The 56416-nt window shown below is 67.9% G+C and carries 51 protein-coding genes, 6 tRNA genes and 2 pseudogenes (2 of these 59 cut by a window edge); 31 read left to right on the top strand and 28 right to left on the bottom strand.

What is annotated here, in order from left to right; genetic code table 11:
- The 7 genes from QPK31_RS17285 to QPK31_RS17255 all read left to right on the top strand — a co-directional run.
- Nucleotides 1–3, top strand: partial view of a TonB-dependent receptor gene (locus tag QPK31_RS17285; RefSeq protein ID WP_290424141.1) — the 3' portion only. The gene continues 3003 nt to the left of window position 1, outside the view; only the last 3 of its 3006 coding nucleotides appear in the window; the start codon falls outside the window, past its left edge; its stop codon occupies nt 1–3.
- A 300-nt stretch (nt 4–303) separates the two neighbouring features.
- Nucleotides 304–468, top strand: a complete 165-nt coding sequence (locus QPK31_RS17280; protein ID WP_290424140.1) for a hypothetical protein — start codon at nt 304–306, stop codon at nt 466–468.
- A gap of 47 nt (nt 469–515) precedes the next feature.
- On the top strand, nt 516–689 hold the full coding sequence (locus QPK31_RS17275; RefSeq protein WP_290424139.1) for a hypothetical protein: 174 nt from the start codon (nt 516–518) through the stop codon (nt 687–689).
- Between the two features lie 228 nt (nt 690–917).
- Nucleotides 918–1289, top strand: a complete 372-nt coding sequence (locus tag QPK31_RS17270) for a LiaI-LiaF-like domain-containing protein (protein ID WP_290424138.1) — start codon at nt 918–920, stop codon at nt 1287–1289.
- Nucleotides 1282–2097 (top strand): LiaI-LiaF-like domain-containing protein, encoded by an 816-nt coding sequence (locus QPK31_RS17265; protein WP_290424137.1) that lies wholly within the window; start codon nt 1282–1284, stop codon nt 2095–2097. Before QPK31_RS17270 ends, QPK31_RS17265 begins: the two co-directional genes overlap by 8 nt.
- A gap of 13 nt (nt 2098–2110) precedes the next feature.
- Nucleotides 2111–3211, top strand: a complete 1101-nt coding sequence (locus QPK31_RS17260; RefSeq protein ID WP_290424136.1) for a sensor histidine kinase — start codon at nt 2111–2113, stop codon at nt 3209–3211.
- A 10-nt stretch (nt 3212–3221) separates the two neighbouring features.
- Nucleotides 3222–3962 carry a LytTR family DNA-binding domain-containing protein gene (locus tag QPK31_RS17255; RefSeq protein ID WP_290424135.1) on the top strand — a complete coding sequence of 247 codons (741 nt, stop codon included), beginning with the start codon at nt 3222–3224 and terminating at the stop codon, nt 3960–3962.
- Between the two features lie 2 nt (nt 3963–3964).
- On the opposite strand, the gene QPK31_RS17250 is transcribed toward QPK31_RS17255, so the two are convergent.
- From QPK31_RS17250 to QPK31_RS17240, 3 genes are all read right to left on the bottom strand, one after another.
- Nucleotides 3965–6220, bottom strand: a complete 2256-nt coding sequence (locus tag QPK31_RS17250; RefSeq protein ID WP_290424299.1) for an ATP-dependent DNA helicase — start codon at nt 6218–6220, stop codon at nt 3965–3967.
- An 8-nt stretch (nt 6221–6228) separates the two neighbouring features.
- On the bottom strand, nt 6229–7875 hold the full coding sequence (locus QPK31_RS17245) for a VRR-NUC domain-containing protein (RefSeq protein WP_290424134.1): 1647 nt from the start codon (nt 7873–7875) through the stop codon (nt 6229–6231).
- 100 nt (nt 7876–7975) lie between these two features.
- Nucleotides 7976–8803, bottom strand: coding sequence for a hypothetical protein (locus QPK31_RS17240; protein WP_290424133.1), 828 nt, complete (start codon nt 8801–8803; stop codon nt 7976–7978).
- A gap of 60 nt (nt 8804–8863) precedes the next feature.
- Between QPK31_RS17240 and QPK31_RS17235 the strand changes: the two are divergent.
- A pseudogene (locus tag QPK31_RS17235) lies at nt 8864–9409 on the top strand (AAA family ATPase); the annotation flags it as partial.
- A gap of 9 nt (nt 9410–9418) precedes the next feature.
- A complete protein-coding gene (gene tssA / locus QPK31_RS17230; protein WP_290424132.1) occupies nt 9419–10429 on the top strand; it encodes a type VI secretion system protein TssA in 1011 nt (336 codons plus the stop codon).
- Nucleotides 10430–10512: 83 nt separating this feature from the next.
- Here tssA and phaP read toward each other — a convergent pair whose 3' ends face one another.
- Both phaP and QPK31_RS17220 read right to left on the bottom strand, forming a co-directional pair.
- Entirely contained in the window at nt 10513–11085 is a 573-nt protein-coding gene (gene phaP, locus QPK31_RS17225) for a TIGR01841 family phasin (protein WP_290424131.1), read from the bottom strand.
- A gap of 82 nt (nt 11086–11167) precedes the next feature.
- Nucleotides 11168–11371 (bottom strand): hypothetical protein, encoded by a 204-nt coding sequence (locus tag QPK31_RS17220; RefSeq protein ID WP_290424130.1) that lies wholly within the window; start codon nt 11369–11371, stop codon nt 11168–11170.
- Nucleotides 11372–11477: 106 nt separating this feature from the next.
- Between QPK31_RS17220 and cueR the strand changes: the two genes are divergently transcribed.
- Entirely contained in the window at nt 11478–11867 is a 390-nt protein-coding gene (cueR, locus tag QPK31_RS17215) for a Cu(I)-responsive transcriptional regulator (protein WP_290424129.1), read from the top strand.
- A 77-nt stretch (nt 11868–11944) separates the two neighbouring features.
- Here cueR and QPK31_RS17210 read toward each other — a convergent pair.
- From QPK31_RS17210 to QPK31_RS17190, 5 genes are all read right to left on the bottom strand, one after another.
- Nucleotides 11945–12029, bottom strand: a tRNA-Leu gene (locus QPK31_RS17210).
- A 111-nt stretch (nt 12030–12140) separates the two neighbouring features.
- Nucleotides 12141–12225, bottom strand: a tRNA-Leu gene (locus QPK31_RS17205).
- 111 nt (nt 12226–12336) lie between these two features.
- Nucleotides 12337–12421: transfer RNA gene (locus QPK31_RS17200), tRNA-Leu, on the bottom strand.
- A 77-nt stretch (nt 12422–12498) separates the two neighbouring features.
- Nucleotides 12499–12583, bottom strand: a tRNA-Leu gene (locus QPK31_RS17195).
- Nucleotides 12584–12660: 77 nt separating this feature from the next.
- Nucleotides 12661–12745 (bottom strand) — tRNA-Leu (locus QPK31_RS17190).
- Nucleotides 12746–13186: 441 nt separating this feature from the next.
- Here QPK31_RS17190 and rnr point away from each other — a divergent pair.
- The 5 genes and pseudogenes from rnr to QPK31_RS17165 all read left to right on the top strand — a co-directional run.
- Nucleotides 13187–15403: pseudogene (rnr, locus tag QPK31_RS17185) on the top strand (ribonuclease R); the annotation flags it as partial.
- Nucleotides 15404–16614: 1211 nt separating this feature from the next.
- Nucleotides 16615–17349 carry a 23S rRNA (guanosine(2251)-2'-O)-methyltransferase RlmB gene (gene rlmB, locus QPK31_RS17180; protein ID WP_290424128.1) on the top strand — a complete coding sequence of 245 codons (735 nt, stop codon included), beginning with the start codon at nt 16615–16617 and terminating at the stop codon, nt 17347–17349.
- Nucleotides 17350–17483: 134 nt separating this feature from the next.
- Nucleotides 17484–18995 carry a hypothetical protein gene (locus QPK31_RS17175; protein WP_290424127.1) on the top strand — a complete coding sequence of 504 codons (1512 nt, stop codon included), beginning with the start codon at nt 17484–17486 and terminating at the stop codon, nt 18993–18995.
- A gap of 93 nt (nt 18996–19088) precedes the next feature.
- Nucleotides 19089–19832 carry a serine O-acetyltransferase gene (gene cysE, locus QPK31_RS17170; RefSeq protein ID WP_290424126.1) on the top strand — a complete coding sequence of 248 codons (744 nt, stop codon included), beginning with the start codon at nt 19089–19091 and terminating at the stop codon, nt 19830–19832.
- Between the two features lie 7 nt (nt 19833–19839).
- Nucleotides 19840–20520: a YceH family protein gene (locus QPK31_RS17165; protein ID WP_290424125.1), complete on the top strand. Its 681-nt coding sequence runs from the start codon at nt 19840–19842 to the stop codon at nt 20518–20520.
- A gap of 3 nt (nt 20521–20523) precedes the next feature.
- Here the strand turns inward: QPK31_RS17165 and QPK31_RS17160 are convergent, their stop codons facing one another.
- The 8 genes from QPK31_RS17160 to QPK31_RS17125 form a co-directional block, all read right to left on the bottom strand.
- Nucleotides 20524–21393 (bottom strand): alpha/beta fold hydrolase, encoded by an 870-nt coding sequence (locus QPK31_RS17160; RefSeq protein WP_290424124.1) that lies wholly within the window; start codon nt 21391–21393, stop codon nt 20524–20526.
- A 41-nt stretch (nt 21394–21434) separates the two neighbouring features.
- Complete coding sequence (locus QPK31_RS17155; RefSeq protein ID WP_290424123.1) at nt 21435–22190, bottom strand: hypothetical protein; 756 nt, start codon at nt 22188–22190, stop codon at nt 21435–21437.
- A 10-nt stretch (nt 22191–22200) separates the two neighbouring features.
- Nucleotides 22201–23187 carry a hypothetical protein gene (locus QPK31_RS17150; protein WP_290424122.1) on the bottom strand — a complete coding sequence of 329 codons (987 nt, stop codon included), beginning with the start codon at nt 23185–23187 and terminating at the stop codon, nt 22201–22203.
- Nucleotides 23184–24041, bottom strand: coding sequence for an ABC transporter ATP-binding protein (locus QPK31_RS17145; RefSeq protein ID WP_290424121.1), 858 nt, complete (start codon nt 24039–24041; stop codon nt 23184–23186). The genes QPK31_RS17150 and QPK31_RS17145 overlap by 4 nt, the downstream gene beginning before the upstream one ends.
- Nucleotides 24038–24406 (bottom strand): GntR family transcriptional regulator, encoded by a 369-nt coding sequence (locus QPK31_RS17140; protein ID WP_290424120.1) that lies wholly within the window; start codon nt 24404–24406, stop codon nt 24038–24040. The genes QPK31_RS17145 and QPK31_RS17140 overlap by 4 nt, the downstream gene beginning before the upstream one ends.
- 344 nt (nt 24407–24750) lie before the next feature.
- Complete coding sequence (locus QPK31_RS17135; protein WP_290424119.1) at nt 24751–25509, bottom strand: UDP-2,3-diacylglucosamine diphosphatase; 759 nt, start codon at nt 25507–25509, stop codon at nt 24751–24753.
- 37 nt (nt 25510–25546) lie between these two features.
- A complete protein-coding gene (locus QPK31_RS17130) occupies nt 25547–26041 on the bottom strand; it encodes a peptidylprolyl isomerase (protein ID WP_229435185.1) in 495 nt (164 codons plus the stop codon).
- A 50-nt stretch (nt 26042–26091) separates the two neighbouring features.
- Nucleotides 26092–26667 (bottom strand): peptidylprolyl isomerase, encoded by a 576-nt coding sequence (locus QPK31_RS17125; RefSeq protein WP_374045823.1) that lies wholly within the window; start codon nt 26665–26667, stop codon nt 26092–26094.
- Between the two features lie 295 nt (nt 26668–26962).
- Here QPK31_RS17125 and cysS point away from each other — a divergent pair, with 295 nt between their 5' ends.
- The 6 genes from cysS (at nt 26963) to QPK31_RS17095 (ending at nt 33125) form a co-directional block, all read left to right on the top strand.
- Nucleotides 26963–28363 (top strand): cysteine--tRNA ligase, encoded by a 1401-nt coding sequence (gene cysS, locus QPK31_RS17120; RefSeq protein WP_290424118.1) that lies wholly within the window; start codon nt 26963–26965, stop codon nt 28361–28363.
- On the top strand, nt 28363–29049 hold the full coding sequence (locus QPK31_RS17115) for a DNA-3-methyladenine glycosylase (RefSeq protein WP_290424117.1): 687 nt from the start codon (nt 28363–28365) through the stop codon (nt 29047–29049). Before cysS ends, QPK31_RS17115 begins: the two co-directional genes overlap by 1 nt.
- A gap of 89 nt (nt 29050–29138) precedes the next feature.
- Nucleotides 29139–30116, top strand: a complete 978-nt coding sequence (locus tag QPK31_RS17110; protein WP_290424116.1) for an acetyl-CoA carboxylase carboxyltransferase subunit alpha — start codon at nt 29139–29141, stop codon at nt 30114–30116.
- Between the two features lie 23 nt (nt 30117–30139).
- Nucleotides 30140–31555 carry a tRNA lysidine(34) synthetase TilS gene (gene tilS / locus QPK31_RS17105; RefSeq protein WP_290424115.1) on the top strand — a complete coding sequence of 472 codons (1416 nt, stop codon included), beginning with the start codon at nt 30140–30142 and terminating at the stop codon, nt 31553–31555.
- Nucleotides 31556–31684: 129 nt separating this feature from the next.
- Nucleotides 31685–32932, top strand: a complete 1248-nt coding sequence (locus tag QPK31_RS17100; protein WP_290424114.1) for an aspartate kinase — start codon at nt 31685–31687, stop codon at nt 32930–32932.
- Nucleotides 32933–33032: 100 nt separating this feature from the next.
- Nucleotides 33033–33125, top strand: a tRNA-Ser gene (locus QPK31_RS17095).
- A gap of 70 nt (nt 33126–33195) precedes the next feature.
- On the opposite strand, the gene QPK31_RS17090 is transcribed toward QPK31_RS17095, so the two are convergent.
- The 3 genes from QPK31_RS17090 to QPK31_RS17080 all read right to left on the bottom strand — a co-directional run bounded on the left by QPK31_RS17090 (nt 33196) and on the right by QPK31_RS17080 (nt 36382).
- Nucleotides 33196–33786, bottom strand: coding sequence for a hypothetical protein (locus tag QPK31_RS17090; RefSeq protein ID WP_290424113.1), 591 nt, complete (start codon nt 33784–33786; stop codon nt 33196–33198).
- 173 nt (nt 33787–33959) lie between these two features.
- Nucleotides 33960–35753, bottom strand: coding sequence for a CHASE2 domain-containing protein (locus tag QPK31_RS17085; protein ID WP_290424112.1), 1794 nt, complete (start codon nt 35751–35753; stop codon nt 33960–33962).
- A complete protein-coding gene (locus QPK31_RS17080; RefSeq protein WP_290424111.1) occupies nt 35747–36382 on the bottom strand; it encodes a Crp/Fnr family transcriptional regulator in 636 nt (211 codons plus the stop codon). Before QPK31_RS17080 ends, QPK31_RS17085 begins: the two co-directional genes overlap by 7 nt.
- A 190-nt stretch (nt 36383–36572) precedes the next feature.
- Here QPK31_RS17080 and QPK31_RS17075 point away from each other — a divergent pair, with 190 nt between their 5' ends.
- The 7 genes from QPK31_RS17075 to tssG all read left to right on the top strand — a co-directional run bounded on the left by QPK31_RS17075 (nt 36573) and on the right by tssG (nt 45458).
- The gene (locus tag QPK31_RS17075) at nt 36573–37394 is read left to right on the top strand and encodes a hypothetical protein (RefSeq protein WP_290424110.1); all 822 of its coding nucleotides are present in this window, start codon (nt 36573–36575) and stop codon (nt 37392–37394) included.
- 144 nt (nt 37395–37538) lie between these two features.
- On the top strand, nt 37539–38318 hold the full coding sequence (locus QPK31_RS17070; protein ID WP_290424109.1) for a hypothetical protein: 780 nt from the start codon (nt 37539–37541) through the stop codon (nt 38316–38318).
- Between the two features lie 5 nt (nt 38319–38323).
- Complete coding sequence (locus tag QPK31_RS17065) at nt 38324–40927, top strand: CHAT domain-containing protein (protein ID WP_290424108.1); 2604 nt, start codon at nt 38324–38326, stop codon at nt 40925–40927.
- A gap of 126 nt (nt 40928–41053) precedes the next feature.
- On the top strand, nt 41054–42088 hold the full coding sequence (locus QPK31_RS17060) for a hypothetical protein (protein ID WP_290424107.1): 1035 nt from the start codon (nt 41054–41056) through the stop codon (nt 42086–42088).
- On the top strand, nt 42085–42396 hold the full coding sequence (locus QPK31_RS17055) for a hypothetical protein (protein WP_290424106.1): 312 nt from the start codon (nt 42085–42087) through the stop codon (nt 42394–42396). Before QPK31_RS17060 ends, QPK31_RS17055 begins: the two co-directional genes overlap by 4 nt.
- Nucleotides 42397–42555: 159 nt before the next feature.
- A complete protein-coding gene (gene tssF / locus QPK31_RS17050) occupies nt 42556–44430 on the top strand; it encodes a type VI secretion system baseplate subunit TssF (RefSeq protein ID WP_290424105.1) in 1875 nt (624 codons plus the stop codon).
- Nucleotides 44394–45458 carry a type VI secretion system baseplate subunit TssG gene (gene tssG / locus QPK31_RS17045; RefSeq protein ID WP_290424104.1) on the top strand — a complete coding sequence of 355 codons (1065 nt, stop codon included), beginning with the start codon at nt 44394–44396 and terminating at the stop codon, nt 45456–45458. The genes tssF and tssG overlap by 37 nt, the downstream gene beginning before the upstream one ends.
- On the opposite strand, the gene QPK31_RS17040 is transcribed toward tssG, so the two are convergent.
- Nucleotides 45451–46965, bottom strand: a complete 1515-nt coding sequence (locus QPK31_RS17040; RefSeq protein ID WP_290424103.1) for an aryl-sulfate sulfotransferase — start codon at nt 46963–46965, stop codon at nt 45451–45453. The genes tssG and QPK31_RS17040 overlap by 8 nt on opposite strands.
- A gap of 181 nt (nt 46966–47146) precedes the next feature.
- Between QPK31_RS17040 and QPK31_RS17035 the strand changes: the two genes are divergently transcribed.
- Nucleotides 47147–49633 (top strand): heavy metal translocating P-type ATPase, encoded by a 2487-nt coding sequence (locus tag QPK31_RS17035; protein ID WP_290424102.1) that lies wholly within the window; start codon nt 47147–47149, stop codon nt 49631–49633.
- A 4-nt stretch (nt 49634–49637) separates the two neighbouring features.
- Here the strand turns inward: QPK31_RS17035 and QPK31_RS17030 are convergent, their stop codons facing one another.
- The 5 genes from QPK31_RS17030 to QPK31_RS17010 form a co-directional block, all read right to left on the bottom strand.
- Nucleotides 49638–50480 (bottom strand): hypothetical protein, encoded by an 843-nt coding sequence (locus QPK31_RS17030; RefSeq protein ID WP_290424101.1) that lies wholly within the window; start codon nt 50478–50480, stop codon nt 49638–49640.
- Nucleotides 50481–50578: 98 nt separating this feature from the next.
- Nucleotides 50579–51946, bottom strand: a complete 1368-nt coding sequence (locus tag QPK31_RS17025) for a multicopper oxidase family protein (RefSeq protein ID WP_290424100.1) — start codon at nt 51944–51946, stop codon at nt 50579–50581.
- On the bottom strand, nt 51943–53319 hold the full coding sequence (locus tag QPK31_RS17020) for a TolC family protein (RefSeq protein ID WP_290424099.1): 1377 nt from the start codon (nt 53317–53319) through the stop codon (nt 51943–51945). Before QPK31_RS17020 ends, QPK31_RS17025 begins: the two co-directional genes overlap by 4 nt.
- Complete coding sequence (locus tag QPK31_RS17015) at nt 53319–53840, bottom strand: hypothetical protein (RefSeq protein WP_290424098.1); 522 nt, start codon at nt 53838–53840, stop codon at nt 53319–53321. Before QPK31_RS17015 ends, QPK31_RS17020 begins: the two co-directional genes overlap by 1 nt.
- A 60-nt stretch (nt 53841–53900) precedes the next feature.
- Nucleotides 53901–54329, bottom strand: a complete 429-nt coding sequence (locus tag QPK31_RS17010) for a DUF2946 family protein (protein ID WP_290424097.1) — start codon at nt 54327–54329, stop codon at nt 53901–53903.
- A gap of 134 nt (nt 54330–54463) precedes the next feature.
- Here QPK31_RS17010 and QPK31_RS17005 point away from each other — a divergent pair, with 134 nt between their 5' ends.
- Nucleotides 54464–54868, top strand: a complete 405-nt coding sequence (locus QPK31_RS17005; protein ID WP_290424096.1) for a hypothetical protein — start codon at nt 54464–54466, stop codon at nt 54866–54868.
- Here the strand turns inward: QPK31_RS17005 and QPK31_RS17000 are convergent.
- A complete protein-coding gene (locus QPK31_RS17000; RefSeq protein WP_290424095.1) occupies nt 54829–55773 on the bottom strand; it encodes a cation diffusion facilitator family transporter in 945 nt (314 codons plus the stop codon). The two genes, QPK31_RS17005 and QPK31_RS17000, sit on opposite strands and share 40 nt — an antisense overlap.
- Before the next feature lie 122 nt (nt 55774–55895).
- On the opposite strand from QPK31_RS17000, the gene QPK31_RS16995 reads away from it, so the two are divergent.
- Nucleotides 55896–56416 carry the start of a bifunctional acetate--CoA ligase family protein/GNAT family N-acetyltransferase gene (locus QPK31_RS16995; RefSeq protein WP_290424094.1) on the top strand. 2161 nt of this gene lie beyond the right edge of the window, so only the first 521 of its 2682 coding nucleotides appear in the window; it begins with the start codon at nt 55896–55898; its stop codon lies beyond the right edge, outside the window.

Genomic DNA, 56416 nt, shown 5'->3' with positions numbered 1-56416 from the left:
TGACCGCGCGCTTCGCGCGAAGAGGCGAGGGGAGCTGCGGCTCCCCTTTTTCATGCCCGCGCGCAGCGGCCGCGCCGAATACTTAGACCTGCCTTAATTGCCGAGTTCTTCCGCGCAGTGTGCGGCAGCTAACGGTGAACCGGCCACGCCCTCGCTATGATGAACCTGTGTGAGTGAGGCGCCTGCGATTCAGTTCTGCGGGCAGCCAAATACCTCAACAGGTTAGCCGGTCGCCTCGAGGATCGGCACCAGATTCCACGCCGTCGCCATGGGGCGCCGGCATGCAGTGCAAGCGGAGGCGCCATGTCTGCAACGACCACGAATCCACCCAAGCATTTGGTGCGCGAATACCTCGAACGGCGTTCGCGCGACCCGAAACCGCCGCCGACGCCCGAAGAAATCCGGCGCCAGCTCGGTTGGGAAATGCTGATGCCGGCGGACGTGAAGATGGCGCAGCAGCGGTCCTAGCCTCCGCGCCCGATACTGCGCATACCGTTTTAACAGAGGAGAAGGCCATGACCAAGAAAATCGGCAACAAGCATGAAGCCCAGCACCGCGGCAAACAGGAACGCCTGGAAATCCGCCGCACCAACATCGCGCGCGAAGCCGTCAAGAAGGCGGAAGCCAGCGCCAAGTACCGCAACCAGGTCAAGAACCAGCCGGCGATGAACCTGTCCGCCGGCGCCTGACGCCAGCCCGCAGGCATCACGCCATCCGGCCCGCCCTTCGAGGCGGGCTTTTTTTCGTCCATGCGCTTGGTCTGCGCCACCGTCGCGCCGGCCCGCCGCTCACCGCGATCCGGCGCAGCCCGCCGATCCCTTCGCCATTCACCGCTCGCGCGCCGCCGTTCGCCGAATGGCGCTTTCCCGCGTCCGTCCATCCGGTTATCGTGCAGGCATCACAACACGGAGGACGGCATGGGTACCGAAAACAGTTACAGGCAGCGCAAGCAGATGATGTGGGGACTGGTCCTGATCGCGGTCGGCGTCGCCTTCCTGCTCGACCGCATGGACGTTCTCGACATCGCGACGCTGTGGCATTATTGGCCGCTGCTGCTGGTCGTGGCCGGCGTCAACCAGACCATCGGCTATCCGAGCGCCAGGGAGTTCACGAGCGGGCTGTGGACGGTGTTCATCGGCCTGTGGCTGTTCGCGGTCTTCGAGGGCCTGCTGGGCCTGACCTTCCGCAACAGTTGGCCGCTGTTCATCCTGATGTGGGGCCTGCAACTGGTGCTCGAGCCCGTGATCGCGCGCCGCTTCGCATCGAACAAGGAGAAGGACCATGTATAAGGACGGCATCGAAGAAGGCGGCATCAAGGGGCGTGTCAGCGAGCGCGATGCGCGGCGCCAGGAACGCCGTGCGCGCCGCGCCGCGCGCCGTGCCGAGCGCGGCATGACGGGCCAGGTGGTGCTGGGGCTGATGGTGATCGTGGTCGGCCTGCTGTTCCTGCTCGACAACCTCGACATCCTCGACCTGCACGATGCGGTGGCCTTCTGGCCGCTGGTCTTCATCTTCGCCGGCGTCGCCAAGCTGCTCGACACCTCGACCCCGAGCGGCTACCTGATCGGCCTGGCCGGCATCGGCATCGGCACGGTGATGATCCTGAACCGCCTCGGCGTCATCTACATCACCTGGCGCATGGCCTGGCCGCTGTTCCTGATCGGCGCCGGCGCCGTGCTGGTCTACCGCGCCATGACCGGACAGCGCCTGTTCAGGCACGGCATGGTCGACGACAAGCCGGGCGAGGGCGTGGCGCCGGGCGACGACGCGCAGAAGATCGATGTCACCGCCATCCTCGGCGGCTTCGACCGCCGCGTGCACAGCCAGGATTTCCGCGGCGGCGAAGTCACCGCCGTGATGGGCGGCTGCGTGCTCGACATGCGCGGCGCCTCGATCGCGTCCGGCGAAGCCGTGATCAATGTGTTCGCCTTCTGGGGCGGCGTCACCATCAAGTGCCCGCCCGACTGGACGGTGGTGTTGCAGGGCACGCCGATCATGGGCGGCTTCGACGAGAAGACCGTGGCGCCGCCGCACAGCGGCAAGCGCCTGGTGATCCGCGGCTACGCGATCATGGGCGGCGTCGAGGTACGCAACTGATGGTGACCGGCTGATGCATGCGCGGCGCGGCATCGCGCTCTACCTGGCGGCCTGGCTGCTGCTTGGCCTGCTGCTGGCTGGCCTGATCGTGGCCGCCACCGGCGCGCGCATCGGCGCCAGCCTGCTGTTCGCCTTGCCGCTGGCGCTGGTGTATGGCTGCGCCAGCGGCTTTTCGTCCTACTACCTGTGCCGCGCCTACCCGCTGGCGAGCAGGCCCCTGCACTCGGTGCTGCCGGTGTTCGCGGGCACCGCGGTCTGCGCCAGCCTGCTGTGGACGGCGGCCGGCAGCGGCTGGGGCGAGCTGCTGCGCGGCGTGTCGGCCGGCCCCGGGTTGCAACTTGTCGTGGTGACGCGGCCCTTTGCCGCGCTGATGTTCGGCCTCGGCGTGATCCTGTATGCGATGACGGCGGTGGGCCAGTACCTGGCGCTGGAATTCGAACGCGCCCGCAGCCTCGAGCGGCGCGAACTCGAGATGAAACTGGCGGCCCAGGAAGCCGAACTGCGCATGCTGCGCACCCAGATCGACCCGCACTTCCTGTTCAACAGCCTGAATTCGATCAGCGCGCTGACCTCGATCGACCCGCTGGCGGCGCGCGGCATGACCCTGCAGCTGTCGGACTTCTTCCGCCGCAGCCTCGGCATGGACGCGCAGCGCAAGGTCCCGCTGGCCCAGGAAATCGCGCTGGTGCGCGCCTTCCTCGCGGTGGAGCAGGTGCGCTTCGGGCCGCGTCTCGCGTTCCAGGACGACGTCGGCGACGATGCGGCCGGCTGCCTGGTGCCGCCGATGATCCTGCAGCCGCTGGTGGAGAACGCTGTGAAGCACGGCATCGGCAACCGGCTCGAAGGCGGCCTGGTGAAGATCGTGGCGCGGCGTGCCGGTTCGCTCTTGCGCATCCGCGTCGAGAACGATGCCGACGAGGACAAGGACAAGGACGAGGACGAGGCGCCGCCGGCGGCCGGCTGCGGCATTGGCCTGGCAAACGTGCGCCAGCGCCTGGCGGCGACCTATGCGCACGAGGCCGGCATCCACTGGATGCGCGAGCCGGGGCGTTTTTGCGTCGACCTGACGCTGCCTGCCGCCGGCATGGCGCAGCATGCACTGGATACGGATTGAGGAGGGCAGGATGCGGGTCATCATCGTGGACGACGAACACCTGGCGCGGGCGCTGCTGCGCGAGTTCCTGGGCGATCACCCCGGCATCGAGATCGTGGCCGAATGCGCCAACGGTTTCGAGGCGGTGAAGGCGATCGGCGAGCTGCGGCCGGACCTGGTCTTCCTCGATATCCAGATGCCGAAGCTGGACGGCTTCGAGGTGGTGGAGCTGGCGCATTCCGGTATCGCTGCGGGCACCCGCTATGTCTTCGTCACCGCCTACGACCAGTTCGCGCTGAAGGCCTTCGAGGTGCGCGCCATCGACTACCTGTTGAAGCCCTTCAGCCGCGAACGCCTGGCCCAGGCCCTGGACACCGTGCGCAGCCGCGTACCGGCGCCGGAGCAGGTCCAGGCAGTGGTGCAGGAGGCTGCAAGGCGCAACGGCTACCTGGAACGGGTCCTGATCCGCGACGGCGCGCGCGTGCACGTGGTGCCGACGCCCGCCATCGACTGGATCGAAGCCCAGGACGACTACGTCGCCATCAGCGCCGCCGGCAAGACGCATTTGAAGAACGGGCGCATGGCGGAACTCGAGGAAGGACTGGACCCGGCGCTGTTCCTGCGCGTGCACCGCTCGTATATCGTGAACCTCGGCGCGATCGCGCGCATCGAGGCGCCGACCAAGGACAGCTGGTGCGCGGTGCTGAAGGACGGCAAGCGTATCCCGGTCAGCCGCAGCGGGTACGCGAAGCTCAAGGAGCTGATGCGCTGAGCCTAAGTGCTGTCAACCTTCACTTGCCACCAGCGCGGCAGCAGCGCGCGCACGGCCGGCTGGCCGAAGCGGTCGTCGATCAGGTAGACCACGCCGCGGTCCTGTTCGGTGCGGATCACGCGTCCCGCCGCCTGCACCACCTTCTGCAAACCGGGGTACAAATAGGTGTAGTCGTAGCCGGCGCCGAACATCGCCTGCATGCGCGCGCGCAGCTGCTCGTTGACGGGATTCAGCTGGGGCAGGCCGAGGGTCGCGACGAAGGCCCCGATCAGGCGCGCGCCGGGCAGGTCGACGCCCTCGCCGAAGGAGCCGCCCAGCACCGCGAAGCCGATGCCGCGTCCCTCGGGCTGGAAGCGGTCGAGAAAAGCCGCCCGTTCGGCCTCGCTCATGCGCCGCTCCTGGCGCCAGACCGGCACATCCGGGTGCAGCCGGGTGAACAGGTCGGCGGCCTGCTCCAGGTAATCGAAGCTGCTGAAAAAGGCCAGGTAGTTGCCGGGCGCCTGCGCATACTGGCCGGCCATCAGCTGCGCGATCGGGGCCAGCGACGCCGCGCGGTGCTGGTAGCGCGTCGAGATGCGGCTGGCGATGTGCACGGCCAGCTGGCCGGCGGAGAAGGGCGATTCGACGTCGACCCAGCCGGTATTCCCGGGCAGGCCGAGCAGGTCGGCGAAGTAATGCCAGGGGCTGAGCGTGGCCGAGAACAGCGTCACCGAATGCGCGCCTTCGAAGCGCGGCTTGAGGAAGGGCGCCGGCACCACGTTGCGGATGCAGACCGTGGTGTCCTTGCCGTCACGCGCCACGTCGCACAGCGAATGCTCGCCGAAGGATTCGGCCAGGCGCCCGAAACCCAGGGCATCGAAGTGAAAACGCTGCAGGTCCGGGTCGAGCGGCACCGCCTGCTCGGCCAGGTAGTCGTTAATGGTGCTGGCGGCGTTCTGCAGGGCCGACAGCAGCTTTTCCGGCGGCGCGCCCAATAGCTGGTAGGGGGCGGGCGCATCTGCATCCATCTCGCCCCAGGCACGCGCCACCTTGGTCAAGGCCTTCTTCACGATCTCGGAAGGCGCCGCGGCGCGCGCCATGCGAAGAAGCGCGCGATCGAGTTCGGCCGAATACATCGAGCGCGCCCGCGCCACCATGTTGTGCGCTTCGTCGACCAGCACGCTGGCGCGCCAGCCCTGTTCCTGGGCCAGCGCGTAGAGCATGGCGCCGCCGTCGAAATAATAGTTGTAGTCGCCCACGATGACGTCGCTCCAGCGCGCCATTTCGCCCCCCAGGTAGTAGGGGCAGACGTCATGCGCCAGGCCGAGGTCGCGCAGGGCGGGGCGGTCCAGCACCGGGACTGTCAGGGCTGCCGCGCGCGCGGCCGGCAGGCGGTCGTAGAAGCCCTTCGCCAGCGGGCAGGACGTGCCCTGGCAAGCCTTGTCGGGATGCTCGCAGGCCTTGTCGCGCGCGGTCAGTTCCAGCACGCGCAGCGGCAGCGCGGCGTCGGCGGAGCGGATCGTGGCGGCGGCGTCGAGGGCGAGCCGGCGCCCCGGTGTTTTCGCGGCCAGGAAGAAGACCTTGTCGATGCGCTGGGCTGGCGCGGCTTTCAGCACCGGGAACAGGCTGCCGACGGTCTTGCCGATGCCGGTCGGCGCCTGGGCCAGCAGGCAGCGCCCCGTGCTGTTGGCCTTGAAGACGGTTTCGGCGAGCTGGCGCTGGCCGGGACGGAAGGCGGCGTGCGGAAAGCGCAGCGCGGCCAGGGCCGCATCGCGCGCCTCGCGGTGGCGCAGTTCCTGTTCGGCCCAGGCGATGAAGCGGCGGCATTGGTCCTCGAAGATCGCCTTCAGCTCGGCGGCGCTGCGGGTTTCGCGCAGCACTGTTTCATGGCCGCTGCCGATCTCGTAGTAGACCAATGCCAGGTTGACGCCGTCGAGCCCAAGCTGGGCGCATAGCAGGTGGCCGTACACGCGCACCTGGGCCCAGTGCAGGTGGCGGTGATTCTCCGGCATCGAGGAGAGCTGGCCACGGTAGGTCTTGATTTCTTCCAGCAGGCTTTCACGCGCGTTGTAGCCGTCGGCGCGGCCGCGCACGTGCAGCAGGTCGTAATCGCCCGACAGGGACACTTCGGTCCGGTAGCCGTCGCCGCGGCGCGCCGTGACCACGGCGTGACCGGCGATGCCTTCCTGGGCCGTGGGCGAGGGCGTGAAGCGCAGATCGAGGTCGCCCTGCTTGGCCGTGAATTCGCACAGGGCGCGCACAGCCACGGTGTACTTCACCGGCTCGCTCAAGCAGCCTGCTCCCACTGCAGGTAGCACACCGAAACCGGCATGCCGTGCGTTGCGCAGTACTCGATCCAGCGCAGCTGGTTGTCCTGCAGGCGGTCGCCCGGCCCCTTTACTTCGATCATGTTGTAGCGCTTTTCATGCGGCCAGAACTGGATCAGGTCGGGGAAGCCGGTGCGGTTTTCCTTGACGTCGGCCAGGATGCGCTCGCACCACTTTTTCAGGTGCGCGGCCGGGATGCAATCGAGCGCCAGTTCGAGCAGGCCGGCATCGAGGTATTCCCAGGACACGAAAGGCGAGGAGATGCCGGCTTTTTCCGCGAAGTGCCCGAGGATGGTGGCGCGGTAGCGGCCATCGTCGAGCTGGGCCAGGCAATCGGCGAACTCGTTCGCGCGGCGCTGGTGGAAGTCCGGGCTGTACAGATCGGCCGGGCCGCGGTGGAAGGGGTGGAAGAAGGCGCCGGGAATCGCGGCGAAGATCGCGCGCCAGCACAGCAGTCCGAACAGGGCGTTGGCCAGCATGTTCTCGACGTAGAACACGGGCGCGTCCTCGCCGGCCAGGTGTTCGCGCACCACGCCTTCGACCCACCAGTCGCCCGAGGGCATGGGCAGGCAGACATCGAGGCGGACCGGGTCGGGACGGCGCGCGATGGTCTTCGGATGGCCGAGGCGGCGCGCCAGGCGCGGGCCGATGCGCAGCAGGTGCTGGCGCTCGGCGTCGTTTTCAGGCGCTTCCCGCGCTGTCAGCAGCAGGTCCCAGGCCTCGTCGAAGCGTTCGGCCTTTTCCAGCACGCGGATGGCGCGGCTGCGCGCACCGGGGAAGCGGCAGCGCGTGTAGACGGCGTGGGCCGCGGTCCAGTCCTTCCCCTTCTCGTGCTGCTGGCCGATCTGGAACAGCAGCTTTTCGCGCCGGCTTTCCAGCCAGTCGTTGTGGAAGGCATGCTGCGGCACGTCGCGCACGATGTCCTCGAGCGGCTCCAGCCCGTCGGCGAAGCGCGCGCGGCAAGCGTGCAGGACGAGGTAGTGCTCGATGTCGCTGCGCTCGCGGAAACCGCGCGAGGCCGGCGAGAATTCGACCTGCTCGTAGCGGAACAGGCCGAGGTCGGACAGGACGAATTCGGTCCAGTCCTGGCGCAAATTGCCGAAGAAGATCAGGCGCAGGCGGTCGCACAGGGGCTTGACGTGGATGCGCAGCGCAAGGTCGTCGCAGTTGGCGAACCAGCTGGAGAAGGCACGGCTGTCGCCGCAGCTGGCGCGCAGGGCTTCGAGTTGCTCGGCCTTGCGCGCGTTCTTGTGCTGCAGCTGGTCGCCAAAGGCGAGGACGAGTTCGGGTTTCGAGAGCAGGTCGAACAGTTCGTCGAGCGTGAGCTCGGGGTCGCTCGAGACCCAGCCGGTGGGCAGCAGGTGCTGGGCCGCCGCTACCGGGCAGCCGATTTCGGCATAGCGCAGTTTGCTGGCGCGGAACAGCTCGCCCTTGCGCATGACCATGCGCACGAACAGGGCGCGCGCCGGCTGCGGCAGCGCCGGGAAGGCTGCGATAAAGGCCTGTTCTTCGTCGGTCAGCAAATCGGGGTAGCGCTGCGCGATCCAGTCCAGGACGGCCTGGAAGTTATCCAGGTAATAAAACTCGTTTTCCAGAACCCTGTTCATCTCGAGACGCCACTGTGCTTATGTACAGTATAGCGCCGCGAGCTGCCGGCTTCCCAGCATTTTCAAGCGCCGGGAAGCGCGGCCGTGGTTTTTTGCCACATCAGGGGCGGGTGGAGGCCGAGGGTTGCGGCGGGCATTTCGGTCCGGTGCAGGGCGCCGGCTGCGCGCGTTCGCCGCGGTGGCGTTCGGAATGCTGGATGATGGCCGAGATCAGGGCGACGTCGGTGTCGACAGCCGGCTCGGCGGGGGCGGACGATGCGGCCTTGTTCCGGGTACGCGCCGGCGTGGCGGCCCTGGCAGTGGCCGTGCGCTGGGCTTTCATGGCACGTGCCGCGGGTTTTACGGGCTTGTCGGCCCTGGCCAGTGCAGCCGGCTTGTCGCTTTTCGCCGGCTTCGCTGCGGCCGGCGCCACCGCTTTGGCCGGAGCGGCCGGCGAGACAGGGACCGGGGCCGTGCTGGCCTGGCTGGGCGCCGCCTCCTTCGGCGGTGCCGGCGGCCTAGCCGCCGGTTCCGCCGGCAGCATCACCAGCGGCGGGGCGGCCGGCATGCTCTGCGGCTGGTCGACGATCATGGCCGCCGCCGGAACGTCGGGCGCCGGCGCCGAGGGCTGCGGATGGGGCGCGTCGGGAAGGGGCGGCGGCGTCACCGCGTCTCCCTCGGCCACGCGCTCGGCCTGCACTTGCACCTGCATCGCGGTTGCCGTCTCGTGGCTGTCGTATGCGAGCCACGCCACCACGCCGACCAGGATGCCGGAAAAGGCTGCCGCCGCGCAGTACCAGGCCAGGCGCGGGCTGGTCATGCGCGCGCCGCTGCGCCGGGCGGAATCGCGTTCCAGCATCGCCAGGATGTTTTCTTCACCAGCCCCGCGGCGCGACGACATCAGGTTCGGTCGCGTCGAGGCCTCTTGATTTTGGTCTGTAGGGCGCACGGCATTACTCCTAAGATATTCGTTTCCAATTCGATTAGAAACAATCTGGGAAAAGCCATGCTGATCTTCCAGGTGTTCGACAAGGGCGTGCTGGACGATGCCGAAGGGCGGCAGATCGACTTCCGCAACACCATCATCATCCTGACCTCGAACGCGGCCTCGGGCCAGATGATGGCCGCTTGCCTGAACAAGAGCGGCGCCGAGCTGCCCAAGCCCGACGCGCTGGCGGAACTGATTCGCCCGCAGCTGATGAAGCACTTCAAGCCGGCCTTCCTCGGCCGCCTGGCCACCGTGCCCTTCTATCCGATCAACGACGAGGTGCTGGCCAACATCATCCGCCTGAAACTCGACCGCATCGGCAAGCGCGTGCGCGACAACCACCAGGCTGTCTTCGAATACGACGACGCGCTGGTGAATGCGGTACTGGCGCGCTGCACCGAGGTCGATTCCGGCGCGCGCAACGTCGACACCATCCTGAACGGCACGCTCCTTCCCGAGATCGCCGACACCGTGCTGGCGCGCATGGCCGAGGGCGGGGCGATCGCACGCGTCAAGGTCGGCGCGACCAAGGCCGGACGCTTCAAGTACACGATCGAACCGGCATAAGGAGGGGCCATGAGCACGCTCGAACAACTCCTGACGCCGGTCAGCGATGCCGCGCCTTGCGGCGAGAGCCTGGCGTTCACGCCCGAACTCGATGCGATTGCCCAGGCGCGCAAGGCCGACGATCCGTCGCTGGAGCAGGGCGCCTGGGTCACCGCGCTGAAGGAAGCCGACTGGAAGTTCGTCTCGAAACGCTGCGCGCTGCTGATCGAGACGCGCAGCAAGGACTTGCAGCTGGCGGTGTGGCTGGCCGAGGCGAACGCCAAGACCGCCGGCTTGCGCGGCCTGGGCGACGCGCTGCAGCTGATCGGCGCGCTGTGCGAACGTTACTGGGACGGCCTGTATCCGCTGCCCGACGAAGACGGCTTCGAACAGCGCATTGGTAACCTGAGCTGGATCGCGGCGCGTGTGCCGCAACTGGTGACCGAGTGCCCGGTGACCGAAGGCGCGGGCTTTTCGATGCGCGACATCGAGGCGGCGCGCACGCATGGGGCCGATGCGATCGCCGATGTCGAAACGGCGCGCAGCCGTACCTCGAAAGCCTTTTCCGAGAAGCTGCTGGGCGACGGCGAGCATTGCCTGGCCATGCTGGCGGAAATGGAAGCCGCCGTCGACAGCCTGCTCGGGAGCGATGGTCCGAGCTTCAGCAATGCGAAGACGGCGCTGCAGAACCTGATCCATTTCGTGACGCCGGCGGCGGGCAAGGCGGCGGCAGGTGCGGTTTCCGCAGTGGTGCAGCCGGGCGCGCAAGCATCGGCCCCGCCTCCGTCGACGGCATCAGGCGCGATGGCATCCGGGCCGCTGCAAAGCCGGGCCCAGGCCCTGGCCCAGTTGCGCGCGGTGGCCGAGTTCTTCCGCCATACCGAGCCGCACAGCCCGGTCGCCTATCTGGCCGACAAGGCGGCCAGCTGGGGCGAGCAGCCGCTGCACGTGTGGCTCAAGATGGTGGTCAAGGATGCGGCTGCGCTGTCCCATGTCGACGAACTGCTGGGAATCGAGCGGAAAGGGAACACGGAGGGATGAAATAATCTTTCACGAAAGGCGCTTCCATGAAAGATTATTGCAGGGCAGTCGCGAGGCCGCCCTGTCTGTTTTGCCGAGCCGGCTTATTCGGCTGGCTTGTCGGCAGGCGCCGCCGCCTTGCCCATGCCGGGATTCACGAGCGAAGACGCCTTGGCGATCTGCTCTTCCACATTCTGCACCGCCTGGCGCGTAGCTTGCGTCACCTGCTCGTAGCCCTTGAAGGCATTGTCGATGGCGGCCTTGATGATCTCGACCGCGTTCTCCGAACCCGGCTTCACGTTTTGCGTGACGTCGTAGATCAGCGCCGACAGCGTGCTTTTCGCTTCCGCCACGTGCACATCGGCCGCGCGCCGGAACTCGCTCTGCATCTCGTCGATGATGGTCTTCAGCTGGGCGCGGTACTCGGCGCTGTCGGTGGCGCCCGGCGCCATGCGGGCCGACAGGGCGTCGAAGGCGGCGCGGGCGTCGCGCGCCTGGCTCAGGTCGCGGCTGGCGGCGAGGGTCTGGTCCATCGTATTGCGTGCGGTCGCCATGTTCAGCGCGACGACTTGTTCGAGGCCTTTGACGGTTTTATTGGCAAGCATGTCGAAGGTCTGCATCTGCAGGTCGAACAAGGTCTTGGTGGCGCTGGCGAATTGCTCTGGGCTCGTGAACATCAATGTCTCCTCGGTATAGGTATGGAACGACGGACGACGTGCTGGCACACATGCTGGCTCAGTTTGTAGAACGAGCAGCCTATTATTTAGCAACGATGAGCTTTTCGCAACGGGCGTCCCGATACGGGCCGGTGGCGCGTTCCCAGCCGGAGCCGAGCGGGGTTTGCGAACAGGCCAGCGCACCGTTGGCCTTGCTGCGCCACTGGAACCAGGGAGCGGGCTTGGCCAGGGCGCTGGCGCAGACGGCGGCGACAAGGCAGCCGCAGACGAACGATGAGATTTTCATGTGAAGCCGAGCATAGCACAGGCCGCTCTCAGCCATCCGTTCTTGTGCTTCCCATGATGGGAAGGTGTATGCTTTTCGCTCGACTGGAGAACAAGGAATGGACAGCATGAATATCGGCGACGCCGCCCGCGCTTCTAGCGTATCGGCCAAGATGATCCGCCATTACGAATCGATCGGCCTGATTGGCGCCGCGCGCCGCACCGATGCCGGGTATCGGGTGTATTCGGCGCAAGATGTGCAGGTGCTGCAATTCATCCACCGCGCCCGCGCGCTCGGCTTTTCGCTGGACCAGATCCGCGATTTGCTGGCGCTATGGCAGGACAAGGGCCGTGCAAGCAGCGACGTGCGGGCGTTGGCGCGTGCACATATCGATGAATTGAACCGCAAGATCGCGGAAATGGAGGCGATGCGGCGTACGCTCGAGCGGCTGGCGGCGTCATGTCATGGCGATAGCCGGTCGGATTGCCCGATCCTGGATGACCTGGCGGCGCAATAGGGAAGTAGAAATGAAAAACGCCGCAAACCTTGGATAAGGATTGCGGCGTTTTGCACCGGATAACCGGGAAAAGCCTTTGGTGCCCACGGAGGGACTCGAACCCCCACACCTCGCGGCACATGGACCTGAACCATGCGCGTCTACCAATTCCGCCACGTGGGCCCTACGGTACTGCTCAATACTGCTAACACTGATCTACCTTCCGCGTGGGCACGGAGTGCCCACCCTACGATCAATGGTACTGCTTACTGCTGCGGTTTGCTGCCAGTAGAGTGGTGCCCACGGAGGGACTCGAACCCCCACACCTCGCGGCACATGGACCTGAACCATGCGCGTCTACCAATTCCGCCACGTGGGCCCTACGGTACTGCTCAATACTGCTAACACTGATCTACCTTCCGCGTGGGCACGGAGTGCCCACCCTACGATCAATGGTACTGCTTACTGCTGCGGTTTGCTGCCAGTAGAGTGGTGCCCACGGAGGGACTCGAACCCCCACACCTCGCGGCACATGGACCTGAACCATGCGCGTCTACCAATTCCGCCACGTGGGCACTGATGCTGCTAACTTCATTTTTGCGTTACCTTGACGGTATCGCGGTACAACAAACTGCGGAGTACTGCCAGTAGCTGGTGCCCACGGAGGGACTCGAACCCCCACACCTCGCGGCACATGGACCTGAACCATGCGCGTCTACCAATTCCGCCACGTGGGCACTGATGCTGCTAACTTCATTTTTGCGTTACCTTGACGGTATCGCGGTACAACAAACTGCGGAGTACTGCCAGTAGCTGGTGCCCACGGAGGGACTCGAACCCCCACACCTCGCGGCACATGGACCTGAACCATGCGCGTCTACCAATTCCGCCACGTGGGCATTGTTACTGCTTGCTGCTCATTTACTGCTTTACTGCTGAAGCTGATACAATATCAGGCTTTCCTATTTTTCGCTAGATCAACTTTCGCTGTCTTACGTAGAACCTCCTGATGCTGCACCTTCTTTTTCTTTCGCTTCAACATGTGTCGTTGCGAGAGAGCCGAGATTATAGCGGAAGGATTGCAAAAGTCAAAGACTCTCCTGCAAGGGTATAACGGACCCTGCAGCACACAGAAATGACCGCACCGAAATGACCGACAAAGCGCCGGCCCATTTCCCTGGCTAATCAGCCCGCGTCCCAATTCGCTCTATATAGCGCCACGCAGCACGCTTCGTTAGGCGAATCACCCGGTCCTCCGTTACACTACGCCTGTCAAGGTGTCAATCCAACCATGGTGCCGGCCGCTCCGGCGCTTATACAGAAGAATTCAAGAAACCGATTTGAAGCAACCTACTCATACTATTCCTAGCCGCGAGGAAATCCTCGGCGTCTTCCGCGATGCCGGTACCCCACTCGACGCGGCCACTCTCGCCCGTGCCCTGAAGGTCAAGCCCGCCGCCCAGGAAGTCCTGGGACGCCGCCTGAACGCCATGCAGCGCGACGGCCAGATCAACGCCGGCGACGACGGCATCTATTCGCTGGCCGACAGCGGCGGCTTCATCGCCGGCCGCATCGCCGCGCACCGCGACGGCTTCGGCTTCGTGATCCCCGAGGAACCCGGTCCCGATCTCTTCCTGAACGACAAGGAAATGCAGAAAGTGCTGCATGGCGACCGCGTGCTGGCCAAGGTGGTCGGCACGGACCGCCGCGGCCGTCCGGAAGGCACCATCGTCGAGGTCGTCGAACGCGCGAATACCCATATCATCGGCCGCCTGCTGAACGAAGGCGGCGTCTGGATCGTGGCTCCGGAAGACCAACGCATGAACCAGGACGTGCTGGTTGCCGGCGGTCCGGGCAAGGCGAAAGCCGGCCAGGTCGTGAGCGTGGAACTGATCGAGCAGCCGGCGCGCTTCCAGCAGCCGACGGGCCGCATCGTCGAAGTGCTCGGCGAGCTGGACGACCCGGGCATGGAAATCGAAATCGCCGTGCGCAAGTTCGGCGTGCCGCACGTGTTCTCGCCAAACGCGCTGAAGCAGGCCAACAAGCTGCCGAACGAAGTGCGCGACCCGGACCTGATGGACCGCGTCGATTTGCGCGACGTGCCGCTGGTGACCATCGACGGCGAAGACGCGCGCGACTTCGACGACGCCGTCTACTGCGAACCGGTCAAGCTGGGCCGCGAGCGCGGCTACCGCCTGCTGGTGGCGATCGCCGACGTCAGCCACTACGTCAAGCCGAACGATTCGCTCGACGCCGACGCCATCGAGCGCAGCACCTCGGTGTATTTCCCGCGCCGCGTGATCCCGATGCTGCCAGAGAAGCTGTCGAACGGCCTGTGCTCGCTGAACCCGGCCGTCGACCGCCTGACCCTGGTCTGCGACATGGTCGTGACAGCCAAGGGCGAAGTCACGGCTTACCAGTTCTATCCGGCCGTGATCCACTCGGCCGCGCGCCTGACCTATAACCAGGTCGCCGCCGTGCTGGCCGATCCGCAAGGCGAGGAAGCGCAAGCGCGTCCGGCCATCGTGCCGCACCTGCTGAACTTGAACGAAGTCTTCCACGCCCTGCTGGGCGCGCGCCAGGAACGCGGGGCCATCGATTTCGAGACTACCGAGACCTACATCGTCTGCAACCCGATGGGCAAGATCGAGAAGATCATCCCGCGTACCCGCAACGATGCGCACCGCCTGATCGAGGAGTGCATGCTGGCCGCCAACGTGTGCGCCGCCGACCTCCTGATCCGCCACAAGCACCCGGGCACCTTCCGCATCCACGCGGTGCCGACCGAGGAAAAGCTGAACCAGCTGCGCACCTTCCTCAAGCAGACCGGCCTGAACCTGGGCGGCGGCAACAAGCCGAGCGCCTCGGACTACGCCGCCGTGATGCGCGAGATCAAGGAGCGCCCGGACGCGGCCCTGCTGCAGACCATGCTGCTGCGCTCGATGCAGCAAGCCGTCTACAGCCCGGACAACGTCGGCCACTTCGGCCTGGCCTACGAGGCCTATGCCCACTTCACCAGCCCGATCCGCCGCTATCCCGACCTGCTCACGCACCGTGCGATCAAGGCGATCTTGCTGGGCAAGCGCTACGAGCCGAAGGGCCTGGACGTGTCGAAGCTGAACACGACCGTCTCGAACGCCACCCGCAAGCAGGCGGCGAAAGACAAGGCGGAAGGCAAGGCGAAGAACGAAAAAGACCTGACCATCTGGGACGCCCTGGGCGTGCATTGCTCGGCCAACGAGCGCCGTGCCGACGAAGCCTCGCGCGACGTCGAGAACTGGCTGAAGTGCTACTTCATGCAGGACAAGCTGGGCGAATCGTTCACCGGCACCGTGGCCGGCGTGACCACTTTCGGCATCTTCGTGCAGCTCGACGAGCTGTACGTCGAAGGCCTGGTGCACGTCACCGGCCTGGGCCAGGATTACTTCCAGTACGACGAGGCGCGCCACCTGCTGCGCGGCGAGCGTACGGGTAAAACCTTCGGCCTGACCGACCGCGTGACGGTGCAGGTGGCGAAGGTCGACCTGGAAGCACGCAAGATCGACCTGGTGCTGGCGGACGGCGCGAGCGTGAGCGAAGCCCCGGCGCAGGCGCGCCAGCCGGCCCATGCCGACGAAGGCAAGCGCAAGGCCAAGTCCGACATTGCGCGCGACGCCAAGCCGGTGCAGGCGAACGGCAATGGCTCGCGCCTGCAGTTCGACGACATGTTCGAGGCCAAGCCGGCCGGCAAGGGCAAGCGTTCGCGCCGTGCCCGCAAGGAAGCGGCGGAACTGGCGCGCCAGCAGGCAAACGGCGGGCGTGCTCCAGAGCCGCAGGCCGACACCGATGCCGAGACCGCGCCTGTCGAAAGCACCGGCAAGAGCAAGAACAAGCGTTCGCGCAGTGCGCGCCGCAGGGCAGCGGCGGAACGCCAGGCAGCCAGTGCGCAGGCGGCGACCATGCAGCCAGTGACTATGCAGCCGGTAAATGCGCAGCCATCGAATGCGCAGCCGGTCCAGGACGCACAGGTGTACAAGGTCGAGGCGCCGCAGCAGCCCGAGGCGGTTGCACAGCCAGCAGCCAAGCCGGCGCGCAAGGCGAAAGCCAAGCCAGTGCCGGTGGAAGTGGCCGTTCCCGCCGTGGCGCCAGCCCCGGTTGAAGCGGTGGCGCCAGCCGAAGCCCCAGCCAAACCGGCGCGCAAGCGCAAGGCCGCCGCTGCATCGGCCCCGGCCGAGCAGGTGGAAGCCGTGCGTGCGCCGGTCGCCCCGGCAGCGTCGCAGCCTGTAGAGGCCCCGGTGGCCGCAGCACCGAAGCGCACCCGTGCCGCCAAGGCTGTCAAGGCTGTGCTGGAAACCCCGGCCCCGGTGCTGCCAGCCGAGACCGTGGCCGAGGCGGCGCCGGTTGCCGCCAAGCGCACACGCCGCACCAAGGCGGCGGACGTGGCTGCGCAAGCCGCCGAGGCGTCGCCTGGCGCGTCGCCTAGCGCGTCGCCTGGCGTCGCCGAAGCCATCGCCGCAGTCGAGGCGCCGGCCAAGCCGCGCCGCACGCGCGCCGTGAAAGCGGCAGTCGCCGTGGAAGCGGTCGCTGCCCCGGCAGCCGAGCCGGAAGCCAAACCAACGGCGAAGCGTCCAGCGAAACCGGCAGCGAAAGCTGCGGCGAAGCCTGTCGCACAACCAGTCGCACAACCCGCAGCAACCCCGAAGAGCGCCGCCGCCAAGAGCAGCGCCAAGAAGAAGCCGGCCGCCGAGGCCGACACCGCATCCAAAACGAGCAAGAAAAGAAGTAAAGCATGAAGAATAAAATGATTTTCGGTTTCCACGCGGTGACGTCGCGCCTGCGCCATGAAGCCCAGTCCGTGGAAGAAATCTTCGTCGACGCCGAGCGCAACGACGCACGGATGAAGGCCCTGATCGCGAACGCCAAGGAAGCCGGCGTACGCGTGATGCCGGTCGAAGCCAGCCGTCTCGACAAGATCGTCGGCACCCGCCGTCACCAGGGCGTGATCGCTTTCGCCAGCCAGCTGGCGCTGGCGCGCAACCTCGACGAGCTGCTCGATGCCATCGAGGGTCCGCCGCTGCTGCTGATCCTGGACGGCATCACCGACCCGCACAACCTGGGCGCCTGCCTGCGCGTGGCCGACGGCGTCGGCGCGCACGCGGTCATCGTGCCGAAGGACCGTGCGGTCGGCCTGAACGCCACCGCGGCGAAGGTCGCCAGCGGCGCCGCCGAGACCGTGCCCTACATCACGGTCACGAACCTGGCGCGCACCATGCGCGACCTGAAGGAGCGCGGCATCTGGCTGATCGGCACCTCGGACGACGCCGACAAGGGCCTGTACGAAGCCGACTTCACCGGCCCGATCGCGCTGGTGATGGGTTCGGAAGGCGAGGGCATGCGCCGCCTCACCCGCGAAACCTGCGACCTGCTGGTCAACATCCCGATGCTCGGTTCGGTCGAGAGCCTGAACGTGTCGGTGGCCTCGGGCGTCTGCCTGTACGAGGCACGCCGCCAGCGCGGCATCTGATGGTGCGCGCCGCGCGGCGCGTTTGCGGCATCTCCCACCGATGCCGTTAAGTTGTCTCTCGGCAACTTGATCGTTTCCCATGGTCGCATAATGGGGCTTCCTTCCGAAGTCCATGCGTCCATGCGGAGCCGTTCATGACCACGTTCTATCGTCCCTCGGGCCGGGTGCCCGCCACCCTGCTGCCTGTCTTCCTGCTGGCCCTGCTGGCGCTCCTGCCGCTGGCCTCGGCCTATGTCTGGCTGATTACCCGCGCACCGCTGGTGATCAATGTCTTCCTTGCCTTCTGCTATGCCGGCTGCGTCGGCATCCTGGCGAGCGTCGTCGCGGCGCGTGCCAAGGTGCGCAACCCGGAATGGATGCGCAGGGCGGGCATCGTGCTCGCGCTCGCCGCCTGGTATTGCCAATGGGCGGCATGGATCGCCGTCACCTCGGTGCGCGAATCGCCGCAGTTTGCCGGCATGGCGCCTGCCGGCCTGTTCTGGAGCACGCTCGCCGATCCGATCGCGATGGCGCGCTTCATGTTCGAACTCGCAACGAGCGGCAGCCTGCACCTGGGCCAATGGCGGGTGCCGGCCGTCGTGCTGGCCCTGATCTGGCTGGGCGAACTAGGGATCCACGTGCCGATGGCGCCGGCGCTGGGCCGCATGCGCGCGCAGCAGCCGTTCTGCGAGGCCTCCGGCGCCTGGGCAAAGGAGATCACGGTGCCGCAGCGCTTTGCGCCGCTGGACGACGAGGACGTGCAGGCGCTGCTGGACGATCCGGCCGGCCTGGCCCGGAACCTGCATCCGGTGCCGGCGGATGCGGCCGATTACGCCGAAGTGCTGCTGTACCGCTGCCAGGAAAAGGGCCCCTACCTTTCGATCATCGCCATCGCGACCCACGAGGGCGAGCGTGGACGCAGCGAGCAGAAGAAAACCCTGCTGTTCGAGTACCTGCGCCTGGACGGCGTGGACCTCGACGCGCTGCTCGCGCGCTGGGCCGCGGCGGGGCAGGGCGCGCAAGAGCAGCCGGTGCCGCCGGCGCTGGCCGCCGCGCTGGCCCACCTCCAGGACGATCGCTATGCCGAAGCGCTCGCCGCCGCTGCGGCGCATACCGGCGCAGCCGATCCCGCGCTGCGTGCGGACGCACTGCGCATCTGCGCCATCGCCTGCTCGCGCCTGGCGCGCTGGAGCGAGGCGCTGGCCTACTGGCGCGATCTGTTCGGCGAGGAAGACTCGGCGCACAATGCCCTGCAGGTGGCGACCAGCGCCGTCATGGCCGGCCAGCTGGCCCTCGGCGTCGAATGGATCGACACCTGCTCGGCGCGCAACGCAAGTACCCGCGACATGCCGGCCATGCAGATCCTGACCGCCTTCGTCACCGCACTCGGCCACGCCGGCGAGCGCCATGCCGCCATGCCCTATCTGGAGCAGATCCGCCAGCTCTATGCCGATCTCGGCAACACCGATTCGACCTTCCTGCACCTGCGCGGCCTTCCTTTCTTCAGCGCCTTCCTGGCCAATACGCGGCCTTTCGTGCACGCGGTGCTCGGCGACGAACGCGGCCGCGAATGGTATGCCGCACTCGGCCCCAGCCTGGATGCCGGCGGACGCCAGGAACTCGACGCCTGGCTGCAGGCCGAGTTCGGCGAGGAAGTGCCGCACTGAAGCGCGCGGCGGCCGGCGTGGAAAACCGGCCCTCGCCAAGCACACGGCGCGCGGATAAGCTACCATTGCCGCTGTTTCGCTTATGTATTGATTATGTTTTCCTTCCTGCGCGAAGATATTCGCAACATCATCGAACGCGACCCGGCCGCCCGTAACGGCTGGGAAGTGCTCACCTGCTATCCCGGCCTGCACGCCATCGTCCTGCACCGCTGGGCGCATGCCTGCTGGCGCATGAACCTGAAATGGCTGGGGCGCTTCGTCTCGCACATCGCGCGCATCTTCACCGGCATCGAGATCCACCCCGGCGCCACCATCGGCCGCCGCGTCTTCATCGACCACGGCTTCGGCGTGGTGATCGGCGAGACCGCCGTGGTCGGCGACGACTGCACCATCTACCAGGGCGTGACCCTGGGCGGCACCACCCTGGTGGCCGGCACCAAGCGCCATCCGACGCTCGAGCGCGGCGTGATCGTCGGCGCCGGCGCCCAGGTACTGGGCGCGTTCACGGTCGGCGAGTTCGCCAAGATCGGCTCGAACGCGGTGGTCGTGAAACCGGTCCCGGCCGGCGCCACGGCGGTCGGCAACCCGGCCCACATCATGCGCAAGGAAGACCAATCGCAGTCGAGGAGTGCACGCATGTTCGCCGCCTATGGCGTCACGCCGAACGGCGACGACCCCTTGTCGAAGGCCCTGCGCGGCTTGATCGACCACGTGGCGCGCCAGGACGAGCAGCTGGAACGCCTGACGGCGACCATCAAAGCGGCCGGCATCGCCTGTCCGAACGTGCGCGAGGGTGATAAACTCGATTCGGCCGAACTGAACCGGCTGGTCGACTGAGGAACCGATGACTGAAGAAACCAAGGATGTGCTGGATCCGTTCGAGATCCGCGTGCTCGCGGTGCTCGCCGAAAAGGAAGCGCTGACGCCCGATAACTACCCGATGTCGCTGAACGCGATCGTCACCGGCTGCAACCAGCTCTCGAGCCGCGACCCGGTGATGCAGCTGTCCGAGGACACTGTCCAGGACACCCTGCAGCGCCTGATCGAACGGCGCCTGGTGAACGGCATCACCCAGGCCGGCGCGCGCGTGACGAAGTACGAACACCGCATGCGCATCAAGTGGACGCTGGAGCAGGACAAGGTCGCGGTGCTGACCGTGCTGATGCTGCGCGGCCTGCAGACGGCCGGCGAGATCCGCACCCGCACCGGGCGCCTGCACGAATTCAAGAGCGTCGGCGAGGCGGAAAGCGCGCTGCAGTTCCTGATCGATAAATACCCGCCGCTGGTGGCGAAGCTGGAACGCGCTCCGGGCACCAAGGAATCGCGCTATGGCCAGCTGCTGGGCGGCGAGATTTCGACCGCGCGCGATGATTCAGCTTTCGGCGCGGCCTTTGGCGCCGCCGCCAGCCCGGCAAGCGCGCCGGGCAGCCGCGTCGGCCAGCTGGAAGCCGAAGTGGCGGCCCTGCGCGCCGAGGTCAGCGACCTGAAGGCCCAGTTCGAGGCCTTCCGCCAGCAGTTCCAGTAAGCTTCAGCGCCCTGCCTGCGCCCCGGCCCGGTCGGCCGCGGCGATCACCTTCTTCACGGCCGCAATCACCAGCTCGGGCTCTTCCAGCTGGATGTTGTGGCCGCTCTTCGACGTCAGCACCTGCGAACCACGGCTGAACTGGCGCACGAAGTCCGCATGCAGCTTTTCCTTGATGGCCACGGCCTGCGGCGTCTCCAGGAAGAATTCCGGCTTGTCCGCCTGCTGGGTCGAGGTCAGCACCACGACCGGCACGTCGGGCAGCTTGCCCGCGAAGGGCAGCTTGCCGCTGTCGAGCACCGGCTGCAGCAGCTGCAGTTCGGGCTGGAACTTGGGCGGAACGATGGCCGCAAAGGCGCGCTCGTCGGCCGCCGCGCGTTCGGCGTCGAGCCGGCGCAGGGCGGGGTTGAAGCCTTCGTCGCTCGGGTCGACCAGCACCATGCCGGCCACCTGTTCCGGGTGGCGCGCGGCGAAGGAACGCACCAGCAGGCCGCCATACGAATGCCCGACCAGCACGAAGGGCGGCGCCAGCTTGGCGCTGGCGATCAGCCCCTCCAGTTCGAGCGTGCTTTGTTCGATCGTGCGCGGCTCGGGCCGGGCCTCGGACATGCCGTGGCCGGCGCGCGAATAGGCCACCGCGCGCGCCGACTTCGCCACTTCCGGCGCCACCTTGCGCCAGGCGCGCAGGTCGGTGCCGAAGCCGGATTCGAAGATCACGGTGTAGCGGCCGCTCCCCAGGCTGGCCATCTGCATGTGATACGGCCTGGCGCCGACAGCGATTTGTTCGCTGGCCAGGGTGGCGGGCGCTTGCGCCTGGGCCAGGGCGCAGCAGCCCAGGGCCGCGGCGGCAAGCAGGGTAGGGAACAGGTTCTTCATCGTCGTCTCTTTTCGTTCTATGTGATGCGTGATGTGGCGCTTCAGGGCGCGGGTGCCCCCGGCGCCGGCGCAAACTCCAGTTCGACCAGCGCATCGTCGCCCCAGGACGTGTCGCCCAGCGCCACGCTGAAGCGGTCGCCGTCGGTTTTCAACAGCTTGCTGCGGTTTCCCTCTTGCAGGATCGCCCCGACCAGCGGCGCGTCGCTGTCGAAGCCCCAGTCCGGCATCGCTTCCTTGTGCGTGAAATTGCACCAGTCGCGGGTCAGCAGGAGGCTGTTGATCGTCAGCACCCAGAACAGCGGAATCTCTTCCTTGGCGATGGCGACCATGGTCTTGCATTCCAGCCGCAGGTCGCCCAGGCGCCGCACGTTGGCCGGCAGGCCAGGTGTGCGCACGTCGGGATGGATGCGGTAGAACTTGCGCTTCTGGTTCAGCACGACTTCGCCGTGCGCATCCTCGGCCGCTTCGCTGCGCGGCACGCTGAAGCGGTGGCTGGCGTCGAGGTCGAGCGGCAGGATGAAGTCATGGTCGCCTTCGATCCGCACGCGCGGCGCTTGCGGCAGGCCGGCGCCGCCGCGCGGCCGGATCCGGAAGCGCAGCTCCGCCACGTTCGGCGCCAGCGCGTGGTGCTGGTCGAAGCTGTCCAGCCCGGCCAGCACGGCCTTGTAGGTGTGGATCTCCGGGTTGCGGATCGCGTTGACCTTCACGGTATCCGGCTCGTCGATGCCCGGCACGGCGGCCGCCGGGCCAGCGGCGAGCAGGGCGGCCAGGGCACAAGCGGGAAGGGCGCGGCGCACGATCGTCCCCTCAGCCTTCATCGCGCCAGCGGCGCAGGCGCACGGCGCCGAGGATCATCGCCACCCCGGCCGCCGCGCCGACCCACAGTTCCGGCCGCGCCAGGCTGCCCCAGGAAGCGCCGAGCACCGACAGCAAGTCCACGCCGTGCCCGCCGTTGACCGGCATCGCGGTGCCGCCGTCCATGAACCAGGCGCCGGGCACCAGGCCGAGCAGCAGGGTCTCGAGCACGTTGTTGACGATCCAGTCGGCGTGGATGGTGCTGCCGTACAGGGCCAACAGGTAGTCCATCCATTTCAGCAGGACGGCGACGATCAGCGGCAGGCCGACGGCCCACAGGAAAACCTTCGATTTCGCCCAGCTCGACACCAGCAGCAGCCAGCCGGCGGTCGGCAGCGCCCACAGCACATACACCGGGATCATGGCCAGCAGGTAGACCGGCGACAGGTAGAGGTTGACGTTGCTGAGCACCGGGCCGAACAGGTTCACGCCCTGGGCGCTGACGGCGACCCCGGCCAGCATCAGGATCAGGAAGGCGGCCGCGCTGGCGATGCCGACCGTGATCACCGGCGCCAGCACCAGTCCGGTCAGCAGTTTCGACAGCACCGTCGTCGAGTCGGAAATCGGCAGCGACTTCCAGAACAGGATGCTGCGGTCGCGCCGGTCGTCGTAGAGCGCCGCGAGGAAGTAGAAGAAGGCGACCGTCGGCAGCACGATGAAGACCGGGGCGCCGACCGCGATGTAGTTATTCGCGGCCACGCTGGCCATCTCGGTGCGGCTGTGGCGCGTGGCCAGGTCCGCCATCTGCGAACGGTGCACTTCCTCGCCGCCGACGCGCACCGTGATGCTGTCGCCGTTCATCCTGCCGCTGGAGACGCCGTAGCCGACCACGCCCGCCACCAGCACCACCATGATCACCGCCGCGATCAGCGGCGCCCACACGAAGCCGCCCTTGTGTTCCCAGAACTCGCGGCGCAGCAGCCATTTCATCGTATTCATGCGTAGGTTCCTTTCATCGTTGCCACGAACAGGTCGGCCACGCTCGGATTGCGCGTTTCGCCGAGGGCGGCCAATTGGGCGCGCGAGACGCCGTCGAACAGCATTACCGACTTGCCGAACACGGTGCGCTGGTCGATCGGCTGCAGCGCATTCGCCGCGTTCACCTTGTCGGCCGGGACCATGACTTCGACATAGCGCTCGCCGACTTCGTCCATCGAGGCGGCCAGCACGATGCGGCCGTCGCGGATGAACATCAGGTCGGTCAGGATGTGCTCGACTTCCTCGACCTGGTGGGTGGTGATGACAATGGTCTTGTTCTCGTCAAAATAGTCTTCCAGCAGGTTCTGGTAGAACTGCTTGCGGTACAGGATATCCAGGCCCAGGGTCGGCTCGTCGAGCACGAGGAGCTTGGCGTCGATGGCCATCACCAGCGCCAGATGCAGCTGGACGATCATGCCCTTCGACATCTGCTTGACCTTCATCTCCGGTTTCAGCCGGGTATTCGCGATGTAGCGCTCGGCGCGGCTGCGGTCGAAGCGCGGGTGGATGCCGGCCACGAAATCGACGGCGTCGCGCACCCGCAGCCAGCGCGGCAGGATCGCCACGTCGGCGATGAAGCAGACATCCTGCATCAGGGCGTCGCGCTGGGTGCGCGGGTCCAGGCCCATCACGCGCAACTCGCCCTCGAAAGGAATCAGGCCGAGGGCCGCCTTCAGGGTGGTGGTCTTGCCGGAACCGTTGGGGCCGATCAGGCCGACGATGCGCCCGGCCGGAATCTCGAAGTCGATGCCGTCCACGGCGGTCTGCTTGCCGTACTTCTTGGTCAGGTTTTTCGCGGAGATGACGGCGTTCATGCTGTTCCTCCCGGCTGCGCGGTGTGCAGCAACTGCTCGACGCTCAGGCCGAGCTGGCGGATGCGCTCGACCATGGCCGGCCATTCCTCGCTCAGGAAGCGCTCGCGTTCGCTTGCGAGCAGTTTCTCGCTTGCTCCTTCGGTAACGTACATGCCAATTCCCCTTCGTTTTTCTACTAGGTTTTCGTCGACCAGCTCCTGGTAAGCCTTGGAGACGGTGATCGGGTTGAGTTGGTATTCGGCCGCGATCTGGCGGACCGAGGGCAGGGCGTCGCCGGCTTTCAGGACCCCGTCGAGCATCATGCCGATGACGCGGTCCTTCAACTGGCGGTAGATCGGTGCGTTGTCGTTCCAGCCGATGTTCATGTCCGGCCTCCCTGTCGTGCTGCCTTGGCGGCTCCCTGCAGCGCTACATGTTTCTGCATGTCTGGCTCCTGGTGGATGAATGCGTTGGTGTTGTAGTGGAGTATGACACCAGCATTCCAGTCAACGAGCGGAATGCGACGAGCTGCATAAAAACGGGGGTATACGGCAGGAATGGCGCGCTGGGCCGTGCGATGGCCGCGGCCTGCGCGGCGCCAGATGCGATGGAATGGGCACGACGGATCCTCTTGCGCGGGCTGTGAACCAGCTGGCAATGATAGAGGATTTGCTTGCGAGAAAACTAACGAACTATTGCCAAAAGCAAATTATTTTATCGGAGCGGGGATTCAGGCCGGCCGGCCGTCGAGTCCGCAACGCTGGATGGCACCGTCGCCGTCGATGGCGATCCAGCCGCCGCGCGCCGGTTCGGCATCCAGTTCCCAGTCCGGCAGCACGTAGCGCAAACGCGCGCCGTGCCGGTGAACGGCGGGGCGGTGGGTGTGTCCGTGGATCAGCACCTGCGCACCGGTAGCGTCGAACACGGCCTCGATGGCATCAGGCGTGACATCCATGATCGCGTAGGACTTGGTGGTGTGGGCTTCGCGGCTGCCTTCGCGCAGGCCGGCGATGATGGTCTTGCGCTGCGCGAGCGGCATGGACAGGAATTGCCCTTGCCAGGCTTTCTCTCGCACCATGGCGCGAAATTCCATGTATTTGGTGTCGAGCGTGCATTCGGCGTCGCCGTGCACGAGGGCGATGCGCTGGCCGCCAATATCGATGACGTACGGTTCCTGCAGCAGGGTCAGCCCGGCGGCATCGGCAAAGCCTTGCCCGACCAGGAAGTCGCGGTTGCCGGCCATCCAGAACAACGCGACGCCGTCGTCGGCGAGCGTACGCAATGCGGCAACGATGCGGGCGTTGAAAGGCGTGTCGAGATCGTCGTCGCCGGCCCAGTATTCGAAGATGTCGCCCAGCAGGTAGAGCTGGCGGGTCTGGCGCCCGTGTTCTTCCAGGAAGCGGAAGAAGGCATCGAGGGTGCGCGGATGGGATTCCTGCAGGTGCAGGTCGGAAATGAAAAGCGCGAGCGTGCGCGCGGGAGTGGACATGGTGCTGGTGTTCTGGTTCCCGCGCGCCTGTTACTGATTACTGAACGACTTCGATCTTCTCGATGATGACCGGCTCGGCAGGCACGTCGGAATGCATGCCCGAACGCGAGGTGGCGACGGTGTTGATGGCGTCGACGACTTCGGTGCCCTGGGTGACTTTGCCGAACACGGCGTAGCCCCAGCCGTCCTGGCCCGGGTAGTTCAGGAAGTCGTTGTTCTTGGTGTTGATGAAGAACTGGGCCGATGCCGAGTGCGGCGCCGAGGTACGGGCCATGGCGATGGTGTACTTGTCGTTCTTCAGGCCGTTCTTGCCTTCGTTTTCGACGGTGGCGTCGGTGGCTTTCTGTTTCATGCCCGGCTCGAAACCGCCGCCCTGGATCATGAAGTCCTTGATCACGCGGTGGAAGATCGTGTTCGTGAAGTGACCTTGTTCAACGTATGCCAGGAAGTTGGCAACGGTCTTGGGCGCCTTTTCGGCGTCCAGCTCGACGGTGATGTTGCCCTTGTTGGTGGTCATGAGTACGGAGGTCATGTAGTGTCCTTTTCTGATGAAATGCGAATGGGATGCGAAATGTGCAACCGTTATTTTACAAGCTTATCGCCGGTGAGGATGGTCGCGTTCTGAATCACCACCGGCACGACCGGCACATTCTGCATGCCGCGCACGTCGTCGACCATCACATTCTTGATCTTGTCGACCGTTTCCTGGCCCTTCACCACGCGCCCGAACACCGCGTAACCGTGGCCATCCTGGCCCGGATAATCGAGGCCGGCATTGTCGTTGGTGTTGATGAAGAACTGCGAGGTGGCCGAGTTCGGATTGTCGGTGCGCGCCATGGCCACCGTGTACGGCTTGTTCGACAGCCCGTTCCGGGCTTCGCTGGCGATCGGTTTGCGCACACCCGGCTTGTCGATCAGTTTCTCGGTGTAGCCGCCGGCCTGGATCATGAAGTCGGTAATGACGCGGTGGAAGACCGTGCCTTTATAGAAGCCAGACTTCACGTATTGGAGGAAGTTGGCGGTGCTTTTCGGCGCCTTTTCCTGGTCGAGTTCGATGACGATCTCGCCCATCGTGGTTTTCAGCGAAACCTGGGGATTCTCGAAGGCGAGGGCGCTGCCGCAGAGCATCAGGGCGGCGCCGGCGGCGGCCACCTGCATCAGCAGGCGGCGGGGTGGGTGGGCAAAGCTGGTCTTCAAAGGCGTCTCCTCGGTGGACGTGGCGCAAAGCCGTGTCAAGTCTTTTGCAGAAAAATAAACCTGAGCCGTAGGCGGCCAGTCGGGATTTTATCAATGCTATACTTTGCGCAGAACGTCCCATTCTATCAAGAAGAACAACAACGAGGGTCTTGACGATCTCGACGCAAAGCACCACCTCCCGGCGCGCGCTCCTTTTGGTGCTGTGCCCGGCCTTCGCTTGCTCGGGTGTCCCGTCCCCTCAGTTTCATCATCACCAATGAGCCAATTAAAGATCTACAACACGCTGGCGCGCGAAAAACAGGTATTTGTCCCGATGGAGGCCGGCAAGGTCGGCATGTATGTCTGCGGCATGACCGTCTACGACTACTGCCACGTCGGCCACGCGCGCATGATGATGGCCTTCGACGTCATCTACCGCTGGCTCATGGAATCCGGCTACGAGGTCAAGTATGTCCGTAACATCACGGACATCGAAGACAAGATCATCAAGCGCGCCGGCGAAAACGGCGAAACCATGTCCTCGCTGGTGAACCGCTTCACCCGCTACATGGACGAAGACACCGAGGCGCTGGGCATCCTGCCGCCGAACTTCGTGCCGCGCGCCACCGAACACGTGCCGGGCATGCTGTCGATCATCGACATGCTCGAAGCGAAAGGCCTGGCCTACCGCAGCGACGACGGCGACGTCAACTTCGCCGTGCGCGATTTCGACGGCTACGGCAAGCTGTCCGGCAAGTCGCTCGACGACCTGCGCGCCGGCGAGCGCGTCGACGTGAACACCGGCAAGCGCGATCCGCTCGACTTCGTGCTCTGGAAAGCCGCCAAGGAATCCGAACCCGAGGAAGCGAAGTGGGATTCGAAATGGGGACGCGGCCGCCCGGGCTGGCACATCGAGTGCTCGGCCATGTCGTGCGCGCTGCTGGGCGAACATTTCGACATCCACGGCGGTGGCCAGGACCTGCAGTTCCCGCACCACGAAAACGAGATCGCCCAGAGCGAAGGCGCGTTCGGCGGCCCGATGGTGAACTACTGGATACACAACGGATTCGTGCGCGTGGATAACGAAAAGATGTCCAAGTCCCTGGGCAACTTCTTCACCATCCGCGACGTGCTCAAGAAATACGATGCCGAAGTCATCCGCTTCTTCATCCTGCGCTCGCACTACCGCAGCCCGCTGAATTACTCGGACGTGCACATCGACGACGCCAAGGCCGCGCTGACGCGCCTGTACACGGCGCTCGCCGACATCGACCTGGGCAGCGCGCCCGTGGCGGTCGACTGGGACGAGGAACACGCCGTGCGCTTCCGCGAAGCGATGGACGACGACTTCAACACGCCGCTGGCCGTGGCCGAGCTGTTCGACCTGGCAAGCGAAGTCAACCGCACCAAATCGGTGGGCACCGCGCGCCAGCTGAAGGCGCTGGCCGGCGTGCTCGGCCTGCTCGAACGCGCACCGCAGGACTTCCTGCAAGCCGGCGTGGGCGCAGGCGAGGGCGGCCTCGACGAAACCCGGATCGCTACGCTGATCGCGCAGCGCGCCGCCGCCAAGAAAGCGCGCAACTTCGCCGACGCCGACCGCATCCGCACCGAACTGACTGCCGCCGGGATCATCCTCGAAGACAAGCCAGACGGCACGACGAATTGGCGCCGCGCATAATGGCAGCCGAACAGGACAAGGGCGGACTCGGCGCACCCGCGCCGGAACTCGACGTTCCCGCGTACTGGGCCGAGGCCAAGGCGGAGCTGATGCGGCGCGACCGCATCATGAAGCGCCTGATCCCGCAGATCGGCGACATGCACCTGAAGGGCCACCCCGACCCGTTCACGACGCTGGCGCGTTCCATCGTCGGCCAGCAGGTCACGCCGAAAGCCGCCGACGCCGCCTGGACCAAGCTCGGCCTGGCCTGCCCGAAACTGACCCCGGCGCAAGTGATCAAGCTCGGCGCCGAGGGGCTGGCCGCCTGCGCCCTGTCGAAGCGCAAGACCGAATACATCCTCGACCTGGCCGACCACTTCAAGGCCAAGCGCGTGCATGCGAACCTGTGGTCGCAGATGGACGACGAGGCCGTCATTGCCGAGCTGGTCCAGATCCGCGGCATCAGCCGCTGGACAGCCGAGATGTTCTTGATATTTAATCTGCTCCGGCCGAACGTCCTGCCCCTGGATGACGCCGGCCTGATCCAGGGCATCAGCCAGAATTATTTTTCCGGCGAGCCGGTTTCGCGCAGCGATGCGCGCGAAGTCGCAGCCAATTGGGAACCCTGGCGCACCGTTGCCACCTGGTACCTGTGGCGCAGTCTCGACCCCGCAAATGGGGCCGATGGCGCGTCCGATACGGTCTAGGCTGCGGTAGAATAGCGCCGAAACAGGCACCGAGTGCCGCCGCCGGCCCCATCGCATGGGGCCCGGCACAGAACAACCCCGGAGGTACAATGACTAAAACAACTTTCCTCAGCTTCGAGCAGCCTATTGCCGAGCTCGATTCGAAAATCGAAGAGCTCCGCTTCGTCCAGGACGATTCGGCCGTCGACATTTCGGAAGAAATCGACCGCCTGGCCAAGAAGAGCCAGCAGCTGACCAAGGATATCTACGCCAAGCTCACGCCATGGCAAGTGTCGCAGATCGCGCGCCACCCGCAGCGTCCCTACACCATGGACTATGTGAACGCGATCTTCACCGACTTCCACGAGCTGCACGGCGACCGTACCTTCGCCGACGACCAGTCGATCATCGGCGGCCTGGCCCGCTTCAACGGCCAGGCCTGCATGGTCATCGGCCACCAGAAGGGCCGCGATACGAAGGAACGCGCGATGCGCAACTTCGGCATGCCCAAGCCCGAAGGCTACCGCAAGGCCATGCGCCTGATGAAGCTGGCCGAAAAATTCAACCTGCCGATCTTCACTTTCGTCGACACCCCGGGCGCCTTCCCCGGCATCGACGCCGAAGAGCGCGGCCAGTCGGAAGCGATCGGCCATAACCTGTACGTCATGGCCGAGCTGAAAGTGCCGCTGATCGCCACCATCATCGGCGAAGGCGGTTCCGGCGGCGCGCTGGCGATTGCCGTCGGCGACGCGGTCCTGATGCTGCAATACGCCACCTACTCGGTGATCTCGCCGGAAGGCTGCGCCTCGATCCTGTGGAAGACCTCGGAACGCGCCTCGGACGCCGCCGATGCCCTGGGCCTGACCGCGCACCGCCTGAAAGCCATGAACGTGATCGACAAGATCATCACCGAACCGCTGGGTGGCGCCCACCGCGATCCGAAAGGCATGGCGCAGATGCTGAAACGCGCCCTGGCCGACACCCTGCGCCAGTTCCAGGGCATGAAGACCAAGGACCTGCTCGAAGCCCGTCACGCGAAACTGATGGCCTACGGTAAGTTCAAGGAAACCCTGCCGACCGAAGAATGATCGGTCTTTCATAGAGAGTTGCAGTGAGCGGTTCTTCAGCCGGGCAAGTCCCGGCCATTGTCGCGCGCGCCCTGGCGGCGCTGCGCGACCAGTTTTCCCCTTCCTCCATCGCCATTGCCTGTAGCGGCGGCCTCGATTCCATCGCCCTGCTGCACCTGGCTTCAAGCTGGTGCCGCCAGCACGGCATTTCCCTGTTCGCTTTCCACGTCCATCATGGCCTGAGCCCGAACGCGGATGGCTGGCTGGCGCAGGTCGAGACCGTTGCCGGCGCGCTCGGCGCCACCGTCGACCATCGCCGCGTGGCGGTGGAGCAGGGCGGTTCCGGCATCGAGGCGGCCGCACGTAAACTCCGTTACCGCGCGCTAGGCGAGATGTGCCGCGCGCATGGCGTGCCGCTGCTGCTGACCGCCCACCACCTTGACGACCAGGCCGAGACCGTGCTGCTGCAGTTGCTGCGCGGTTCGGGCCCGGCCGGCTTGTCGGGCATGGATGCGGCCAACAGCGCGCCCGAATTGCTGGGCAATCCCGACCTGGTGATGGCGCGCCCGCTGCTGCCGCTGGCGCGCGCCGAGCTGGAAGCCTATGCACACGCGCACGGCCTGGCCTGGGTCGAGGATGAATCGAACCTGGACCCGCGCTACGCCCGGAACGCCTTGCGTCACACGGTGATGCCGGCGCTGGCCCAAGCCTTCCCCGGTTTCCAGGCGCGTTTCGCGCGCAGTGCGGCCCATGCGCAGTCGGCCCAGCGCCTGCTCGACGAGCTGGCCGAGCAAGACCTGGCGGCCAGCCTGGTGGACGGCGCCGTCGACGTGGCGCGCCTGCGCGGCATGTCGCTCGACCGCGCCTACAACATGCTGCGCCACTGGTTTCGCCGGCAAGGCCTGGCGATGCCGTCGACCGCCTGGCTGGTCGAGATGGTGGCGCAACTAATCGAGGCGCGCCACGACGCCCAGCTGCTGGTCACGCATCCGGCCTGCCACATCCGGCGCCACCGCGACCGCCTGTATATCACGCCGAAGCTGGCCGACCTGGCCGGCATGCGCGATCCCGACGACGAAGGTGTGATCGAGAAGCTGGGCGAAAGTTTCCGCTGGAATGGCGAAGCGTCACTGGCCTTCCCGGCCTACGGCGGCGTGCTGCATTTCGAACCGGCCGAGGTTGGATTCGACGCGGCCTGGCTGCGCGCCCAGCCGCTGGTGATCGACTTCCGCAAGGGCGGCGAGCGCCTGAAGCTGGCGGCCAACCGCCCGACGCGCGGCTTGAAAGCGCACTACCAAGCAGCCGACGTGCCGGCCTGGGAACGGGCGCGCCTGCCGATCGTCAGCAGCGGGAAGGATCTCCTGTTTGCGGCGGGCCTGGGCATGGATTGCCATCACTTCGGAAGCGAGGAAAGCGAACGCATCGCCCTGCGCTGGGAGACGACGGCAGCCGGGTTGTAATGCGTAAAACGTATTACTTTATTTTCATTCCGTATAGCTTTTCCGACTCCCTCTCTTGTGATTTTGCGATGCAGCATGCTAGAGTGAGTGTTCCCTTTTGATCTTTTACAAGCTGGAAAGCTTACAGTTATGGCTTTAATTGTCCACAAATACGGTGGTACGTCGATGGGCTCGACGGACCGTATCAAGAACGTTGCGGCCCGCGTCGCCAAGTGGCATGACGCGGGGCACCAGATCGTCGTGGTGCCGTCGGCCATGTCGGGCGAAACGAACCGCCTGATCGGCCTGGCCAAGGCCATCATGGACCAGCCCGACCCGCGCGAACTGGACATGATCGCCTCGACCGGCGAGCAGGTATCGGTGGGTTTGCTGGCAATGGCGCTGCTGGCCATGGGCAAGGACGCCGTGTCCTATACCGGCTGGCAAGTCGGAATCCGCACCGATTCCTCGTTCACCAAGGCGCGCATCCAGTCGATCGACGACACGCGCGTGCGTGGCGACCTCGAGGCGGGTAAGATCGTCATCATCACCGGCTTCCAGGGCGTGGACGAGCAGGGCAACATCTCGACCCTGGGCCGCGGCGGTTCGGATACCTCGGCCGTGGCGATCGCCGCCGCGCTGAAGGCCGACGAATGCCTGATCTACACCGACGTGGACGGCGTCTACACGACCGACCCGCGCGTGGTCGACGAGGCGCGCCGCCTGGAAAAGATCACGTTTGAAGAAATGCTGGAACTGGCCTCGCTCGGATCGAAAGTGCTGCAGACGCGCTCGGTCGAGTTCGCCGGTAATTACCAGGTCCCGACGCGCGTACTGTCGTCGCTGACCGATCCCCTGATGCCATTGGCCGAGGAAGCCAAATCGGGCACCCTGATTTCGTTTGAGGAAGAAACCAACATGGAACAAGCCGTCATCTCCGGTATCGCTTTTCACCGTGATGAAGCCAAGATCACCGTCCTCGGCGTGCCGGACAAGCCCGGCGTCGCCTTCCACATCCTGGGCCCGGTGTCGGACGCCAACATCGAAGTCGACATGATCATCCAGAACCAGTCGGTGGACGGCAAGACCGATTTCACCTTCACCGTCTCGCGCGGCGACTACCAGCGCGCGCTGGCGGTACTGGAGAGCCAGAAGGAAGTGCTGGGCTACACCCGCGTCGTCGGCGATGCCAAGGTCTCGAAGGTCTCGGCCGTGGGCGTGGGCATGCGCAGCCACGTCGGCGTCGCTTCGCAGATGTTCCGCACCCTGGCGGACGAGAACATCAACATCATGATGATCTCGACCTCCGAGATCAAGATTTCGGTCCTGATCGACGAGAAATACATGGAGCTGGCCGTCCGTGCCCTGCATAAAGCTTTTGATCTGGAGAAAGCTTAACTTTTTTCATATTTTTGCCCGCGCTTCCTTGACCAAACGGGGCGTGGCCATTAATATGCCTGCACTCAGCGACAACGAGCAACATTGTTAAGAGCTGATTGGAGACGTGGCCGAGTGGCCGAAGGCACATCCCTGCTAAGGATGCATACGGCTTATACCCGTATCGTGGGTTCGAATCCCACCGTCTCCGCCAAGTATTGAAGAAAAAAGCCACCGCAAGGTGGCTTTTTTCTTTCGTTCGCCGCTTTCGCTGCCGCGACTGCTCAAAGCGCCTGCTGCGCCCTGTTCTTTTTCTCCTGCTCGGTATCCGACACGGTCTGCTTGAACGATTTCATCAGTGCCTTGGTCGCATAGGTGACGGTCATGTCGAATGACATGTGTGGTGCGTTGATGTCGATATAGGTGTCGCCTTTCTCGTATCTTGCCGAGCCGTAGTTCATGAAATCGTCGACCTTGTTGCTCACGAGTTTGTACTTGCCCGAGAAGAGCTTCATCATGCCTTTCGGATTCTTCGCGAACGTCATCTCGACCGCCACCAGGACGTTCGAACGATCGAAGAGGTAGTCGACGCGTTTCAGTCCTTCCAGGCCGGCTTCGCTGCCGTCGGTCTGCCATTGCGCGCCGCCGGAATACCTGTTGGTTCCGGTTCGCTCGGGTTTCGGCGCGAGCCGCGCGACATCGGCCGTGGTCGCCTTGCCGATTTCCAGTCCGAGCGGCGCGGCATTCGCCGGCGCGGCCGCATGCGCAAAAGTGGGAGCGGCCAGCAACATGGCGCCGGTAACGATTGCTTGCTGAAGCAGTTTCAAGATGTTCATGGTATCGAAAAGTGGTGGTTGAAACGGTTGTGAGGGCACACGGTGCGCGCTGTCTGGTGACGGGCATGTGTGCGGGTTTGCCAACCCGACCAGATAGGACTACAAGGCCGGGTGTGTGTCGTTGACAGGTGTCATGATGATCTTTCCTCGCGTAGAGGCAAAGCCGCCGCTTCGCGCCGCCGCTGTCGAATTTTCCCTTGCCAGGCCACGCATCAAGCCTGCTCGCCTTCCGGTAGCCGGTATCCGGACAGGTCCAGCCTGCCTTGCTTCTCGAGCGTCGCTGCGACCGGCACGAAGCGGGCGCGTTGCGCCGCGGGCAGGTCGGCGAGCGCCAGCGCGGCCTGCTCGACCAGCAGGGGATACGGCGCCTGCTTGCAGTATTGCTGGATGTGCGCCGCGCGCGTGGTGGCGGCGCCGGTGGCGGTGTAGTCGTGGCGTTGGGGCGAGCCGACATTGCCCAGCACCGCATCGCCATACGCAATGCCGATCCCCACCCGCAGCGCCGGCCGGCCTTCGGCCAGCAGTTCGCGGTTCAGTCCAGCCAGGGCTTCCAGCATCGCGAGTGCCGCCCGCACCGCGTCGCGCGCCGGGTTGGTGCTGGGCTGGGGTGCGCCGAAGAAGACCATGATGCCGTCGCCGCTGAATTTGTCGACCGTCCCGCCATGCGCGTGCAGGGCGGGCGTGATGGCCGCGTAATAGCGGTTCAGGAAGGCGATGACGTCCTCGGGCGGCGTGGCGGCGCAGAAGGCCGTGAAGCCGCGGATGTCGGCGAACAGGAAGGCGAGCGGCTGGCGGCGGCTGGCCAGGCCGTCCCTGAGCGCGCCGCTGAGGATGGTGTCGAGGATCGCCGGGCTGACGTAGCCGGCGAAGATCGCGCGCAGGCGGCGCTGCTCCGCCAGCTCGCGCAGGTAGGCGCGCGCGCCCAGGGCTGCAGCGCCCAGTGCCAGCGCCAGGACGGGCGCCGCCAGCGGCAAGTGGATGCCGGCGCCGAGCAGCCCCAGGCTGGCGCCGGCGAGCGCCACGGCCAGCACGGCGGCGCCGGCGGCGGCGCGCAGCGGGCGCCGGCGCGCGCGCCAGAGCAGCAGCACCGCCAGCAGGGCCGCGCCGTCGCCGGCCCACGGCAGGTCGCGGATCATCCGGCCGTGCAGCAGGCTGCGCAGGGCCTGGGCCTGGAACAGCACGCCGGCGCCGGTCACGCCGGGTTCCCAGCTGGCCAGCGGCAGCGGCAGGCGCTGGCGGTCCTGGTCGGGCAGGATGGCGCCAACCAGCACCACCTTGCCCTCGAAGTGGCGGCGCAGCGCGGCGCCGTCGCCGTCGCCGTCGCGCGCGAGCCTGGCCACCGTCTGCAGCGGCAGGTAGCCGAAGCGCGGGCCGAGCGAGAAGTCGACGATGCCCGCTTGCGGCCGGCGCTCGAGGCGGGCCGCGATGCGTGGCGCGAGCAGCAGGTCGGTGCGGCCCTGTACCGGGTCGAGACGGCGCAGGGCGCCATCGCGGTCGGCCGGCACCAGCAGCAGGCCTTCGCCGCCGGCCCCGGCCATGGCCGCGTACAGGCGGCCGGCCGGGCCGGCGGGCGGCGCACCGTCCAGCCGGCCGAGGACCAGCGGCGCCGTGGCGCGCAGGCGGCCGATCGCCAGCGCCAGGCGCTGCGACGCACCCGGCACCAGGTGTTCGAAGGCGGCGCCGGGAAAGACCAGGTCGACGCCGACCGCCGCGGCCCGGCCCTGGCGCAGGCCGTCCAGGGTCAGCGCGAACTCGTCCAGCATCAGGGCCAGGGGCTTGCCGCTGGCGTCGATCGAGGCCTGGTCCAGGCCCACGATCGCCACCTCGGGCGCGGCATCCGCAGTGGCGCCCGCGCCGGCGGCGCGCAGCAGGCGGAAGGAGGCGTCGAGCCACTGCAGCTGGAGGCGCTCGGCCGGTCCGCTGCGGGCCAGTCCGATGGCGGCGCCGGCGATGCACAGCGCCAGCAGCACAGGCGCTGCGCGGCGGCGCGCCGCCCGGCTCACCATTTCGCCGGCAGCGGGCGCAGCAGGGTGATGCGCTTGTTCTGGTGCAGCAGGTACTCGCCCTTGACCAGTTCCTTGAACAGCTTGGACACCATGTCGCGCGAGGTGCCGATGCGGTGGGCAAGGTCCTGCTGGCTGAGCGGCTCGGGGACGCTGCGCACGCCGTCCTGCTCCACGGCCAGGCCGTCGAGCAGCGCCGCCAGGCGCTGGTAGGCGTTCTCGAGGGCGAGGCGGCGCGAGAAGGTGGTGGTATTGCGGCTGCGCGCGATCAGCGTGCGGATCAGCTCCATCGTGAAATCCGGGTCTTCCGCGATCTGGCGCCGCAGGACGTCGATCGGGACGATCGCGCATTGGACGTCGGTCAGGGCCTCGGCCGATGCGCTGCGCGGCAGGCCATCGAGCGCCATCTCGCCGAGGATGGCGCCGCTGTCATAGGTGCCGAACACGAATTCCTTGCCCTCGTCGTCGCTGGTGAAGACCTTCACCCGGCCGGACAGGATCACGTAGATCGAGGTGCCGACGTCGCCTTCGGCGATGAAGCGCGTGCGCCGCGGGAAGCGGCGCGTGACCCCGGCCCCGGCGAGCTGGCGCAGGGAGGGCGGCAAGTGCGCGAGATGGGTCGAAGGCGTCATGGCGGTCCTGGAAAACGTGCTTGATTATACGGCATGTATTTTCCTAGAAGCAATTAAAACGGTGTCGAAAAGTCGACGCCGGGGCGGCGAATCCTCGCGTGTCGCCACGTCGACAGGGGCGGAGAATGAGCGTTCTCCCGGCAGCCGCGACAGCGTCCGCCTCCACCACGTTCACATCGAAAGCCATACCATGCTTACTCGTTTTCCGCATGCCCTCCTGACTTGCTTCACCCTGCCGCTGGCCCTCGGACTGGCCGGCTGCGGCGCCGGCGCCGACGACGGCGAACAGGCGCCGCCGGCGCTGCTGGCCGGCGTCGACAGCGGCGCCATCGTCGACTACTGCCAGGTCGACATGTCGCGTCCCGGCGGCGGGTCCGGCGCCGGGAACGGCTGGGTCACGGCGACCGAGCTGATGTCGAACGGCCTCAACCAGGCGGCCACGCTGGTCTCGCACGACGGCAACCGCAGTGTATGGGACCAGCCCGTGGCGCTGGCCGTGCCGGCATTCGACTACCGCCACGCGTCGGCCCAGCTGGCGGTCGCACCGGGAGGCGCCGCCAGCCAGTCGATGGGTGCGTCGTTCGTGTCGCTGATGCCGCAGGGCGCCGTGGCCTGCGTCACCCAGCTGACCAGGATCCGCTACACGCCGCCGCCGAACTTCAACGGCATCCCGGGCTGGAGCGGGGCCGACCCGACCCTTCCGGTCCAACTGTATTCGCTGGCCTGGGCCAGCTACTGGCGGTCGGACCTCGGGCTCGGCCAGTTGCCCGGCGCCGCGATCGACGGATTCGAACTGGTGGCGAACTTCGCGCCGCGCGAGGGCCGGGCCTTCTTCAGGCTCGACAAGTCGCGCTTCGCCTCGGTCCAGGACGCGGTGGTCTGCCACCAGGCGCCGGCGAGCGCGGCCTGGGATTGCGCGGCGCCCGTCGTGACCGACCTCGGCAGCGCGTGGCAACTGGTGCGCGCCAATCTGCAGCCGGGCGCCTATGTGCTGGTGGCGCGTGCCGGCTGAGCATGACAGCGGGCGCGGCGCTGTTCTAGTTCGGTAACTATTTCTCCAGAAGAATATTCCATTTTGGCAATTGACTGACATATAATCGGACCCTCTGCACAGGTTGTCCCATGTCAAACATTTTCCATCATGCCGGGCGCCGGCATGCTTGAGCGCCGGCTCGCCGCCTTGCTGCTGGCCGCCAGCACGCTGTTTGTTACGGCCGGCGCGACGGAACTGGTCGTGACCCAGGCCGCGGGCGAGGCCGTGTCGGCCCAGCGCCGGCTCGGCCTGCTTGACCGCCTGCAGGGAGGCGATCGCCTGGAACTGGCCGCCGGCGCCACGCTGGTCCTGTTCGACCTCGAGGGCGGCCGGCAATTCACGCTGACCGGTCCCGCGCGGTTCTCGATCGCGGCGGCAGGGCCCGAACGGCAGGGCGGCAGCGGCAGCGCCCGCGTCGACCTGCCCGATCCGGCACTCGCGCGCGCCTTGCGGCGCCCCGGCCAGGCCGCCGCGGGCGCGATCCTGCGCTCCGGCGCAGCGGACGGCGGCGTCGAGGTTCTCGCTCCCTCGCAAGCGCTGCTTTCCTGGCGCGCGCGGCCGCATCGCGGCCACTGGACGCTGCGCCTGCGCGACGCGTCGGGCGGCCTGCTGTACGAGACCAGCCTGGCCGGCACCGAGCACGTCTTGCCGGACACGCTGCGCCTGGCCCATGGTGCGCGCTACCTGCGCGAGCTGGAATGGGAGCAGCGCGACGGTTCGCGCGGCACCGAGCTGCTGGCGCTCGAGACCCTGGACGCCGCCGCCGATGCCGAACTGGCGGCGCTGCGTCCGCCGCCCGGCGCCGCGCCGGCGGCACGGGTGCTGTATGCGCTCTACCTGCGCGCCCGGGGCCTGCACGGCCTTGCCCAGCGGGCCGCGCCCGAACTCGCCGAAGGAAATTGACCGAGATGACCAGGATGACCACCCTTGCCGGCGGCGCCGGCCTGGCCCTGCTGCTGGCCGCGGCGCCCGTGCACGCCCAGCTCGACCTGCTGCGCGCGCTGCTGCCGCAGTCCGCGCCGTTCGCGGGCGGCCAGCACATGCGCCGCCACGCCGATGAGTTGGCGGCGATCCACCGCGAAGCCGCCCAGGGCAGCCCGGACGCGGCCCTGCGCCGCGCCGAAGCCTTGCTGGCCGGCGAGCGCGCGCTGGTCGCGTCGGCGCCGCGCTCGCCCTTCGTTGCGCTGCTGATGGAAACGGCGCTGACCGCGGCCGGCCTGCACGAGCGCAGCGGCAACGCCGAGCGCGCCCGCGCGCTGCTGCAGACCGCGCTCGACGCCGGCGCCGCCATGCCCGAAGCGGTGATCCAGCGCCTCGACCTGTACGGGCGGATCGCCGCGCTGCAGGTGAAGACCGGCGCCTACCGCGAGGCCATGCAGACCTACCGCACGGTGCTCGGCGCGTACGACAGCGCGCCGCCCTTCATGCGGGCTTTGCGCGCCAGCGCCTACGCGGGCCTGGGCAAGGCCGCGCTCGAGGCGGGCGAGGACGACGTGGCGGAAACCAACCTGCGGCTGGCGATCGCCCACGATCCGGCCGCGGCGCCTGCCGGCCAGCGCGCCGCGCCCTCGTTCGCCGAGGCCGAGGCCACGCTGCGCGCGGCCTTCGGGCGCGCCGGGGAACTGGCGGCCTCGATCGCCGGCCAGCGCGCCATCACCGACCAGAACGGCGAACTGGTCGGCGCCGACGGCGCCAGCCCGTCCGGCCTGCTCGAGGTCCAGGGCCCGCTGACCGACCTCGCACGGCTCTATCACCGCAGGCGCGACGCCGCCTCCCTGCGCCGGCTGTACCAGACCGAATTCGGCGCGTATGCCGCGCGCAGCGCGCGCGCCGGCAACGGCGGTTTCGGCCCGCCGGCGCTGCTGGAGCAGCAGTACGCGCGCTTCGGCGCCTACCTGGCCGGCCTCGGCGAGCAGGCCCTGGCCGAAGAGGCCCTCGGCCAGGCCTTGCGCCTGAACGGGCAGCGGCTCGCCGTCACCGCGCGCGACGTGCCGCCGGAACTCCTGGCCGCCCCCTTCGCGGCGCGGCGCCAGCTGCTCGATTTGCTGGTGTCGCTGCACCTGGCCCAGGGCAGCGGCGCCCAGGCCTGGCGCGCGCCGCTGGGAGAACTGGTGCAAAGCAAGGGCCTGAAAACCGAATTCCTCGGGCGCCGGTCGCGTGCGATCGGCCTGTCCACGGATCCGGAAGTGCGGCGCCTGGCCGGCGCGATCGAGGCGGTGGAAGCGGCGCAAGCCGCCGGCGGCCCCGACCGCTTCGGCGAGCGCCTCGGCCTTGCGCAGGCGCTGCAGGCCCGCGTCGGCAAGTCGCTGGCAGCGCCGGACTTCCTCGACGGCGCCGTCTTCCTGGAGCGGATCGAACAGGCGCTCCAGGGTGACGCCTATGTGTCGGTGACGGCCTTTACGCGCTTCGATTTTGCCGGGCAGCGTTTCGGGGCGCGGCATTACCTGGGCGCGGCGCTGGCCAACGGCAAGCTCAAGGTCGCCGACCTGGGGCCGGCCGCCGCCATCGATGCCCTGGCCGCGCGGCTGCGCGCCGACCTGTCGCGCCGCCCGTCCGCGCCGAACGCCGGCGCCGTGCCGGCCTCGGCCCGCGCCGCCCATGACGCGCTGCTCGAGCCCTTGCTGGATGGACCGGGCCGCAAGGGCGGCCATGTGGCCGACCTCGACGGTGCGGTGTCGCTGCTGCCCTTCGAGGCCCTGGCCAGCGCCAGCGGACGCTACCTGATCGAGGAGGGCGGCTGGCGCTACGTCAGTTCGGCGCGCGCCCTGTTGCCGGAGGCCGCGCCGCGTCCCGCGCCCGGCCGCTCGCTGGTACTGGCCGCGCCCGACTACGACCTGGAGGTATCCGGCGCCGGCCGTGGCGGCGCTTCCGGCGGGCGCCGCTTCGGCGCGCTGCCGCAGGCGCTGGCCGAGGGCAATGCGGTGGCCGGCGCGCTGCGCGCCGGCGGCGCCGAGGTGGCGTTGTACACGGGAGCGCAAGCGAGCGCGCGCGTGCTGGCGCAAGCGCGTTCGCCGCGCATCCTGCACATCGCCACGCATGGCTTCTTCGCGGCCGCTGCCGAGAGCCGGCGCGAGCAGGTCACCGGCAGCGACGGCCGGCCGTATGTGGTCGAGAGCGTGACGGCCGGGCGCAGCAGCGGCTTGGCGCTGGCCGGGGCCAACGCCGGGCCGGGCGAGGGCGTGCTGTATGCCGCCCAGCTGCGCCAGGTCGACCTGGCCGGCACCGAGGTGGCGGTGCTGTCGGCATGCGATACCGCGCTCGGGGCCATCCGTCCGGACGAAGGCGTCGACAGCCTGCGCCAGGCCCTCGAGATCGCCGGGGCGCGCACCATGGTGACCTCGCTGTGGTCGGTGGCGGACGCCGAAACCGGCGCCCTGATGGCCGACTTCTACGCGCGGCTCGGCGCCGGCGCCGGCACGCCGGCCGCGCTCAGGGACGCCAAGCTGCGCCTGAAGCTGCGGCGGCCGCATCCCTTCTACTGGGCCGCCTTTGTCGCCACCGGCATGCCTTGAAGACGGCGCGGCGCCTTGTCGAAAATTCGACAGGCCGGCCGCGGAATGGTCGCGCCCGCGGGCGCGGCGCCTGTCCGACAATGACGGCGTCGGATGCGAATAACGAGAATTACGAAAGGGCAGTACATGCAATGCAATCAATGGATGACGGCGGCGCTGGCGGGGCTGATGCTGGCGGGATGCGCCACGGTGGACAAGGCGCCCGCGGGGCGGCCCGGCCAGGCGGGTACGGCGCCGGCCAGGAGCAGCTACCAGCTCGCGCAGGCCGTCGGCAAGGGGCAGGCCGGCGGCGCCCGCCAGTTCTTCCTGGTGCGCCAGGGCGAGCAGTGGCAGCTCGCCTTCGACGAGAACGCGTTCGCGGCCGGCGCGGGCGAGCGCCTGGCGTACTGGCCGCAGGAAAAGAAGGTCGCATTCGTCTTCGACAGCGCGCGGCGCCCGGCCGATAACGGCGACATGTGCGACAACGACACACGCGATCGCGCCAAGGCCGGCTACACCGTCTGCAGTTCCGCCTTCCGGGTCGCCGACAATTCGGGCAGCACGGTGTTCGCGCGCGCCTTTGTCGGCGTGGCGACCGGCGGCGCCTCCGAGATCATCTATGCCGGCAAGGGTGCGCGCTTCGAGCGCATCGACCAGGCCGAGGTGCTGGCCGTGCTCGAGCGCCTCGGCCTGGAGCGCCAGGTCTGGCTGCGCGACTACCGCGAGCGCGCCGCGCTGGCCACGGTCAGCGGGCAGAACGATTTCATTCGCCGCTACGAGCGCGACGACCCCGAGCAGCTGCTGCCGAAGGCGCGCGCACTGCTCAAGACCCTGGCCGCGAACGCCGGCATCCTCGAGCAGGCCGAACGCGCCACCCCGGCGGCGGCCCGCTACGCGCAGCGCTTCATGCCGGCCAATCCGCGCAAGTACTGCAACGCGCTGAAGGCCGATGCCGAGGACTTCCGCTACTGCCAGGGGGCCGCGTCCGAGATCGTGGCCGCGCTGGCCGCGAGCCGCGGCGCCGCGGCGCGCCGCACCGACCTCTGCCTGGCCGTGGCCAGGGCGGCCGGTGCCGGCGCCCAGTCCGCCACCTGCCAGGGCTACGGCGCCGGCGCCTGCTCGGCCTCCACGCCCAAGGGACAGCAAGTCTGCGACATCCTCAACCGCAAAGGACAATCATGAAACGCGCTCTTCTCCTCGCACTGCTGCTGGCCGCCCCGCTGGCACAGGCGCAGTTCCTGAACCAGGACATCATCCGCCAGGCCGGCGTGGACGCCGCGACCGGCAACATCCGCCTCAACAACGTCGACTTCGGCGACAACGCCGGCGAACCGGCCCGGCCGGCGCCAAGCGCGGCGGAGATCGCCGCCGAGATCCGCGCCCAGGAAGCGGACGAGCGCTGGCGGCGCCAGGCGGCCGCCCAGGACGAGCGGCGCAGGCGCGTGAACCAGGCGGTCGAGCGCGCCTACAAGGCGGAATTCAAGAAGTAGGCCCGGCCCGGCTCGACGCCCCTGCGTCGCGTGCGCCGGCACAGGCGGACACAGGGCGACATCAGCAGGCGGCGCGCGCCTTCCTGACGGCCGTCAATGCCGGGCGGCCGCCCCGATGGGAGCATGCATCTTGGTCTTCAGCAATTTTTCGGAGAAGAGATGGATGAGCTGCTGAGGTATGTCGAGGAAGAGCTGGGTGTGTTCGGCCAGCTCGCGCGCGAGTTTTCCAGCCGCTATCCGAAGCCTGCCGGCCAGCTGCACATCGCCGGCGAGAACATCGAAGACCCGGGCGTCGCGCGCCTGATCCAGTCGGTGGCGCTGCTCAGCGCGCGCATCCACAAGCGCCTCGACGACGATTACCCGAAGTTCACCGAGTCGCTGCTCGAGTGCCTGTACCCGCACTACCTGCGGCCCTTGCCTTCGTACGCGGTGGCGCGCCTGGCGCAGGACGGCGCCGCCGAAGCCGGGGAATTTTCGGTGCTGCCGCGCGGCAGCGCGCTGCGCAGCGCGCCGGTGGACGGCACCGTCTGCCATTTCCGCACCGTGTACCCGGTGCTGGGCGGACCACTGCGCATCGTGCGCGCGGCGTTCACGGCGCCCTTTGCCGCGTCGTTCGCCGCCCCGGCCCATGCCGCCGCAGCGCAGCACGGCCAGCCGCCGCGCCCGCCGCGCCTGCCGCGCGGCGTCGGCGCCTGCATCGCCATCGAATTCGATGTCCGCGGCGGGGCTGCCGCGCCGTGCGCGCGCGGAATAAACCGGGTGCGCATCTTCGTCGATGCCGACGCCTCGCTGCGCGCGGCCCTGCTCGACGCCCTGTTCATCCACGCCGCCGGGGCCTGGGTCCAGGCCGGCGACGGCCCCTGGAAGGCGCTCGAGCGGGTGCCGCTGCGGCTGGCCGGGTTCGCACCGGACGACGCCATCCTGCCCGACAGCGGGCGTTCGCACCCGGCCTTCCGCCTCCTGACCGAGTACTTCAGCTACCCGGAAAAATTCGCCTTCGTCGACCTCGACCTCGACGCCGTGGCGCGCGTGCTGGCGCCGGGCTGCGCGCATTTCACCCTGCACCTGCCGCTGCGCGCGCCGGCCGCCGATACGCTGGAAGCGCGGCTGCTGGCGCCGCTGGCGGCCAAGCACCTGCTGCTCGGCTGCACGCCGGTGGTGAATTTGTTCCGCAAGGCGGGCGATCCGATCCAGCTCTCGCATACGCGCGCCGAGTATCCGCTGGCCGCCGATTCGGCGCATGCCGCGTCCTACGAGATCCACAGCATCGACCGGGTACGCCTGGTGCGCGAAGCGCGCGGCGCCGCCAGCGTGACGGAATTCGCGCCCCTGTACGCGGTGCGCCACGATACGCCCGGGGCGGATGCCGGCCATTACTGGATCGCGCGGCGCGACGCGGCCCTGGCCGAGCTGAGTCCCGGGCACGAAGTGCGGCTGGCGCTGGTCGACGCCGACTTCCGGCCGAGCGAGGCGGCCGGCGCCACCGTCTCGACCGAGCTGACCTGCACCAACCGCGACCTGCCGAGCCGGATCAAGCCCGGCCGGCCGGAGGGCGACCTCGCGGCCGAATCCGGTGCGCCCTGGCGCCTGTTGCGCAAGCCGACGCCGAGCTGGCGGTTCGACGCCCGCGGCACGCACTGGCGCCTGGTCTCGCACCTGGCCCTGAACCATGCCGGGCTCACCGATGCCGGGCTGCCCGACCTGCACAGGATGCTGGGCCTGTACGACCTGGCGAAGTCAGGCAGTGCGCGGCGCCAGATCGCCGGCATCGTCGGCCTCGCGCACGGCAGCGTGCGCGCCTGGATCCGCACCCGTCCGGTGTCGACCCTGATGCCGGGCGTCGCCATCCGCATGACGCTCGACGAGGAAGCCTTTGCCGGCGCCAGCCTCTACGTGTTCGCCCACGTAATGGACCGCTATTTCGCGCTGAACAGCCAGCTCAACTGCTTCACCCGCCTCGAACTCGTTTCCAGCAGCAGCGGCCAGGAAATCCTCGCATGTCCACCGCGCAGCGCCGAACAAGCCCAGGCTTGATCGACCGCCTGCTGGCGGCGCCGCAGGCCTTCGACTTCGTCCAGGCGGTGACGGTCCTGCTGCGCTGGCTGGAAGAGCAGGGCGTGCCGCAGGAGCGGGCGCTGCGCGACCACCTGCGCTTCGCAAACAGCCTGCGCCTGGGCTTTCCGGCGAGCGAGATCGAAGACCTGCGGGTCGACGGCGCGCAGGACGCGCAGGATGCCGACGCGACGCCGCCGCGCTTCCTGCTGACGCCCGGTTTCATGGGCCTGCTCGGGGTGCACGGCGCGCTGCCGCTGCACTACACGGAGCGGATCGGGCTGTGGCAGTCCGTGCACGCCGACGCCGCGCCGCGCGCCTTTCTCGATATCCTGTCGGGCAGGATGCTGGCGCTGTACTACGAGGCATGGCGCAAGCACCGGGTCGAGCATGCGGCGGCGCACACGCCCGACCGCTTCATGCCGCGCCTGCTCGATATCGCGGGGTTGACAAGCTCCCCGGACCTGCCGGGAGCCACGATTGCCCATTTCGCAGGCATGCTGCAGCAACGGCCGCGTTCGGCGCCGGTGCTGCGCGCATTGCTGGCTTCGCACTTCGATGTGCCGGTGGTGCTGCAGGAAGCGGTCGGGCACTGGAGCCGGGTGACGCCGCAGGAACAGAGCGCGTTGGGTGCCGGCGCCTGCCTGGGCGAGAACACACTGCTTGGCGAACGCAGCTGGCGTCCCGACCTGCGCGTGCGCTTGCAGATCGGACCGTTGAGCCGGGCCCGCTTCGAACGCTTCCTGCCCAGTGGCGACATGGCGGCAGCGCTGCGGCGCATCCTTGCTGTGCTCGCACCGCCGGGCATCGACTTCGAAGTGCGCCTGGTGTTGCAGGCGCAGGACGTACTCCCCAGTCGGCTTGCGAGCGGCAGTAAGGCACCGCCCCGGCTGGGACGCGACAGCTTCGTCGTCACCGGCGCGGTCTGCGAAGACCGCGCCGACATGCGTTACCTGATCAGGACCATGGCGCCGCTGGACGCCGCATGCACGCGGCCAAGGCTTACTTGAAGATCAGGCCGGTGAAGGGGATCGGCTGCGCGATGAACACGGCCGAGCAGGGCGAGGCCGGATAGATGTAGTCGAAGGCGACCTGGCCGCCGGTATTGACCGCCAACAGCCGGTTCTGGGTTCCGGCTTCCGCGGCGGAATAGCCGACGACATAGTTGCCGGCGGTGGTTTCGTAGACGCTGGAACAGACGCTGGAATAGATCGGCGGCTCCGGCGCATAGGTCCAGACTTCGGCGGCGGTGCCGGCCTTTTCATCGATGACGTAGCGCGAGGGCGTGCTGAAGTTGCGGGTGATGCCCGGCGACGTGCCTGGCGGCTGCAGGACGCTGCCGTAGCCATTGTTGAAGAGCAGCAGCTCGCCATTCGCGGTAAGCGACAGCGTATGCTGCCCGATCGGTGGCTTGCCTGCCGTGAGGTGCAGCGCCAGCGCGCGCAACGAGGGATAATCCACATACCAGTGCTTGGTGGTGTCGCCGAGCAGCCATTTGATGTGCCCGGTCTTGTAGTCGAGTTTGACCACGAAATTCTCGCGACTCGACACCAGCAGCGAATCGTCGGCCGGGACGTAGATGGCGGAATTCATGTGGAACCAGTCGATCCCGTCGCGCACGAAATTCGACGGGTCGTCGCCGCCCGCCCGCATGGTAGCGGCGAAGATGGCGCCGAGATCCCATTCCTTCAGCACTTCTCCCGTGGGAGTGATCTCGGCGACGATCGACTCGAGCCTCGGTGTTCCATCGACAACCGCGTCGAATTCCGCGAGCAAGCCTTGCTTGCCCGCTGCCAGGTCGTGGTGGAAGTTCGTATAGCGCGTTGAGGCCACGGGAATCGTCGTGTAGTCACCGGTGAAATTGACCCGGTGGAACGAAGGCGAATTCAGGCTGCCGACGTAAAGCGCGTCGCCGCTGAACCAGGTCGGCGTGGAGGTATTCACGGGCAGGGTGTCGGCGATCCAGCGCAGGTTGCCGTCGCTGTCGAGCACCGCCGGGGCATAGCTGTTGTTCTTGATGAGCATGTAGTCGAAGCCGGGATTGGCCGCCGCGCTGCGCGCCGTGCGCACATCGGGCGTGGTATTGACGGCCGCCGGCCCGGCATACACGGGTGCGGCGACCGTTACCTGTTCCTCGTCCTTCGACTTGTCGTCGAACGCCGCGCTGAGCGTGACGCCGTTGGCGTAGCCTGCATACAGGCCGAACACCGGGATCACGAGGCGCCGGTCGGCCGGGCGCCAGGCGCCGGTGCGCGTCATCCACTCGCGCGTGTAGGTGACGCTCATCGGCTTCGAATAGGTGCCGGGCTTGGCGGCGATGGTGTAGGAAACGCTGGCCAGGTGGTCGAAGTCGTCGAGCGCGAGGGTGAGGTTGGCGACGAAGGGCGTCAGCCCGGTTGCCTGGCTGACCACTCGGAGGCGCGCCTCCTCGGCCTGGGTATCGTCGTCGGCATGGTGGCAGGCTGCGAGCAGCAGGCAGGGCAAGAGGGGCAGGGCGGTGCGTAGGGCGGGCTTCATGCATTCTCCGGGAAATGGGATACTGACGAGTTACAGCTTCGACGACCGCTCTGCCGTAAAGTTTCGGCCCGAGGGCGGCGCCACCGAATGGCTCAATCGTCTTCGATCCTGTTCCGGCAGCGCTGCTTGACCTTCCCACGATGGGAAGGAATATGCTGTGAGAATCGGAAGGAGAAGAACCATGGACAACAGCCTCGAACAGCATGCCAAGCCCGGTGAGGCGAGCTTTGATATTTCCGGCATGACATGCGCATCCTGCGTGGCGCGTGTGGAGAAGGCGCTACACGCGGTGCCGGGTGTGGAGGACGCCAGCGTCAACCTGGCCCTGGAACGCGCCAGCGTACGCGGCGCCGCCGCCAGCGACGCCATCCTCGCCGCCGTGCGCAAGGCCGGCTACGAGGCCGCCGTCACCCCGGTGGTAAAACCCCGCACGGCGGCGCCGGCGCGCGGCCTGCCGTCCTGGTGGCCGGTGGCCGCCGCCTCCCTCCTGAGCGCGCCCTTGCTGCTGCCGATGTTGTTGCCGATCCTGGGCAGCCCCTTCGGCGCCGACTGGATGCTGCCCGGCTGGCTGCAATGGCTGCTCGCCACGCCGGTGCAGTTCTGGCTCGGCGCGCGCTTCTACCGCGCCGGCTGGAAGGCGCTGCGCGCCGGCGCCGGCAACATGGACCTGCTGGTCGCGCTCGGCACCAGCGCCGCGTATGGCCTGTCGGTCTGGCTGCTGCTGGCCGGCGGCGCGGGCGCAGGCAGCCATGGGCCCATGCATCTGTATTTCGAATCCTCGGCGGTGGTCATCACCCTGGTCTTGCTGGGCAAGTGGCTGGAAGCGCGCGCCAGGCGCCAGACCGTCGCGGCGATCGGCGCGCTGGAGTCGCTGCGCGCCACCGAGGCCCTGGTGCGGCGCGGCGGCCAGGACCTGCCTGTCGATGCCGACGCGCTGCGCATCGGCGACCTGCTGGTGGTGCGTCCCGGCGCGCGCGTGGCGGCCGACGGCAAGGTGGAAGAGGGCCGCAGCCATGTCGACGAATCCCTGCTCACCGGCGAAAGCCTGCCGCTGGCGAAGGGGCCGGGCGAGCGCGTCACCGGCGGCGCCGTGAACGGCGAAGGCCTGCTGCTGGTGCGCGTGACCGCGGTCGGCGCCGCGACCCTGCTGTCGCAGATCATCCGCCAGGTCGAGGATGCGCAGGCGGTCAAGGCGCCGATCCAGCGCCTGGTCGACCGCGTCAGCGCCGTGTTCGTGCCGGCCGTGCTGGTGATTTCCGCGATCACCTTTGCCGGCTGGTGGCTGGCGACCGGCGACTGGCAGGGCGCGCTGCTGAACGCGGTGGCGGTACAGGTGATCGCCTGCCCCTGCGCGCTGGGGCTGGCGACGCCGACCGCGATCATGGTCGGCACCGGCGCCGCGGCGCGCCACGGCATCCTGATCCGCGATGCCGAGGCCCTGGAAACCGCGCACGCCGTCGACACCGTGGTGTTCGACAAGACCGGCACCCTGACCGAGGGCCGGCCGGTGCTGGCGGCGGTCGAGGGCGAGGAGCCGGACCTGGTGCTGGCGCTGGCCGCCGCCGTGCAGCAGACCAGCGACCACCCGCTGGCGCGCGCCGTGGGCGAGATGGCGCGCGAACGCGGCATTGCGCCCGGGCCGGCGGGCGCGGCGCAGGCCTTGCCGGGTCGCGGCGTGCGCGCCGTGGTGGACGGCGCCCAGGTCTGGCTGGGCAATGCGCGCCTGGTCGAGGAAATCGGCGCCGCTTTCGGCAAGCTGGAAGAAACGGCGGCGCGCCACGAAAGCGCAGGCCGCACCGTGTCGTGGCTGCTGCGCGGCGCCGCGGGCAAACCGGCGGTGCTGGGCCTGCTCGCCTTTGGCGACCGCCTGCGCGACACGGCGCCGGCGGCGGTGGCGCGCCTGCAGGCGCTGGGTGTGCGCACCATCATGCTGACCGGCGATAATGCGGGGGCGGCGCGCACGGTGGCGGCGCAAGCCGGCATCGAGCGCTTCGCCGCCCAGGTGCTGCCGGGAGAAAAGGCCGGGCACGTGGCGCGCGAGATGGCGGCCGGCCACACCGTGGCGATGGTCGGCGACGGCATCAACGATGCGCCGGCCCTGGCCGCGGCCAGCGTCGGCATCGCCATGGCGGGCGGCACCGACGTGGCCATGCATACCGCCGGCATCACCCTGATGCGCGGCGATCCGGCGCTGGTGGCGGACGCCATCGCGGTGTCGCACGCCACCTACCGCAAGATCCGCCAGAACCTGGGCTGGGCCTTTGCCTACAACGTGGTCGGGATTCCGTTGGCGGCGTTCGGCCTGCTGAACCCGATGCTGGCCGGCGCCGCGATGGCGCTCAGTTCCGTGAGCGTGGTCGGCAACGCGCTGCTGCTGCGGCGCTGGCAGCCGGCCGCGCATGCGCCACACAACACATCAACCAGCGGGGCCGCTGCGCCCCCAACGAAAGGAGAACACACCATGTACGAACTGACTGTCGAAGGCATGAGCTGCGGCCACTGCGTGGGCCGCGTGACCAAGACCGTGCAGGGCATCGACGCCGCCGCGAAGGTCGAGATCGACCTGCCGAGCAAGAAGGTGAAGATCGACAGCGGCGCCGATCTCGACACCATCGCGGCGGCGATCGACGATGCCGGCTATCCGGTGACGGCGCGCGCGGCCGGCTGAGGCTTCAGGCGTCGATCCCGGGCAGCGTATTCAGGTTGCGCCCGATCTTCTCGCAGTCCGCGGCGCTCGGCTTGCGGTCCTGGGCGATGCCGAGGCTGCCCACGGTCCAGGCCTGCAGCCGCTCCTGCTCGTCGCGCATGAGGGTGCTGGCGGCGCCGGCGTCGCCCCGGCTGGTGCGCGTCAGCATGACCACGGCCGCCGCGTCGAGGCCGGTCTTGTGCGCGGCCTGCCAGGCCGTGTAGGCATCCTGCATGGCCGCTGCGGTGGCGGGGAAGGTGTTGGCGCAGAAGCCGAGGATCCCGCCCAGCAGGTCCTTGCGCGCCATCAGGCGCGTGAGCCGTGCTTCCTCGGCCGACAGCGGCGTCGCCGGTGCCGCCGGGGCGGCGGGCACGGCCGGCTGTTCCTGGCGGTAGAAGTCCTTCGGGTCTCTCGGATTGGCCCGCACCTCGGCGACCTTGGCCAGGAAGCCATCCGGTTGGTCCTGCCTGCCTGCGATCGTTCCGATCGCCCGCCCGCGCTGGAACACGATGTGATCCGGCAGGCCGATCGGCTTGTGGATGCTGCCGAAATCCGGAAACCTGTGCCACACCGGCCACTGCACCCGGACGTACTTGACCTTGGGGTCGCGCGCCGGCGCGACGGCCTGGTCGAACAGCCGGTCGGCGCCGATGCAGTAGCGGCACTTGGGGTCGGGCGAGGTGAACTGGACGACGACGGTCTCGTGTTGCGCGAGGTAGGCGGCCAGGTTCTGCATCCTGACTTCCTGTACGCGTGCGGCGTGGGCAGGGGTAGCGGCGGCGCCAATCAGGGTGGCGGCGCAGAGGATTCCGGTACGAAGTGAAGGCATGGAAGGAAAGGATGAAAGTCGACGCTGGCATTGTCAAATACTCAAGCCTTTCCTTCAATTCGGCACGCATAAGCTACCGAAAACGCGCCGAAATCAGCTCAATGCCGGTGCGTCTGCGGTTTGCGCGCCGATACCGCCCCGTCCGCAGGCGCAGCCGTCGCGCCGGGTGCCTGCGGCGCGTCCGGTACTGCGCCGCTCCACTCGCGCGCCACCGTGCCGGCAGGGTGCCTGTACCAGCCCGGATCGCGGTAGTCGCCGCACGCCAGGCCTTCGCGGATCTTCAGTACTGTGAACATGCCGCCCATCTCCAGGTTGCCGAAGGGGCCGCGCCCGGTCATCATCGGCAGGGTGTTCTCGGGCAGCGGCATCTGCATGTCGCCCATCGACCCGCCCTTGTCGCCCATGACCATGTAGCCCGGGATCAGGTCGTTGATCTTCTCGGCCACGCCGCGGTGGTCGACCCCGATCAGGTTCGGCACCTCATGGCCCATGGCGTTCATGGTGTGGTGCGCCTTGTGGCAGTGGAAGGCCCAGTCGCCCGGATTGTCGGCCACGAACTCGATCGCGCGCATCTGGCCCACGGCGACGTCGACGCTCACTTCCGGCCAGCGCGCCTCCGGCCGCACCCAGCCGCCGTCGGTGCAGCTCACCTCGAAGCGGTGTCCGTGCAGGTGGATCGGGTGGTTCGTCATGGTCAGGTTACCGACGCGGATGCGCACCCGGTCGCCCAGGCGCGCCACCATCGGGTCGACGCCGGGGAAGACGCGGCTGTTCATCGTCCACAAATTAAAGTCGAGCATGGTGTTGGTGCGCGGCGTGTAGCTGCCCGGCTCGATGTCGAAGGCGCCGAGCAGCATTACGTAGTCGCGCTCGACCGCGTGCTGGCGCGGGTCCTTCGGGTGGGTGACCCAGAAGCCCATCATCCCCATCGCCATTTGCTGCATCTCGTCGGCATGCGGGTGGTACATGAAGGTGCCGGCATGGCGCGCCACGAACTCGTACACGAAGGTCTTGCCCGGGGCGATGCCGGGCTGGGTCAGGCCGGTCACGCCGTCCATCCCGCAGGGCAGGATCTGGCCATGCCAGTGGACGCTGGTGTGCTCGGGCAGCTTGTTGGTGACGAAAATGCGTACGCGGTCGCCCTCGACCACTTCGATGGTCGGGCCCGGGCTCTGGCCGTTGTAGCCCCACAAGTTCGCCTGCATGCCGGGCGCGAGCTCGCGCACCACGGGTTCGGCCACCAGGTGGAACTCCTTGACGCCGTCCTGCATGCGCCAGGGCAGGGACCAGCCGTTCAGGGTGACGACCGGATTGTAGGGGCGGCCGTTCGGCGGCGCCAGCGGCGCGGCGGTGGCGCCTTGCGTTCGATAGGGCGCTTCGGGCAGGCCGGCGGCGCCGGCACGGCTGACGGCGGCCGCGCCGACCAGGGTGGTGGCGCCGCCGAGGAATGCTCTGCGGGTGGTCATGGTGCGTGTTCCTCCTGATGTGGTGCGGCCGGGCCGCCGAGGGCCAGCTGCAGTTCGGCTTCCTGGAGCCAGAAATCCTTCAGCGCGTCGATGGCGGCGTTCACGGCGCCGGCCTGCTCGCGCGCGTCGACCAGCAGTTCGAAGGGGCTGGCCAGCATGCCGTTGTAGCGCAGCAGGACTTCGCTAGAAATCTTCTTGCGCAGCGGCAGGACCTCGTCGCGGTAGTGGCGCGCCAGGTCCCAGCTGTTGCGGTAGGCCAGGTAGCGTTCGCGCGCTTCGCTGCGCGCATTGATCGCGGTTTCGGCGACGCGCCGCAGCGACTGCATGTAGACGCCTTCGGCGCGGACGACGCGGGCGTCGCCCCAGTCGAACAGGGGCAGTTCCAGCGACACCTCATAGCCGCGCGCGCGCGGTTCGCCGGTCTCGCTCTTGCGTTCGAGGCCGAGGTCGAGCACGTTGATGAAGCGCGTGCTGCGGGTCAGCCCCAGGCTGGCGGCAAGGGCCGCCGCTTCCTGGCGCGCCGCCTGCACGTCGAGGCGGCGTTCCACAGCGAGACGCTCGGTCTCGCTGGCGTCGAGCGGCGCAGCGGGCAGATCGGGCAGGCGTTCGGGAAGGGTGTAGTTGGCCTGCTCGCCCCACAGGCCGAGCAGGCGCGCCAGGCGTTCGCGGCTGGCGACCACCTGCTGCTCGGCGCGCATGACGCCGGCCGCGGCTTCGGCGTAAAACAGCTGCTCGCGTGCGCTGTCGAGGGCGCTGGCGTTGCCGGAGCGGCGCATGCGGCCGCTCAGCGCGGCGCTGGCCTCGGCGGCGGCGTTCACGCGCCGGGCGTAGTCCAGGCCCTGGCGCGCGGCCACCGCCTCGACCCAGGCGCGGCGGGTTTCCAGGGCATGGCGTTCGATGGCAAGGCCGACACGCAGCTGCGCCGCTTCGAAGCGCGCGTGTTCCAGGCGCTGCGACAGGGGCAGGGTCAGCGCCTGCACCAGGCTGAGGGTCAGCGTGCGCTCGATCTCGACGGCGCCGCCGCCGGCCGTGCGCTTGAAGCCGAAGCCGGGATTCTGCAGGCGCGCGGCCTGGGCCAGGTCGGCCTGGGCGATGCCGACCTCCCAGTAGCTGTCCTGCAGGCCGGGATGGTTCAGCAGGGCGATGCGCACCGCTGCGTCCTGGCCGAGCGCCTGCGCGAGCAGGGAGCGGACCGTGTCGGCCACGGCGCGCTCGTCGGCCTCGCTGCGGACCAGCTTCGCCTCGGCGCCGCTGCGGGCGCGGGCGCTGTCGGCGACGGCGGCGAATCCGCCATCCGGGGCCACCGCGGCGCAGCCGGCCAGCAGCGCGGCGCCGGCTGCCAGCGCGCTGCGGATGAGAAGGGAGGCGGACATCAGTGGTGCCCCTCGTGCTGGTGGGCGGCCGGAGCCGGCGCCGCATGATGCATTGCGTGGCCGGCATGCGGATCGGCCTGTGCCGGGGCAGGAGCAGGGACCGGCATCGTGTGCCCGGCGTGCGGATCGGCGGCAGCGGCGGCAGCGGCGGCGGGCATGGCGTGGCCGGCATGCGGATCAACCGGCGCCGCCTGCGGCATGGCGTGCCCGGCGTGGCCGGCGTGCGGATCAACCGGTGCCGCCTGCGGCATGGCATGCCCGGCGTGGCCATGCGTTGTGTGATCGCGCCCCGGCCCGGCGCCGACGATGCGGTTCTGTTCGCGCCAGGCCTGGTCGGGCGTGGCCGGTTCGGCGGCGAGCGGCTGGTAGGCGGTGCTTGACTGGTAGCGCGTCGGCGGCACCGGCGCGTCGGGGTTGGCGGCGGGCAAGGCGGTAGACTGACTACCGGCGTGCGCGGCGGCGGCCAGCAGGCAGCTCAGGAGCGCGCAGGCAGGCGCACTGCGCGAGATGGCGAATGACATGGAATCCTCTCTGGTGACAAATGACAGGGCCGCGCGTCGATCGGCGCGGCAACAGGCACATCAGGCGAGGAGGAAGCGGGGAGGCCGTTCGGGCAGGGCCAGGTCGACCGAGGGCAGCAGGCTGTTCGAGAAGAAGGCTGCCAGGCGCGGTGGCGCGTGCACGGGCAGGGCGAGGACGGGCGCGGGCGCGATTGCCGCCCCGATCGAGCAGGCCGAGCAGGCGCCGCACTTGGCAGTGCCATGGTGCTGCGTCGCGTGGTGGCCGGCGCCGGCATCGGCGGCAGGCGTGGCGTGGTGTTCGCCACCGTGCATGCCGGGCATGCCGTGCATCCCGTGATGGGCGTGCCCGGCGCCCGCCGGCATGGCAGCGGGCGGCGCCGGCGGCATGTGGCCGGTTGCGCAGCCGAGCATGGCCGCCGCGGCGACTCCCTGGAAGGGAACCGCCAGCAGGACCAGCCACAGGGTCAGGGTGCGCAAGAGGGTATTCACGCGATTATTCTAGCACGCTGTCTCATCGATACGACGGCAAGCGCCTTTGTCGATAGTTGCCGATTGTCAGCATAAATACAGGCTGCTAACATGTTGCCTGTTGATCAATACCTGTTAAACAAAGGACCACGCAGATGGCCTGGATCGCCCAGCTCCTGATTCCGCGCCGCCGCAAGAACCGGCGCGAACTCGCCGACCGCGCCGTCGAGGTGGTGCGGCACGTCCTGTTCGACATGGGTATCGAGCGCTTCCTGGGCGGCACCATGCTGGTCGACCGCCAGTACCGCGTGCGCTTCGTGAGCGGCAACCTGCCCGGCGGCGGCGCCCTGGCCGCGGTGCCGGTGGCCACGCTGGCGGGCGCCCACGCGCTGCAGGCCGGCGTGCCGCAGCTGCCGGCGCTGGCCGCCTTCCACCAGCACGATGTCGTGCTGCTGGTCGAGGAACTGATGGCCGCATTGCTGGCGCAGTCGGCGCTGCTGCGGGCCTTGCCCGAGCGCCGCTACCGGCTCGCCGAGCGCAGCGCCGCCGCCTCGAAATAAACGCGCCGGATCGCCGGATCGACAGCGCGCACCGCGCGTTCCAGGCGGGCGATGGCGAGATCGACCTCGTCGATGCGCATGCCGCGCCGGAAGCGCACGGCGGCCGTCAGCAGCACGTCGTCCGGCCCCAGCTGCATGGTCATCAGCTGGCCCACGGTTTCCAGGTCGGGATCGGCCTGGAACAATTCCTTCAGCTGGCCGGTCTGCTCCACTCCCACGCTTTCGCCCACCAGCAGGCCGCCGGTCTCGCGCGCCAGGGTCCAGGCCGCGCCCACCAGCAGCAGGCCGATGGCGATCGAGGCGGCCGGATCGATATACGGATTGTCCAGCAGGTGTCCGAGCCAGATGCCGCCGGCCGCCACCAGGATGCCGATCAGGGCGGCGCTATCCTCGATGAAGACGGTGAACACCGAGGCGTCCTTGCTGGCCTTGACGGTTTGCCAGAGCGTGGCGCCGGGCAGGCGGTTGCTGTTCAGTGCGCGCCGCGAAACGTTCCAGCTGTATCCTTCGAACAGGAAGGCGACACCGAGCACGACGTAGTTCCAGAACGGGTCTTCGAGCGGCGCCGGTTCCTGCAGGCTGTGGATGCCGTGGTAGATCGACAGCCCGCCGCCCAGCGTGAACACCGACAAGGCCACGATCAGGGCCCAGAAATACACGGCCTTGCCGTAGCCGAAGGGGTGGCGCGCGTCGGGCTTGCGGCCGGCGATCTTTTCGCCGACCAGCAGCAGGAGTTCGTTGCCGGTGTCGACCGCCGAGTGGATGCCCTCGGCCAGCATGGCGGCGCTGCCGGTGACGGCGGCGACCGTGAATTTGGCGGCGGCGATGCCGAGGTTGGCGACGATGGCGGCGTAAATGACCTTGCGGCTGTCGGTGGCGGGTGCGGTGTTCTTGTTATCGGACATGGATGTTGCTGCGATGAGGAGATCAAGTTGGTGGTGAAGCCCAGTCTAGCCAATTCGCCGGTTTCGCCGGGCACGCTTGCCCCGCTGCCCCTGTCCCTGCCCAAGCGCGAGGACAGCGCCGCATGAGCACCCGCAACCTGCACAGCCTGTTCGCGCCGCGCTCGGTGGCCCTGATCGGCGCCTCGGAGCGGCCGGGCAGCCTCGGCGCCACGCTGCTGGCCAACCTGGCCGCGGGCGGCTTCAAGGGCCCGGTGTATCCGGTCAATCCGAAGTACGCGGAGCTGAACGGCCAGCCGGTGTACGCGGGCGTGGCCGACCTGCCGGCCGCGCCCGACCTCGCCATCATCTGTACCCCGGCCGCCACCGTCCCGGCGATCATCCGTCAGCTCGGCGAACAGGGTACGCGCGCCGCGATCGTGCTCAGCGCCGGCCTGGCCGAAGCGCGCGACGAGCGCGGCCGCTCGGTGAAGCAGGCGATGCTCGACGCCGCCCATCCGTATTTGCTGCGCATCCTCGGGGCGAATAGCGCCGGCCTGCTGTCGCCCGCCCTCGGCCTGAACGCCAGCGTCGCCCACAGCGGTGCGCTGCCGGGGCGGATCGCCTTTGTCTCGCAGTCCGGCGCCCTGATGAACGGGGTGCTGGA

The sequence above is a fragment of the Massilia sp. YIM B02769 genome (genome assembly GCF_030411995.1).
GTDB lineage: Bacteria > Pseudomonadota > Gammaproteobacteria > Burkholderiales > Burkholderiaceae_D > Telluria.
The sequence above is the reverse complement of the archived record's forward strand: the minus strand, read 5'-3'. Positions and strand labels throughout refer to the sequence as shown.

Coding starts and splice junctions, on each gene's coding strand:
- QPK31_RS17125 (WP_374045823.1), bottom strand. CDS start 26,667: ATGCAGGTGGCCGCCGCCGGCGCCGCCCTGATGCTCTGCGGCAGCGCC.
- QPK31_RS17255 (WP_290424135.1), top strand. CDS start 3,222: ATGCGGGTCATCATCGTGGACGACGAACACCTGGCGCGGGCGCTGCTG.
- QPK31_RS17055 (WP_290424106.1), top strand. CDS start 42,085: ATGAAACGCGCTCTTCTCCTCGCACTGCTGCTGGCCGCCCCGCTGGCA.
- tssA (WP_290424132.1), top strand. CDS start 9,419: ATGAGCACGCTCGAACAACTCCTGACGCCGGTCAGCGATGCCGCGCCT.
- QPK31_RS17165 (WP_290424125.1), top strand. CDS start 19,840: ATGACTGAAGAAACCAAGGATGTGCTGGATCCGTTCGAGATCCGCGTG.
- QPK31_RS17260 (WP_290424136.1), top strand. CDS start 2,111: ATGCATGCGCGGCGCGGCATCGCGCTCTACCTGGCGGCCTGGCTGCTG.
- QPK31_RS17080 (WP_290424111.1), bottom strand. CDS start 36,382: ATGACGCCTTCGACCCATCTCGCGCACTTGCCGCCCTCCCTGCGCCAG.
- rlmB (WP_290424128.1), top strand. CDS start 16,615: ATGAAGAATAAAATGATTTTCGGTTTCCACGCGGTGACGTCGCGCCTG.
- QPK31_RS17145 (WP_290424121.1), bottom strand. CDS start 24,041: ATGAACGCCGTCATCTCCGCGAAAAACCTGACCAAGAAGTACGGCAAG.
- QPK31_RS17040 (WP_290424103.1), bottom strand. CDS start 46,965: ATGAAGCCCGCCCTACGCACCGCCCTGCCCCTCTTGCCCTGCCTGCTG.
- QPK31_RS17160 (WP_290424124.1), bottom strand. CDS start 21,393: ATGAAGAACCTGTTCCCTACCCTGCTTGCCGCCGCGGCCCTGGGCTGC.
- QPK31_RS17245 (WP_290424134.1), bottom strand. CDS start 7,875: ATGAACAGGGTTCTGGAAAACGAGTTTTATTACCTGGATAACTTCCAG.
- QPK31_RS17060 (WP_290424107.1), top strand. CDS start 41,054: ATGCAATGCAATCAATGGATGACGGCGGCGCTGGCGGGGCTGATGCTG.
- QPK31_RS17130 (WP_229435185.1), bottom strand. CDS start 26,041: ATGACCTCCGTACTCATGACCACCAACAAGGGCAACATCACCGTCGAG.
- QPK31_RS17085 (WP_290424112.1), bottom strand. CDS start 35,753: ATGGTGAGCCGGGCGGCGCGCCGCCGCGCAGCGCCTGTGCTGCTGGCG.
- QPK31_RS17015 (WP_290424098.1), bottom strand. CDS start 53,840: ATGTCATTCGCCATCTCGCGCAGTGCGCCTGCCTGCGCGCTCCTGAGC.
- QPK31_RS17135 (WP_290424119.1), bottom strand. CDS start 25,509: ATGTCCACTCCCGCGCGCACGCTCGCGCTTTTCATTTCCGACCTGCAC.
- cysE (WP_290424126.1), top strand. CDS start 19,089: ATGTTTTCCTTCCTGCGCGAAGATATTCGCAACATCATCGAACGCGAC.
- QPK31_RS17115 (WP_290424117.1), top strand. CDS start 28,363: ATGGCAGCCGAACAGGACAAGGGCGGACTCGGCGCACCCGCGCCGGAA.
- QPK31_RS17070 (WP_290424109.1), top strand. CDS start 37,539: ATGCTTGAGCGCCGGCTCGCCGCCTTGCTGCTGGCCGCCAGCACGCTG.
- QPK31_RS17150 (WP_290424122.1), bottom strand. CDS start 23,187: ATGAATACGATGAAATGGCTGCTGCGCCGCGAGTTCTGGGAACACAAG.
- QPK31_RS17005 (WP_290424096.1), top strand. CDS start 54,464: ATGGCCTGGATCGCCCAGCTCCTGATTCCGCGCCGCCGCAAGAACCGG.
- QPK31_RS17000 (WP_290424095.1), bottom strand. CDS start 55,773: ATGTCCGATAACAAGAACACCGCACCCGCCACCGACAGCCGCAAGGTC.
- cueR (WP_290424129.1), top strand. CDS start 11,478: ATGAATATCGGCGACGCCGCCCGCGCTTCTAGCGTATCGGCCAAGATG.
- tssG (WP_290424104.1), top strand. CDS start 44,394: ATGTCCACCGCGCAGCGCCGAACAAGCCCAGGCTTGATCGACCGCCTG.
- QPK31_RS17110 (WP_290424116.1), top strand. CDS start 29,139: ATGACTAAAACAACTTTCCTCAGCTTCGAGCAGCCTATTGCCGAGCTC.
- QPK31_RS17220 (WP_290424130.1), bottom strand. CDS start 11,371: ATGAAAATCTCATCGTTCGTCTGCGGCTGCCTTGTCGCCGCCGTCTGC.
- QPK31_RS17075 (WP_290424110.1), top strand. CDS start 36,573: ATGCTTACTCGTTTTCCGCATGCCCTCCTGACTTGCTTCACCCTGCCG.
- QPK31_RS17140 (WP_290424120.1), bottom strand. CDS start 24,406: ATGAACATCGGCTGGAACGACAACGCACCGATCTACCGCCAGTTGAAG.
- QPK31_RS17035 (WP_290424102.1), top strand. CDS start 47,147: ATGGACAACAGCCTCGAACAGCATGCCAAGCCCGGTGAGGCGAGCTTT.
- phaP (WP_290424131.1), bottom strand. CDS start 11,085: ATGTTCACGAGCCCAGAGCAATTCGCCAGCGCCACCAAGACCTTGTTC.
- QPK31_RS17280 (WP_290424140.1), top strand. CDS start 304: ATGTCTGCAACGACCACGAATCCACCCAAGCATTTGGTGCGCGAATAC.
- QPK31_RS17275 (WP_290424139.1), top strand. CDS start 516: ATGACCAAGAAAATCGGCAACAAGCATGAAGCCCAGCACCGCGGCAAA.
- QPK31_RS17175 (WP_290424127.1), top strand. CDS start 17,484: ATGACCACGTTCTATCGTCCCTCGGGCCGGGTGCCCGCCACCCTGCTG.
- QPK31_RS17030 (WP_290424101.1), bottom strand. CDS start 50,480: ATGCCTTCACTTCGTACCGGAATCCTCTGCGCCGCCACCCTGATTGGC.
- tssF (WP_290424105.1), top strand. CDS start 42,556: ATGGATGAGCTGCTGAGGTATGTCGAGGAAGAGCTGGGTGTGTTCGGC.
- cysS (WP_290424118.1), top strand. CDS start 26,963: ATGAGCCAATTAAAGATCTACAACACGCTGGCGCGCGAAAAACAGGTA.
- QPK31_RS17265 (WP_290424137.1), top strand. CDS start 1,282: ATGTATAAGGACGGCATCGAAGAAGGCGGCATCAAGGGGCGTGTCAGC.
- QPK31_RS17270 (WP_290424138.1), top strand. CDS start 918: ATGGGTACCGAAAACAGTTACAGGCAGCGCAAGCAGATGATGTGGGGA.
- QPK31_RS17100 (WP_290424114.1), top strand. CDS start 31,685: ATGGCTTTAATTGTCCACAAATACGGTGGTACGTCGATGGGCTCGACG.
- QPK31_RS17020 (WP_290424099.1), bottom strand. CDS start 53,319: ATGTCCGCCTCCCTTCTCATCCGCAGCGCGCTGGCAGCCGGCGCCGCG.
- QPK31_RS17065 (WP_290424108.1), top strand. CDS start 38,324: ATGACCAGGATGACCACCCTTGCCGGCGGCGCCGGCCTGGCCCTGCTG.
- QPK31_RS17025 (WP_290424100.1), bottom strand. CDS start 51,946: ATGACCACCCGCAGAGCATTCCTCGGCGGCGCCACCACCCTGGTCGGC.